This is a genomic window from Micromonospora sp. NPDC047644, assembly GCF_040704315.1.
Taxonomy (GTDB): domain Bacteria; phylum Actinomycetota; class Actinomycetes; order Mycobacteriales; family Micromonosporaceae; genus Micromonospora.
Map to the genome: position 1 here is coordinate 1 of NZ_JBEYSY010000025.1, position 54,519 is coordinate 54,519.

Sequence of the window (54,519 nt, forward strand, 5' to 3'; positions counted from 1 at the left end):
GCGGGCGGTGCGGGCTGCGGCGGCGGCGGGCGGTGCGGGCTGCGGCGGCGGCGGGCGGTGCGGGCTGCGGCGGCGGGCGGTGCGGGCTGCGGCGGCGGCTTCGATGGCGGGATGCAGCGGCGGTGACTGCGACGCGGCGACGCGTGATGTCGCAAACGATTCAGCTCCAAAGGACCATCGCACCATCACCTCTGCCCGGCGGACCGCGGACCGCGGACGGCGGAGACCCTCGGCACCCCACCGTCTTTCGAAGGCGATAGACCGCGCCGAGAACGGGGCGAGGACGGCCGGACGCTGGGGGCCGAACTGAGCGAGGCTTGCCCTGCGGTGGTTAGGCTTAGTGATGACCCTCTATTACCGGGACGACGCGGTGCAGGTGACCTCCGAGTCGATCCGGGCGGGTGGTCACGTGATCGCCCTGTCCGACGTGACGTTCGTCTGGCACGCACGGGGGCAGAAAACCCTCGCCGTACGCGGCCGTGTGCTGGGGCGCGGTGTCCTGGTCCTGCTGCTCTCGCTGCCGCCGCTGGTCGCCGTGGTCTGCGTGCTGTCATTGGCCTGGTCGGCTCAGGATCGAGGCAACTGGCAACTGGCGCTGATCATCCTGGCCGCCTGCGCGGCGGGGGCGCTCGCGCTGGCACCGTTCCTGGAGATCCCCCTCGGCTGGCTGGACCGCTCCTACGAGCGTGGCAGCCACGTGCACGAGTTGTGGGTGCAGCACCACGGTCGGGAGGACCTGCTGGTGCGAACCCCGGACGCGCTACGGTTCGGGCAGATCTACCGGGCCGTGCAACGCGCCGTCGAACAACAGGGGGACCACCGATGACCACCCGCCGCCGCGAGGCCGTCGCCTTGGCCGGCCTGCTCGCGACGGCCGGCGTCACACATCTGGTACGCCCCGGCGTCTACGACCCGATCGTGCCGCGTGCGCTGCCCGGCCCGCCCCGCTTCTGGACGTACGCCAGCGGGGTCGCCGAACTGGTGGTGGCCGCGGCTGTCGCGAACCCGGCCACCCGGCGGGCCGGCGGCCGGGCAGCCGCCGCCCTCTTCGTCGCCGTCCTACCGGCGAACGTCAAGATGGCCGTGGACTGGCGGCGCCGACGCCCGACACAGCGGGCCATCGCGTACGGCCGAGTGCCGTTGCAGGTGCCGCTGGTCTGGTGGGCGCTGCGGGTGGCCCGTGCCGACACCGCCGGTCGACAGGGACGCTGACCAGCTCCAACGCGCGGTTGTGGCAAGGCCGACGCACACTTGACCCCATGGCGATTCCCCTCCCCACCCCGACCGCCGTGGTCGGTCTGACCCGTTCCGCTCTCGACCAGGCGCTCGGCTCGGCCGCGTCGATGGCTGCCGTGCCCGCCCGCGCGTTCGCCGTACTCGACGGGGTGGAGCAGCTACTGGCCCGGATCAACGGCGTGGTCGACCGGATCGAGACGACCCTGGATCGGACCGACCAGGTGCTCACCGACGCCGAGGGCGCGGTTCGCGAGGTGGCCGTCATCAGCGCCGCCGCGACCACCGCCATCGACACGGCCACCGAGGTGGCCACCGCCGCCGCCGCGGTGGTCGCCGAGGCCGACCGGGTCTCCCGGGTGGCGGGCACCGTGGTTGCCGAGGCCGACCGGGTCGCGAACCGCGCCTCCGTCACCGTGGGCACCGCGACGGAGGCCGCCGCCACCGCTGCCGAATTGCTGGCGGCGTACGAGCCGGCGCTGCGTCGGGCCGCGCCGATGGCCGAGCGGTTCGTCGAGGAGCTGAGCCATGAGGAGATCACCGCGGCGATCCACCTGATCGACGAGCTGCCCAAGCTCCGCGAGCATCTGACGGCGGACATCCTGCCGATCCTGGCCACGCTGGACCGGGTCGGCCCCGACCTGCACGACCTGCTCGACGTCACCCGTGACCTCAAGCTCGCCGTGGCCGGCATCCCCGGGCTGGGAATGCTGCGCCGCCGCGGCGAGAAGCTCGCCGACGAGCCGGTGGGGTGAGCGCCAGCCGGCTCGCGCCGCCGATCAGCAGTCGCAGGTGATCGTCGTGGCGGGCGCGGTGAGGTCGTCGACCGGTCGTCGGGTAAGCCCGGTCTCCGTCACCACCGGCAGCCCCTCCCTGACCCAGTATTCGAACCCGCCGAGCATCTCCTTCACGGGATGGCCCAGCTGGGCGAACTCCAGCGCCGCCCGGGTCGCGCCGTTGCAGCCCGGACCCCAGCAGTAGGTCACGACCGCCGACCCCGGCGGGATCAGCTCCGCCGCCCGGGTCGCGATCTCGGCGGTGGGTAGGTGCACCGCGCCGGGTAGGTGCCCCTGCCCCCAGGCGGCCGCGCCGCGGGAGTCGACGACCACCAGACCCGGGGTACGTGCCGACAGGTCGGCGTGCACGTCACTGACGTCGGTCTCGACACTGAGTCGCCCGTGGAACCAGGCGGCGGCGGTGGCCGGGTCGGCTGACGGAACGGCGAAGGTGAAGGTCATGCACCGATCCTCGCCGGGGCCCCGACCACGGAGCGAGTGGCGGGAACGACATGCTGCGCTAACATCCCGCCATGCCGATCCCGACGGCCACCACGACCGGTCCGCGTCCGCTGCCCGCGCCTCGACGACCGGCGGCCGCGCACCGGGTCGCCGTGCTCGCGTACCCGGGGATGTCGGTGTTCGAGACCGGGATCGTGACCGAGGTGTTCGGACTGGCCCGGCCCGAATTCGACGTCGACTGGTACGACGTCGTGGTCTGCGCCGAGCGGCCGGGGCCGGTGCCGGTGGTCGGCGGAGCGAGCCTGCACACCCCGTACGGTCTGGCCGAACTGGCGGCGGCGCGGACGGTGATCGTGCCCGGCGTACCGGACGTGACCGCTGACCCGTCGCCCGAGCTGGTGACCGCGCTGGGTGAGGCGCGTCGGCGCGGGGCCCGGATCATGTCAATCTGCTCGGGCGCGTTCGCGCTGGCGGGGGCGGGCCTCCTGGACGGCCGCCGGGCCACGACCCACTGGCGGTACGCGGAGCTGCTGGCGCGGCGCTACCCACTGGTCGAGGTGGACCCGGACGTGCTCTACCTCGACGACGGCGACCTGCTCACCAGTGCCGGCAGCGCCGCCGGGCTGGACCTCTGCGTACACGTGATCCGGCGTGACCACGGCGCGGCGATCGCCAACGCGGTCGCCCGACGATTGGTGATCCCACCGCACCGCGACGGCGGGCAGGCCCAGTTCGTCGAGGCGCCGGTGCCCGCCGACCCGGCCGACGACCGGATCGCGGTCAGCCTCGACTGGGCACTCGCCCACCTCGCAGAGCCGCTGAGCGTCGCCCAGCTCGCCGAGCGGGCGCACATGTCGTCCCGCACGTACCTGCGGCATTTCGCCCGAGCCACCGGCACCAGCCCGATTCGTTGGCTGGTGGAGCAGCGGGTCCGCGCCAGCCTGACCCTGCTGGAGGAGACCGACGCCGCTGTCGAGCAGGTCGCCCGCGCGGTGGGCTTCGACACCCCGGTGACCTACCGCCACCACTTCGGCCGGGTCATGCTGACCGCACCGTCGGCGTACCGCCGGGCCTTTCGCACCGGTGCCGGCCAGCGGGCCTGACAGGCCGCGACGGTCGGGCGGTTCGGTGCGCGAGCGACGGGGTCAGGCCGGCGCGTACAGCTCGTCGATCTCGGCGCGTTGCGGTAGCGCCACCGAGGCGCCGAGCTTGCGGACGCAGGCAGCGCCGGCCGCCGACGCCCAACGCACCGCGTCGACCAGGTCGCGCCCTTCGCCCCAGCCGACGGCCAGCGCGGCGGTGAACGCGTCACCGGCGGCGGTGGAGTCGACCACGTCGACCCGTACCGCCGGCACGTGCACCTCGGCACCGTCCCGGTCGACGTACCAGGCGCCCTCCCCGCCGAGGGTGAGCACGGCCCGGGGAGTCAGGTCGAGCAGCGCGCGCGGCTCCTCCCGACCCCGGCCGGCGAGGGCATGCGCCTCGCCCTCGTTGACGACCAGCAGGTCCACGGCGGCCAGCAGCTCGGGTGGGAGGTCCCGCGCCGGGGCGGCGTTCAGGATGACCCTGGTGCCGGCCTCGTGGGCGGCCTCCGCGGCGGCGGTCACGGTCTGCACCGGGATCTCCAGTTGCGCGACCAGGACGTCCGCCGTCCGCACGGTGGTCAGCTCCTCCTCGCTGAGACCGACCAGGGCGTCGTTCGCGCCGGGGGTGACCACGATGGCGTTGTCCCCCTGCGCGTTGACCATGACCAGTGCCACTCCCGAGGTGCCGTAGACCACGCGGAGCTGACTGGTGTCCACGCCGGCCGCGGTGATGCGGGCCTTAAGGGTGACGCCGAAGGCGTCCGAGCCGATCGCGCCGAGGAAGGCACAGGACGCGCCGGCCCGGGCCGCGGCCACGGCCTGGTTGGCACCCTTGCCGCCGGGCACCATCACGAAGTCGGTGCCGAGCATGGTCTCGCCCTGCCGAGGCAGCGCGGGCGCCATCGCGACGAGGTCCATGTTGGCGCTGCCCACCACGGCGACCCGGGTCTGTGGCACGGCCGTCTCCGCCTGTCCGATGCTCAGGCGGCGCGGGCCGTGAAGCGGTCGCCCGACCGCTCGACGACGAGTGGCAGCCCGAAGGTCTTGGAGAGGTTGTCACCGGTCAGGGTCTCGGCCAGCAGGCCCTGGGCGACCACCCCGCCCTCGCGCAGGAGCATCGCGTGGGTGAACCCGGGCGGGATCTCCTCGACGTGGTGGGTGACCAGCACCATCGCCGGGGCGTCCGGGTCGTACGCCAGCTCGGCCAGTCGGGCGACCAGGTCTTCCCGACCGCCCAGGTCGAGACCGGCGGCGGGCTCGTCGAGCAGCAGCAGCTCCGGGTCGGTCATCAGGGCACGGGCGATCTGCACCCGCTTGCGCTCACCCTCGGAGAGGGTGCCGTATCGCCGTTCGGCGAGACCACCGACGCCGAGTTGACTCAGCAGTGCCCGCGCCCGCGCCTCGTCGCCACGGTCGTAGTTCTCCCGCCAACGGCCGACCACCGACCAGGCGGCGGTCACCACCACGTCGCTGACCCGCTCGTCGGCGGGCAGCCGCTCGGCGATCGCGGCGGTGGTGAGCCCGATCCGGGTACGCAGCTCGTTGACGTCGGTGCGGCCGATCCGCTCGCCGAGCACGTGCGCGACACCCGTGGTGGGGTGCAGCCGGCCGGCGGCGAGGTTGAGCAGTGTGGTCTTGCCGGCGCCGTTGGAGCCGAGCACGACCCACCGCTCGTCCAGTTCGACGCGCCAGGTCAGGTCCTGTAGGAGAGCGGTGCCGGAGCGGCGTACGCCGACGCCGTCGAGGCTGACCACCAGATCCGGGTTCACCGCACCATCCAACCACGCAGCGCCGGGGTGCCCCCCATGGGCGGCACCTCAGCCATAGGGTGAAGCGCCGTGTCATTGATCACCAAGTCCGGAGGACGGCCCATGCCCAGCCGACGTACGGAGCTGCGCAGATGAGCGCGGTCATCGAGATCGAGGGTCTCCGCAAGAGCTTCCGCAGCCTGCGCAGCGGCCAACGGGTGGCGGTCGATGGGTTCGACCTGCTGGTCGAGGCGGGCCAGGTCCACGGCTTCCTTGGCCCCAACGGCTCGGGCAAGACCACCACCCTGCGGGCCCTGCTCGGGCTGGTACGCGCCGACAGCGGCCGGATGATGGTGCTCGGCGAACCGTCGCCGGAGTTGCTGCCCCGGGTGGCGGGTCAGGTCGGCGCCATCGTGGAGAGCCCGCAGTTCTTCGGCAACTTCACCGGCTACCGGACGCTGCGACTGTTGGCCCGCGCCGGTGGTGTGCCGGCCTCGCGGGTGGACGAGGTGCTGGATCTGGTGGGCCTGCACGACCGGGGCGATGAGCGGGTGAAGGGCTACTCGCTGGGCATGAAGCAGCGGCTGGCGGTGGCGTCCGCGCTGTTGAAGGACCCGCGTCTGCTCATCCTGGACGAGCCGGCGAACGGGCTGGACCCGGCGGGCATCCGGGAGATGCGGGACCTGATGCGGTCGCTGGCGGCCAACGGGGTGACAGTGCTGGTGTCCAGTCACATCCTGGGCGAGATCCAGCTGATCTGCGACCACGTCACGATCATCTCCCGGGGCCGACGGGTCGCGACCGGTCGGGTGGACGAGGTGCTGGCGGGCCACGACCGGCACGAGTTCCTGGTGCGGGTGGCCGAGCCGGAGCGGGCCGTCGAACTGCTGCGCGCGGCTGAGCTGACGGCGGTGGTGGACGGCGGAGCGTTGGTGGTGAGCGGGGTGAGCGACCCGACGGCGATCAGCAGGGTGCTCGGTGAGCAGGGTCTGTGGGTGGGCGAGCTGACGCCGCTGCGGCCGGATCTGGAGAGCGTCTTCCTGGAGCTGACCGGCGCGTACGAGCATGCGTCGGTGCCCCGGCAGGTCGGCGACCCGTCGCTGCCGCAGGGCGATGCTGTGATCGACCTCGATCGGGGAGTGGACGCGTGAACCTGGTGCGTGCCGAGTTGGAGCGACTGTCCGCGCGTCGCTTCGTGCAGCTCATGGTGGTCCTGTTGGTGTTGGCGTTCGCCGTCACGGCGGCGACCACCCTTGCCGGTTCGCACAAGCCGAGCGTCAGTGAGCTGAACTCGGCGCAGACGCAGGCCGCCGAGGCGCGGCGTGACCTGGAGGCCACCCACCAGGAGTGCCTGGCCCGCCAGGAAGGCACGGTGACCTCCGACACGAACCGGTACTTCCCCAGCGACTGCTCCGAGATCGACCCGATCCGGCAGGACCGGCTGCCGATCACCGCCGACTTCCTGCCGGGTGTGTTCACCTTCGCCGAGCAGGCAAAACCGTTGCTGTACTTCCTCATCGCGTTCCTGGTGCTGTTCGGGTTCCTGGTCGGCGCGTCCTACATCGGCGCGGATTTGACCTCGGGCGGGGTGGTGAACCTGCTGCTCTGGCGACCGCGCCGGTTGACGGTGCTCGCGGCGAAGCTGGGCACCCTGCTCGGCGCGGTGCTGGTCCTGGCCCTGCTGGCGTCGGTGCTCTATCTCGCCACGTTCTGGGTGATCGGGCAGGCTTTCGGGTTGCCGGGCCGGCTGGACGGTGACTTCTGGCGCTCGCTCGGCGCGGTGCACGGCCGTGGCCTGGTGCTGGTGCTGCTGGCCTCCGCGCTGGGCTTCGCGATCGCCACGCTGGGTCGGCACACGTCCGCGGCGCTCGGCGCGCTCGCCGCGTACGCGGTGGTCTGGGAGTTGGGTGGCCGAGTGGTCCTGGAGATCATCGACGCGCGGAGGTCCGACCTGTTCATGCTGTCCAGCCACATCGGGGCGTGGCTCAACGGCGAGGCGCGGTTCTACGACGAACAGGTCTGCCGGGGCAGCAGCCAACTCCCGTACTGCGAGGGGTTCTACACGGTGACCTGGCTGCCGGCGCTGTTGGTGCTGCTGGCGATCACCGGCGGGCTGACCACGGCGGCGTTCGCCGTGTTCCGTCGCCGCGACCTGATCTGACTCGAGGCCGTCGGGTCGCTCCGGTCCGGGCGGCCCGACGGAACGGCCGAGCCGACGCCCGGCAGGAGCTTGCAAGCCGTGGGCGCGCGGTGAAATATTCCTTCACATGACCGCCGCAGCGGGCTCAGCCGACGGTGGAGCCGAACACCTCGTCGCGTACGGCGTCCAGAGCGGTGCGCAGCGCGCCGTGCAGGATCGGCTCCTCGGTCAGCCCGGTCGGCACCACTCGCGGCTGGACCAGCGTGATCGCGGCGACCTCCTGCTGCACCCGGTCGGCGAGCGCCGCGCCACCGGCCTGGCCCACCTCGCCGGCGAGCACGACCAGCGGTGGGTCCAGCACCACGCAGGTGCTGGCCACGCCGAGCGCGAGCCGACGGGCCAGTTCGTCGAGCATCGGGCCGCCGTCAGCGCCGGCCGCCACGGCCGCGCGGACCGCCTCGGCGGCGTCGGCGTCCGGGTAGCCGTGCTCGCGCGCCACCGCGCGCACCGAGTCCGCACCGATCAGCTGCTGGAAGGCCGGCTTGGCGCGGCGCGAGACGTCGCGCGGGATCGGCGCGCCGGGCACCGGAAGGTAGCCGATCTCGCCGGCGGCACCGCTGCTGCCGTGGTGCAACCGCCCGCCCAGCATGATCGCCAGGCCGACGCCGGCACCCACCCAGACCAGCACGAAGTCCGACAGCCCCCGCGCCGCGCCGGACTGCGCCTCGGCCACGGCGGCCAGGTTGACGTCGTTCTCGAAGACCACGGGCGTGTGCAGGTCGTCCCGCAGCGCGGCCAGCAGACCACTGTGCCAGCGCGGCAGGTTGAAGGCGAAGGTCATGTCGCCGGTGCCGGGGTCGACCAGGCCCGGCGTGCCGAGCACGATCCGTCGTACGCTGCTCAGCTGCGCCTGGGCGCTGCTGGCCGCCTGCACGACGGCGTTGTGCACCACGCCCACCGGGTCGTCGGTGTCCCGGGTCGACTGCTCCACCCGGCCGATGACCGCGCCGGTGATGTCGGCGCACGCGGCCACCACCCGGTCCGGCCCGACGTCCACGCCGACCACGTGCGCGCTGCTCGGGCGGACGGCGTAGAGCTGGGCGTTCGGCCCTCGCCCACCGGCCTGCTCGCCGACCCGCGCGACGAGGCCGCGCTCCTCCAGCCGCTCGACGAGTTGCGAGGCGGTCACCTTCGACAGACCGGTCAGCTCGCCGAGTCGAGCTCGGGTCAGCGGGCCGCGTTCGAGGAGCAGTTCCAGCGCGGCACGGTCGTTGAGCGCCCGCAACAGACGGGGGGTGCCGGGCAGCCGGGTCGCACTCATGACACGTCCTCTAGTTTTAGTAAACTTTGCTAACTGTAAACCGCCCTGCGAACGGGTAGCCGTAGCGTAACGGTCACCCGACGGTGGGACGCTCCGCCGAGTCGGCAGGGCCAAGACCACCACCGGTACGACGTTTCGTACCCGCGGGGGCACCGAAGGGGGAAACACGTGGGGTTGGATCCAGGACTGCGCCGGCTGGCGCTGGGCACACTGCTGGCCGCGTACCCGGGGCCGGTCCCGCCGGACTGGGCGGTCGACCTGCTGGCCGACGGGTTGGCCGGGCACACCCTCTTCGGCACCAACGTGCACGACCCCGCGCAGGTGGCGGCGAGCACCGCCACACTGCGCACCGGTCGACCCGACGCGCTGATCGCGATCGACGAGGAGGGTGGCGACGTGACCCGGCTGGCGCACGCCACCGGAAGTCCGTACCCCGGCAACGCCGCCCTGGGTGCGATCGGCGATGTGGCCCTCACCCGACGGGTCTACCAGTCGATCGGCGCCGAACTGGCCGCGCTCGGCATCACCGTCAACCTCGCCCCCACCGTCGACGTCAACACCGCCGACGACAACCCGGTGATCGGCACCCGGTCCTTCGGCGCTGATCCGGTGCGGGTGGCCGCCCACTCGGCCGCCGCCGTGGCCGGGTTGCAGGCCGCCGGCGTGGCCGCCTGCGCCAAGCACTTCCCCGGGCACGGTGCCACCGTCACCGACTCCCACTACGAACTTCCCACGGTGGACGCTCCGCTGGACCTGCTCCGCCAGCGGGACCTACCGCCCTTCGCGGCCATCGTCGCCGCCGGGGCGCGCGCCGTGATGACCGCGCACATCCGGGTGCCGGCGCTCACCGGCGCCGACCCGGCCACCTTCAGCCGAGCCGTCCTGGTCGACCTGTTGCGCACCGAGTACGGCTTCACCGGCACCGTCATCACCGACGCGCTGGAGATGAAGGGCGCCGCGGTGGCCGCCGGTGGGGTCGGGCCGGCCGCGGTCCGGGCCCTGAGCGCGGGTGCCGACCTGCTCTGCATCGGCGCGAAGGTCGACGCCGGACTGGTCGAGCGGGTGGCCGCCGAGATCGTCGACGCGCTCGCCGACGGCCGGCTGACGAGGGCGCGGGTCGAGGAGGCGGCCGGCCGCGCCGCCGATCTCGCCGCCTGGACCCGGGCCGCCAGCGGATCACCCGCCACCGGCGACACCGAGCTGGGGTACGCGGCAGCGCGGCGAGCGGTCCGGGTGGACGGCCTGCTCACCGGCCTGGACCAGCCACTGGTGGTGCAACTGCACACGGAGTCGACGATCGCCGAGGGTCGGGTGCCGTGGGGCCTCGGTCCGCACCTGGACGGGGTGTCGGAGATCCGGGTGATCGCCGCCGAGACCGACCCGGCCACGCTGCGCGGATTGGCGGGTGACCGTCCCATCGTCCTGGTCGGACGACACCTGCACCGGCTGCCCGGCGGCCCGGACCTGATCGCCGACCTGGCGGCCCAGCACCCGGTGACAGTGGTGGAGATGGGCTGGCCGGCACAGTGGCGGCCCGTTGGCGTCCGCGCCTTCGTCACCACCTACGGCGCGAGCCACGCCAACGGTCGCGCCGCGGCCGAGGTGCTCGGCCTGGCCGGCTGAGCCACGGCGGTGTCCGGCCGGGCTGAACCGCTCGGCCGGATGCCGCGCTCCGGCACACCGCACCGGAGTGTCCACTGTCACTGGTCGCCACTTCTTGAACATGTTCAACATCGGCCCTACTCTCATGATGTCGGTAGTTGAACACGTTCAAGAAGGGCGTCCACATGGACATCAAGGTCTGGATGTACGTGATCTACCTCGCGGTCAGCGTCGGCCTGACCTTCTGGGTGGCACGAGCACTGTCCCGCAACGGGCAGGTCTTCCTGGAGGAGGTGTTCGCCGAGGAACGCCTCGCCCGAGCGGTCAACAGCCTCCTGGTGGTCGGCTTCTACCTGCTCAACCTCGGCTACGTCACGGTGGCGATGAAGCACCCCGACCCGGTCGATTCGACCAGCCAGGCCATGGAGGAGCTGTCTCTCAAGATCGGTCTGGTGCTGCTGGTGCTCGGCGCGCTGCACTTCTTCAACGTCTTCGCGCTCGGCCGGTACCGCCGAAACCGACTCCGCCAGCTCGCCACCCACCCCCCGCTCGCCCCGATCGGCCGACTCCCCATGCCGCCCGCCGCGCCCGGATCGCAGTTGGTCGGCGCGTACCCGGGCGGACCCCAGCCGGCCGGCGCACAGCCGGCAGGACCCCCGCCGGCCGGCCCGCAGCCGGGCGTCGGCCCGACGAACATCCCGCCAACCCGATGACCGTGCCCCCGACCGGTGGCGGCGGTCGGCTCCCGGATCCCACCGCTCAATCCGGCGGTGGGATCCGGGGGTTCACCGTCCTGTTCGACGCCGCCTGCCCGATCTGCCGCGCCGCCCGCCGCTGGTTGTCGACCCGCGCCCAGCTCGTACCCCTGGAGTTCGTTCCGGCCGGGTCCGCCGAGGCCCGGCGGCGCTTCCCCGGCCTGAACCACGACGCGACGCTGCGCGACCTCACCGTGATCGCCGACACCGGCGAGGTGTACGCGGGTGACGGCGCCTGGTTCGCCTGCCTCTGGGCGCTGACCGACCATCGGTCCACGGCCGAGCGGCTGGCCCGACCGCACCTGCTGCCCCTCGCCCGGCAGACGGTGGCCGCCGCCTCGGCGATCCGCGAGCGGATCCGCGACCCGTGGGCCGAGCCGACCGACGAACCGCCGGGATACGGTGACCTCGATGACCGAACAGCCTGCGCAGACGACCACTGCGGGTGACCCAGCCACCGCCCGGGGCGAGCAGACCCGGCAACTGATCCGGGACACCGCGATGCGACTGTTCCGCGAACGCGGATACGCCCAGACCACCATGCGGGCGATCGCGCAGGAGGCCGGCGTCGCGGTCGGCAACGCCTACTACTACTTCGGCTCCAAGGACCACCTGATTCAGGAGTTCTACGCCCAGTCCCAGGTCGAGCACCGGGCCGCCGCGCAGCCCGTGCTCGATCGGGAGGAGGCGTTCGGTCCCCGGCTCGCCGGAGTGTTGCACGCCGGGATCGACGTGTTGACGCCCTCACACGGATTCGCGGCGACCTTCTTCAAGACGGCGGCTGAGCCCACCTCGCCGCTGAGTCCCTTCTCCGCGGAGTCCTCCGGCCCCCGACAGGCGGCCATCGACCTCTTCGGCGAGGTGTTGACCGGCTCGACGGCAAAGGTCGACGCCGAGCTGCGTCCCCAACTGCCCGAGCTGCTCTGGCTCGCGTACATGGGCGTGATCCTCTACTGGGTGCACGACCGATCGCCGGGCCAGACCAAGACCCGCCAACTGATCGACGGGGCCGTGCCACTCGTCGACCGGCTCGTGGCGCTGTCCCGGCTCCGGGTCCTTCGGCCGGTGACCCGACAGGTGCTCGACCTGATTCGCACGCTCCGTCACTGACCCGATCAACCCACTTGGTCGGCGAAGCAGCAGGTCAAGTCCGCTTTTCGACACTCCGAACCGACAGCTTCAACCTTGCCCCGAGCCTGTTCGATACGTAGCGTGATCGACACGTAGCGGCCCGCCGCTACACCCGGAACCGGGGCCTGGGGGGAGGTTGCGGACCGTGGATCCGGCCCGGGATCCACGGTCCGCGCCCATCACCCGCCCCTACCCCCACCCCCGCCCCCGCGCCCGCGCCCGCCCTCGCGATCTTGCAGTTTCGGTTGTCGAAATCTGCGGGATGTCCGGGTTCGTCGCGACAGAAAGTGCAAGATCGCGGCTGGCTTCGGTGGCTGCGGGCCGGTCAGCGCGGATAGACCCCGTACGCGCGCCAGCCCCGGTCCGGGAAACCAGCGGCTTCGGCGACCCGGGCCGAGGCGTGATTGTCCCGCTCGTGCAGGTAGGTGGGGATCGCCCCCTCGTCGAGCACCCGTCGCGCAGCCTGGGCCACCAGCCGACGGGCGAGGCCGCGCCCCTGGGCTGCGGGCACGGTGCCGACCGCCAACTCGTGCCCGTACGCGTCGTGCCGTTTGATCGCCGCACCGGCCAGGTAGACGCCGTCCGGGTCACGGACCACCAGCACCGGGCGGTCGAAGAGTCGCAGCCACGGCGGCAGCCCGGCGGCGGTCGGCTCGGTCCACTCCCCCACGTCGGGCAGCGGGGCGGGTGCCCGGCTCCACCGGAAGGGACCGTCGTGTACGCAGAACTCGGGCCGACCGACGGCCTCCGGCAGCGCGGCCAGCAACCGGGTCGGCGTACGCCGAACAAGCGCGCGGATCGCCGCCACCCGGTCGGGCGCCACGGAGAGCACGGCGCTCTGCCCGGTGTCCACGGCGAGCGCGGGGCGGAGCCGGCCATCCCAGGCCGGTTCGGCACGCCGCTGCGAGGCGACCACGTGCAACCCCGGCCCGGCCGGCCACTGGCCGAGCCAGGTGGCCAGGTGCAGGTGGAGTCGCCGGTCGAGCATCCGCACCTCCCCGCGTCACCCGACCCGTCGTCGATCACCGTACGCCGAACGGCAGGGCCGGGCGCAGGATACGACAGGGCCGGGCGGAAAGGGTGCGGGAACCGATCACTGAGATCGACCGTCATAGGTATTTCCATATCTGGACACCTTTGTTTGGGACGGTGAACGCATGCCGATTCAGCCGAGCGACCACTACCAGCAGAACCCCGAGCGACTCTGGCGGGCGGCGGAGGCCGTCGGAGGCAACCCGCCCCAGCCGCGCTACCGGAACCCTCGGACGGTCGGCGGCGACCTGTCGTGGGCGGGACTGAACAAGCTCTCCGTCGACAGCTCCGGTAGGCACCGCCTGAACAGCCAATGACGCACCACCGAGTGGGTGGCACCGAAGGGCATCACCTGAGGTTCGACCGGGGCCGACACACCCGAGGAGGTCCAGCGGCGTCTTTCGCACACCTGTCGGGTAATTTCTTGTGGTCCGCCATCCCGGCCTACGACAGGAGAAGCTCCGCGCATGGGCAAGAAGACGATCCACGTCTCCGACTTCACCGGCACGGTTCTGCAGCAGGACGACGAGGTGGTCCGCGTCGTCGTGCTGGAGCACCCGGACCTGGTCGCCGGGCCCGTGCAGTTGGACGCCACCCCGGGCGAGGTGGAGAACATCGACGACGCCGCGCTGGACGTGGCGGTGGTGGAGATCCACGACCGGCACGGCCACGGTGAGCCCCGCCGGGTGGTGCTGACCGCCAGCGAGTTCGACGCGATGGCCACCGACGTGCCGATGGCGCAGCTGTTGAAGACGGCCGAGCGGGTTCGCCCGCCCAAGGCCCGCAAGACCACCGAGAAGGTCGACTACGGCACGCTGGAGCACGCCGGCAAGCCACACCGGGGCCGGGTCACCGAGGAGGAGGCCCGACTGGTGCGCGAGCGGCTCGACGAGGTCAACAAGCGCCTCGCCGACGCGGGCGTACGCCAGATCGACCCGGCCGATCCGGAGCACGCCCTGCGTTACGGCTTCCCTGAGGCGTCCTGACCCCGGGTTCTCACTTCTGTGCGACGGCGGCGGCGAGGGCGCTGGCCAGGTCACCCTCGACCGTCGCCTTGTCCAGGCCCAGGTTGGTGAGCACGCCGGCACCGTCCTCCTGCTCCAGCAGGGCGAGCAGCATGTGCTCGGTGCCGATGTAGTTGTGCCCGAGGCGCAGCGCCTCCCGGAAGGTCAGCTCCAACGCCTTCTTGCCGCGCGCGTCGTACGGAATGAGGTCCGGCACCTGCTCGGCGCGCGGCGGCAGGACGGCACCGACCGCCTCCCGTACCGCCTCGGGGGTGGCGCCGCGACCAGCCATCACCCTGGCGGCCAGCCCTTCCGGCTCGGCCAGCAGGCCCAGCACCAGGTGCTCGGGGCCGATCTCGGCGTTGCCGCTGGCGCGGGCCTCCTCCTGCGAGGCCATCACCACGTTGCGGGCGCGCGGGGTGAACCGGCCGAAGCCGGCGTTCGGGTCGAGCGCTGCCGCGTCGGTCGCCTTCGGCACGAAGCGCTTCTGGGCGGCCTGCTTGGTGACGCCCATGCTGCGGCCGATGTCGGTCCAGGAGGCGCCCGAGCGCCGGGCCTGGTCGACGAAGTGCCCGATCAGGTGGTCGGCGACCTCGCCGAGATGGTCGGCGGCGATGACCGCGTCGGTGAGCTGGTCCAGCGCGTCGGTGTGCGCGGTCTTGATCGCCTGGATCAGGTCGTCGAGCTTGACGGTGTTGCCCATCTGAAGAGGATCTGTCATGCGTCAACCATAGGTTGACGCATCCGCCTCGTCAACCCTGAGTTGACGACGGTGGTCCGATCAGGCGACGTAGTCCGGCAGGAGCCGGGCGACGGCCGCCGGCGACGGCATAGCGGCGATCTCCTCGGAGATCAGTCGTGCGGCGTCGCGCTGGTCGACCCGACCACGCCCCGGCAGCAGGAGGTGCGTCTGCTCGGCGATGGCGCTCGCGTCCGTCTCTCCGGGCAGGAGCCGAAGACCGGCCCCGGCCGCGGTGAGGGCCTCCGCGTTGGCGAACTGGTCCGCGCCCTGCGGCAGCAACAACTGGGGTACGCCCGCCGCGAGCGCGCCGAGGGTGGTGCCGCTGCCTCCGTGGTGCACCACCACGTCGGCGAGCGGCAGCACCTCCGCCTGCGACACCCACGGATGCACGCTGACCTGGTCGGGGATCTCTCCGAGCTGCTCCGGGGGCACCCGTCCCGCCGCGACCACCACCTGCGCGCCGAGCGTCGCCAGACCGGCGATGGCCGTACGGAGCAGCTCCGGCGTGCCGAACGCCGTACCGAGGGTCAGGTAGATCAGCGGCCGGCCCCGGCGAGCGGGCAGTGGGGCCGGCGTGGAGAAGGCGACAGGTCGCAGCTCGATGCGGCGTTCGGTGGCGAGGAAGTCCCGGTCCTGCAGCGAGGGCGGCCAGATGTCCAGGTGCGGCCTGCCGACGACCTCGGCGTTCCTGGTGGGCAGTTCCAGGCCGATGCCCTCGGGGAACATCCGGCCGAACCCGTGCCACAGGCCCGGGATCCCGGCCCGATGAGCCGCCACCGCCGCCCCCGGCAGCCCCCACTCGTGCACCACCAGGTCGGGCCGCAGCCGCGTCAGCTCCGGTGCGAGATCCTCGGCGTACACCTCGTAGAAGGCGTCGCCGGGACGGAACGGCCGCAGGCCGTTCGCGGCGAGTGGCGCGTGCACCTCCGTACCGGCGGCGAAGTGGACCTCGTGCCCGGCGTCCCGGGCGGCGATCGCCAGCGGGATCAGCGGGTAGGTGTGACCGACGGACGCAAGACTGGCGAACAGCACACGCATGGCGACGGACCCTACCTGCCGCACCGTGGGCCCGGCCGGGTCCGACGGCCCGGATACGGTGGGTCCGGTCAAGTCGGGAGGGCGGGTCATGCGTCTGCACGTGGGGTGCGCGATGTGGAGCCACCGGTCGTGGCCGGGCCACCGGCTGCCGCCCACCGAGCGCCTGGCGCACTACGCCAGTTGGTGCGACGCCGTTGAGGGCAACACCACGTTCTACGCGACCCCGGCCCGGGAAACCGTGGCCTCGTGGGCCGCGCAGACGGACCGCGGGTTCCGGTTCGTCCTCAAGCTCCCCAAGGTCATCACGCACGAACGTCGGCTCGCCAACGTCGACGAACCACTGCGCGCCTTTCTGGACGCCATCGAACCGCTCGGCCCACGCGCACACGCCCTCTGGATTCAACTGCCCGGCTCGTTCGCGCCCGCCGACGTCCCGGCGCTGGGCCGTTTCCTGCAACAGCTCCCGCGGTCCCACAGCTACGCGGTGGAGGTGCGCCATCAGGCGTTCTTCACCGAGGAGCGAGCGGCGCGACTACTCGGGGCCACCCTCGCCGCCGCCCGCGCCGAGTGGATCCCCTTCGACACGACCGCCTTCTTCGCGAGCCCGCCGACCAGTGACGCGGAGCGGGACGCCTGGACCAGGAAGCCTCGCGTGCCGCTCCGGTCCCTCGCGCTGACCGACCGGCCGATCGTCCGCTACCTCGGCCGCGACGACCCGACGCGCACGGTCGAGGGGTGGCAGCGCTGGGTCGACGTGACAGTGAGCTGGCTACGCGAGGGGCGCTCGCCCACGATGTTCATCCACACCCCGGACAACGCCGAAGCGCCGACGCTCGCCCGCCGGTTCCACGACGAGGTACGGGCCCGCGTACCCGGGCTCGACGCGTTGCCCGAGCCGATTCCGGTCGAGCCGTTGACGCTGTTCTGACCGGCCCGGTCAGCCCTGCTCGAGCAGGTCGTCGAGGTGGGCCGCCGTGCTGATCAGCGAGAGGTGGCTGAACGCCTGCGGGAAGTTGCCGATCTGCTCGCCGGTCGGCGCGATCTCCTCGGAGTAGAGGCCGAGCGGGTTGCTGTAGGTCAACATCTTCTCGAAGGTCAACCGGGCGTCGTCGATCCGGCCGGCCAGGGCGAGCGCCTGCACGTACCAAAAGGTGCACATGTTGAAGGTGCCCTCGGTGCCGGCGAGACCGTCCGGCGAGGCCCTCGGGTCGTAGCGGTAGACCAGGCTGTCCGAGACGAGGTCGGTGTCCATGGCCCGCAGCGTCGACTCCCACATCGGGTCGGTGGGCGAGATGACGTTCAGCCCGGGCATCGCCAGCAGCGAGGCGTCCAGGATGTCGGACCCGTAGTGCTGCACGAACGCGCCGCGTTCCTGGTTGAACCCGCGTGTCATCACCTGCTGGTAGATGGCGTCGCGTTCGGCGGACCAGCGGGCGGTGTCGCCGGGGCGGCCCCGGCGTCGCGCGATCCGGATGGCCCGGTCCAACGCGACCCAGGAGAGCACCCGGCCGTAGGTGAAGTCCTGCCGGCCGGATCGGGTCTCCCAGATTCCGTCCTCGGGTTGGTCCCAGTGGTCGCAGAGCCAGTCCATCAAGCCTGCCGTCTTGCGCCACCCCTCGTACGGCGGGATCAGACCGTTGCGGTCCGCGAGTTCCAACGAGATGAGCGCCTCGCCGTAGATGTCGAGTTGCAGTTGGTCCGCCGCGCCGTTGCCGATCCGCACCGGTGCCGAGCCGCGGTAGCCCTCCAGGTGACCCAGCACCTCCTCCGGGATGTCGGGCGAGCCGTCGATGCGGTACATGATCTGCAAAGGCATTCGGTCGTCCCGTGCCTCACGGATGCGCGCGTCGAGCCAGAGCAGATACTTCTGGGCCTCGTCGGTGAAGCCCAGGCGCAGCAGCGCGTGGACGGAGAAGGACGCGTCCCGGATCCAGGTGTAGCGGTAGTCCCAGTTCCGCTGCCCGCCGATCTGCTCGGGAAGCCCCGCCGTGGGCGCGGCGACAAGGGCGCCGGTCGGTGCGTACGTCATCAGTTTGATGGTCATCGCCGACCGCTCGACCACCTCCCTCCAGCGGCCCTTGTAGCGGGAGCGGCCCGCCCACCGCCGCCAGTAGTCGCGGGTCTCGGCGAGCAGTTCGCACGCCTCGTCGGTGGTGAGTCCCCGGGGTGCGTCCGGGCGGGCCGTCTCCAGGACCACCCCGCCGATGTCGCCCGCGTGCAGGCTGAACGACGCGGACACACCCTCGGCGTCGCGGCGGATGTCTCTGGCCTCGAACAGCTGCAACGAGCCCTTGAAGGGGGCGAGGGTGAAGGTCAGCGTCGGGCTCCGGAAGACGTCGCCCTCGGGGTGCACCTCCAACTCGAACGGGTCACGCCCGTAGTTGAACCGCGGGCGGCAGTGGAAGCGGAACTGCATGCTTCCCCGGACCATGCGAACCAGTCGGATCAACCGGTGCCGGTCGGTGGCCTGCGCACCGGTGACGGGCATGAAGTCCAACAGCTCACCGACACCGTCAGCGCTGTGGAAGCGGGTGATCAGGATCGGCGTACCGGGCAGGTAGAGCTGCTTGCTGGAGTAGGCGACGCCGTCGGGCGAGAGCTGGAAGTGGCCGCCGTTGCGGCGGTCCAGCAACGCGCCGAAGACGCTCGGCGAGTCGAAGCGCGGCGCGCAGAACCAGTCGACGGTGCCGTCCGTGCTGATCAACGCAGCGGTCTGCAGGTCACCGATCAGACCGTGGTTCTCGACTGCCGGGTAGCTCTGCACGTCGTCCCCCGCCATCCGTGCTGGCAATGGCAGCGACTACCCGGGAACTGGCGGAAGATGCGGGCCCCGGGACGGGGCGGCGCCGACCCCGTCCCGGTACGCGATCAGTCGCTCAGCTGGCGCGGAAGCTCGTGTACTGCCCGGCCGGATAGGTCCGGAGCGTGCCCACGCCCGTCGCCTGCCCGGAGCAGTCCGTGCTCCGGTAGAAGGTGACGTCCTGGAAGCCGCTCCAACCGACGTGGCTGTCGGCGGTCGGGGGCAGCGGCGTACACGCGCCGGTCGGGGCCGGGAAGTGCGCGACCGCCGTGGTGAACGTCCCGCTGTAGAAGGTCAGACCGGATTCCTGGGCCGAGGCGGGCGAGGCCAGGACGCCGAGCCCGGCGGTCATGATCGCGGAGATGGTCAACACTGCGCCGGCCCGGGCTGCTCTTGCTCGCATGCTCGCACTCCAATGCGTCGATGGATCTTTCCACCATCGTCGCCGCACTTTGTTGACATCGCAAGAATTAGGTCGAGGTGTTCACCTGGGTCGGCGGTCCCCTGAAGAACGACGAGACCCACCGCTCATTGAGGAAGCTGACCTTCCGCAATCCCCGATAGCGTCACCACCAACGACATCGACGAGACGAGAGGACACCCGATGAGCCTGCGAGGATTCGCCACACTGAACATCTGGGCGGACGACGTGGCAGCGGCCACCGCCTGGTACGCGGACCTCCTCGGGATCGAGGCGTACTTCATGCGCCCCGGCCCCGACGGGCGCCCGGCCTACACCGAGTTCCGCATCGGGGACTACCAGGCCGAGTTGGGCATCATCGACAGCAGGTACGCGCCGGCCGGCGCGGCGACCGGGCCCGGCGGCGCGGTCATGCACTGGTGCGTCGACGACCTCGACGCGACAGTCGAGCGACTGTTGGCGATGGGTGCCACGGAGTACCAGCCGATCACCCCGCACGGGGACGAGGGGTTCGTCACGGCGGCGGTGGTCGACCCGTTCGGCAACGTGCTGGGCGTCATGAAGAACCCGCACTACCTGGACGTCCTCGCCTCGCTGAAGGCGACGTGACGGCCCGGCTCATGCCCATTCGTCCGGGTCCGCCGTCCGCCGCACCAGCTTCGCCGCCCGGTCGGCGTCCAGCCCGCTGGCGATGAGCAGATCCTGTGCCGCCGTACGGAACTCACCAGCGGCGATCATGCCGGAGTAGCCCAACCGGTGGGTGTGCGGGCGGGTCGGATCCGGTGCGGCTGCCCCCTGCGCCTTCCCGATCAGCTCGACGGCCGCGAGGATCTGCCGGCGCGCCTCCCGAGGTTCCTCCCGTGCGCGGATCGCGCATCTGAGGGTCTGCACGCTCGTTGCCAGCAGGTCGATCGCCGCGGGAAACTCCTCGGATATCGGCTCGTCGTCCCGAAGGGCCTTGGTGAGCCGCCTCGCGATGGACCGGCAGCTGTGCAGGCTGCGCTCCATGTGGCGGACGGCTTCGGTGTAGAAGGCCAGGGATGGTCGTTCACGCCAGCGCAGTGGCGCCAGTCGGACCACCTCCTGTGCCGCGTCGAGCCCTTCGTCCAGCGCGGTCAGTCGGGGGCTGAGCGTCCGCAGCGCGCCCAGACCCCGCTCGGCCGCGCCGAGATCGCGAAGGCGGAGCGCTGCGGCCAGATCGTGCAGGGCGGTGACGGCCGGGTCGAGGACAGGTTCGGCCAGCCGTTGCACGGTCCGCTGCGGGTGGATGGGCACCAGCAGCAGACCGACCGCCAGGCCGATCAACCCGCCGACGGCGGCGTCGACGAAACGGGGCACGGACAGGTCCCGTACCGGCGGTTCCAGGGTGGCGATGAGCACCGCGGTGCCGCCGGCCTGGGTGAGCAGCGAACCGCCCCCCTTGAGCAGCACCGCGACGATGATCGCCAGCACGACGACCACACCGGTCTGCCACGCCCCGATGCCGAAGAACGGCATGAGCGTGTCACCGACGGCGAGCCCGAGGACCACCCCGACCAGCAGTTCGATGGTGCGCCGCAGGCGTGAGCCCATCGAGGCGGCCACGATGCCGACCGCCGTGGTGGGCGCGAGGACCGGGGCGGGATTGTCCAGGAACTGGTACCCCACGAACCAGGCCAGCGCCGCCGCGACGCCGGCCTGCACGGAAAGCAACCCGTAGAGGCGGAATCGCCAGGCGCGGGTGCGCAGCCCGTGGCGCACCCGCTCGCGCAAGCCGTCCGACGCGACCCGGGGCCCCTCGCGCGGGGGCGGGTCGTCGCCGGTCGCTGGCTGCTGCTTCGCGGGCATCCGCGCCGCTTACCCAGGGCGGGCGCGCCTATCCGGCACGTACGCGGCGAGAACCGGTCAGTGGGCCGGATTCGGTGTGTGCGGAAGTTTGCCGAGTTGACGCCAGTTCGTCTCGGCCACCTCGACGTCGTAGTGAGCGGCGGCGGCGAGGATGTTCTGAAATGCCAGGTCACGCTCCTTGTCGGTAACGCCCTGCACCTGGTCGAACCGGGCGATGGCGTTACGGACGTGGCCGGCGTCGGTCATCGGCTCCTTGCGTTTGTCGGGAAACGCGAAGACGCTCTCCGGCAACTCGCGCTTGTCCTTGTCCGACAGGCCACCGTGTTTTTCGTGGGGTTTCCAGGTCGATGTCATCCCCCACCGATACCCGCCAGCCGCCCGGTCGCACCTCGCTGGCCGACATTTCCCCTGCTGACCGCTCCCCACCGCAAGATCCATACCATGCGGTCGGCGTGCGCGCAGCCGAAGCCCTCCCCCGGCGGTCCTTTGTGGAGTGCGAGCATGGCCGGCATGGATATCTACGAGGACGCCCGTACGGTGTCACGCTCGGACCTGGCCGCCTGGCTGCGTCAGTTGGCGAACCAGTTGGAATCCGACGGTCGGCTCTTCTACGGCGCCGCGGGTGCCGTGTCCGTGGCGGACACCGTGCGGTGCGAGTTGGAGATCGAACGGGAGAGCGAGACGGAGGTGTCCGTCGAGATCGAGTTCTCCTGGACCGAGCCGACGTCCACGCCGGCGGCGAACGAGGTCGAGGAGTCCTCGAGCGGTGAACAGCAGGCCGAGGTCACGCCGGAGGCGTGATCTCGGGCCGACGACGTACCGAACGGCGGCCATCGAGACCGGTGGCCGCCACCGTCGCCACTCCCGCGGAAGCAGCTTCTTTTAAGAAGGCTTTAGGAAGCTGTCGGTCGTGATCGGGGAGCGCCTACCATACGGCGGCCGTGGCCGTCCGGGTCAACGCCGTCGTCTGCTCGTTGGGAGTGACCCGTGTCGTACGCCCCGTTGCCCGAACCGGACGCGAGCCAACCGCCGCCCCGTCACCGCCCGCCGAGCTGGTTCACCCGTAACCGGCTGGGCGCGGCCGCGGGAGCCGCGGTCGCGCTCGTCATCGCCGCCGGCGGCGTGTACCTGGCCGGTGGCGACGTGACGCCCGAGCCGTCGAACGCGGCGAACGCGGCGAACGCCCTCGAATACCCGTCACCGCCGGCCGGGCAGTCGGCGTCGCCCGCCGTTTCGGCATCGACCGCCGCGACGCCGTCAGCCGCCACGACCCCGTCGACCGGCGCGACACCGTCGACCGCTGGCGCGCCGAAGGCCCCGGCGACCGGCTGGATTCCGGTCGACGGGGCGACCTGGAAGGCGCAGGCCGACGCGTACCGGGCGTTGAAGATCGACCCCGTCCCGTCCGGGGTGGGCAACCTCCCGGAGTTCCGGGCCGACTGCCAGTACAGCCACCGGCTGCCGGACGACCCGATCGTCGCCCCCGGCCTACCGGGCGCGTCACACATGCACTCGTTCGTCGGCAACAAGGCCGTCGACGCGGGCACCGTCGCCGGCGACCTGACGACGTTCACGGCCACCTCCTGCAAGCCGGTCCAGGACCACTCCGCCTACTGGGTGCCCACGCTCTACGACAACGCGACGGGAAAGCCGGTCGAGACGAGCGGGTTCCGGGTCTACTACCGCTCGCTGGCCAAGAACTCCACCGGCCAGATGCCGATGCCCAACGGCCTGCGCATGATCTCCGGTGACGCCAAGAAGAAGAAGCCGACCCCGCGGGGCGCGACCGGCCAGTTCTACTGCGCCTTCTACGGCCCCGGAGACCTCGACGGCATCGCCCGCAGCACCAACGGCAACTGGCCCATCTGCGGGGGCGACGCGACGCTGCACTTCATGATGCAGTTCCCCGACTGCTGGGACGGCAAGCACCTGGACAGCCCCAACCACAAGGACCACGTGGCGTACGGCAGCGGCAACTCCTGCCCGACCAGCCACCCGGTCCGGATCCCGGCGATCACCTTCGACATCCAGTACCCGGCGAAGGGCACCCCGGCGGGCTACTACCTCTCCTCCGACAAGGAGGGTAAGAGCGCCTCGTCGATGCACGGCGACGCGTTCGTGATGTGGGACGTCGACACCATGAACAAACGCACCAAGAACTGTGTCCAGCAACGCCGGACCTGCGACAACTACGGTTACCAGAAATAGCCGGGGCCAGGCCCGTGTCGGCCTGGCCCCGGGGTTCCGGGTGGGTCAGCTACGCAGCGTCCACTGCTGGTTCGTGCCGCCGTTACAGGACCAGAGGATGATCTTCGTGCCGTTGGCGCTGGCGGCGCCGTTGGCGTCGAGGCAGAGCCCGGACTGGGCGTTCGTCACGGTGCCGTTGCTGTTGACGTTCCACTGCTGGTTCGTGCCGCCGTGGCAGTCCCAGATGATGACCTGGGTGCCGTTGGCCGTGCCGTTCCCGGAGGCGTCCAGGCACTTGTTGCCGTAGACGGTCAACTGCCTGCTGCTGGTGTGGGTCCACCGCTGGTTGGTGCCACTGCCGCAGTCCCAGAGTTGCGTCTGGGTGCCGTTGGTGGTCGACGAGTTGGGCACCTCGACGCACCGGCCGGACTGGCCACCGACGAGCTGTCCCTGCCCCGTACCGCTGCCACCGCCCTGCTGCTGCCGGACGATGAATGTCGACTCCGCCGACCGGTTGCCCTGGGCGTCGACGACGTAGAGCCGGTACTCACCCTGGGTCGCCGGCACCGCGATGGAGGTGGCGTTGCCGGCCGCCCTGGTCATCGTCGCCCCGGCGGTGAAGCTGGTCGTGCCGGACGGGGCCAGCCACACCGACCTGGTGGCGTCGCCGGTGCTCCGGATCGGAATCGACGCCGTGGTGCTGGTGACGAAGGTGCTGGCCGGCAGCACGTAGTTCGGTGCCGAGTAGGTGCTCGCCGGGACGATGTCCCGGTACGCGTCTTCGAGGCCGGAGTTCGCCGCGATGCTGTAGGCGGTCGCCGGCCAGACATAGTCGGAGGAGACGAGGATGTCGGCGACGGTGCTGTTCGGCAGGTTCTTGTTCGAGACCTTGTTGATCGGGCCGTAGATCTGCGTGATGCTCAGGTCGTGCTTCCGGCCGAAGTCGTCGGAATTGATCATCCAGGTGACGTTCTTGTCGATGCTCAGCACGTTGTCGCGGAAGGTGATGAACGCCGAGCCCTCATCCGGGTGCAGGCCGTACTTGTGACCTGACGGAACGCCCTGGAGATAGTTGTTGGTGATCGTGGTGCCCGGCTGGCTGCCGAGCGTGTAGATGGGCGCCGTGTCACTCAGACGCTGCACCGTGTCGATGATGTGGTTGTAGCTGATGGTGTTGTTCCGCGCCGTCGTGGTGGGGCGGTTCGGCTGGATCGAGCCCGAGGACCCGTCGAAGTTCCACCAGCCCCACCCCATGGTGATGCCCGACCACGGAGCCTTCTCGATCCGGTTGCGCTGGATCGTCAGCGTGTCGACGAAGTACGCCGAGATGGGGCTGTGCCCGTTGAACAGGACGGCGCTGTCGTAGATGTAGTTGTTCTTGATGTCGATGTTCTTCGGCAACCCCTCGACCTGCGGAAGGTACTTCTCCCGGTTCGTCGACGTGCCGTCGCCGATGTAGACGTGCTGGGGATGACCGACGTTGATGGCCGACCCCGCGATGTCGTTGGTGGCGTTGCCGATCAACTGCGTGCCCTGCACGTCGTTGACCAGGCTGATGCCGTCCGCGCCGGTGTGCTCGATCCGGTTGCGCTGCAACAGGAGGCCGTCGGCGTTCTGGATCTGGATGATGCCGGGGGTGAGGTCCACGTTGCGGTAGTGGTAGACGTGGAAGTTGCCCTTCGCGTACGCCTGCGCGCCGAGGTTGCCCTGCTGCGCCTGCTTGAAGGACGAGCCGGCGACGTTGAACAGGTTCCAGTCCGAGTGCCGCACGGTCAGACCGGAGAACGTGATGTTGCGGGCGTGGTTGGTCGTCGAGGTGCCGGCGACCCGCAGCACGGTGGTCACGTTGTTCGGCGCATAGACCGTCGCGGTGGACATGTTCTCGGCGCTGGCCTTGTAGTAGTAGACCGTCTTGGCGCCCTTGTCGTAGTAGAACTCACCCGGCGCGTCCAGGAACTCGTACGCGTTCATGAGTTTGTGGACGCCGCCGACCTGGGCGTTGCCGTTGAACGCGCCCTGCGCGATGGCCGCGCCCGGCTGCTGGAACAGGGCGACCCGGCTCCCGCCGTCGGTGGTCACCTGCCGGACGCCGACGATGGCAGTGGTCCAGGTCGTGCCCGTCTCGATCTCGATGTCGTCCTGGTTGCGCGGGATGGCGGGGAAGTCGTTCTGGTTGTACCTGGCGCCGTCACACTGCGACCCCGACTCCCAGGCCCAGGCGGCCTGGTTGGCCGTGATGTTGTACGTCCCGAAGCACCCGCCCGAGCTGACCGTCTTCGTCGCCATGACAGCACGCTTGTCGTTGACGTAGAGCGCCCGCAGCTTGTTGGCGCGGTCCAGTGGCGCCTTCCAGATGTTGCCGCTGTGCTGGGTCCACCCGGTCACCTGGACGCCACCGTCGAGGATCGGCTTCTCGTTGGCGTAGGCCCCGTAGCTGATCCGGTACCCGTTGGTGCCGGAGTCACTCGACCCGAATTCGATGGTGCTGGTCACCGGATAGGTGCCGCCCCGGAGGAGGACGTTGACATCTCCGGTCAGGTTCCCGCTTATCGTTCGAACGACGTCCCGCGCCCGTTGGATCGTCTTGAACGGCGACTGCAACGTTCCCGCATTGGCGTCGTTACCGTCCGGGGCGACGTAGTAGGTCGCCTGGACCGCGGCCGAGGCCGGGAGTTGGTTTGTCAGCACTGCCGGCAGCGTGGCGGCGACAAGCGCCGCCGCCAACACTGACATTCGAGCGGTGGATAAGGCTGACTTCACGTCTGTTCCTCTCACTGGTCGTCGATGTGGTGCCCAAAGTGCGTATCGAGCGACGAGTACGGAACAGCGACGCCACGAAGGGCCGGCGGGGATTTCCGTCGCCCCGACCGCACTCTTTGTTAACCGCCCCGAAATTCTTACTGGGAGCGTAGGTCACACGTCTGACCAATGCAACAGTCAATCGGAGGGCGTCTATGCAGAAATGCCTACGGACCGGGCAGATCAACCAAGTCGCCCGGACACCCCTGATCGCGTCGTCCGACGAATCCACAGTGCTGCGACGACGTCGCCGGCGAGCACCGAGCCCGGCACGCGGCCCGGGGCCGGGTCGCGACGGACCCGGCCCCGGTCTTGCGCTACCTGATGGAGAATTCCGCCAGCCGTAGCGGGGAGTCGAACACCAGGTACACGTCGTGGGTGCCGACAGCCCGGGCCAACCCGGTGCTGGCGCTGACGTACCGGTAGTCGTCACCGGTGCTGGGCACTGCGGCAGTGCCGAGCAGGCGGCCCGTGGGCGAGCCCATCCGGATCTGGATCGTGCCGGTACCCGCACCGGCCTTGGCGACCTTCGCGGTGAAGGTGCGCTCGCCGTCGCGCAGGGCGGAACCGTCGAAGGCGATCCACTGGCCGGCGGCGGTGGCACCGACCGCCGTACCGCGCGGTTTCGTCTCGTCGACGAGCCGGACCCCCGCGTACCTGTCGAAGTTCTCCGCCCGGGTGGGCCGGGACAGGTCGCGGGCCGGAATGGTCTCGCCGCGGACCCGGACCGCGGCGCGGGCGCGGATGTCCTCGACGGACGCCCCGACCATCAGGTCGTGGACGGACGACTCGACCACCCACCTGCTGCGGGTGACGTCCCAGTGCGCCAGGTCTGCGGCGGGCAGGCGCAGGGTCACCGTACGGGTCTGCCCAGGCGCGAGTTTCACCTGCTGGAACGCCTTGAGCTGGCGGATCGGGGTGGTGTCCCGCGAGGTGCGCTGGTGGGTGTAGAGCTGAACGACCTCGGTCCCGGTCCGGCTGCCGACGTTCGTCACGTCGACGCTGGCCGTGATGGTGCCGTCGGCCGCCACCGACTGGGCGCCGGCACGCAGCTGGCCGTACCGGAAACGGGTGTACGACAGCCCGTGGCCGAACGGGTAGAGCGGCTTCGCGCGGTTGTAGAGGTAGGTCTGCCCGGACGAGATGATGTCGTATTCCAGCAGGTCCGGCGGTAGTTGCGCGTCCGAGCGGTACCAGGTCTGGGTGAGCCGACCGGACGGGTTGCGGTCGCCGAAGAGGACGTCGGCGATGGCGTGACCGGTTTCCGCGCCCGCGTGGGTGGTCCAGACGATGGCCGGTACGTGTTCCTGTTCCCATCGGATGGTGACCGGGTAGCTGGTCTGGAGCACGAGCACGGTCCGCGGGTTGGCCCTGACCACCGCCTTGACCAGCGCCTCCTGGCCAGCGCTCAGCGCCGTCGAGGTCCGGTCGTGCGCCTCGCGACCGTTGATGAACGGGTTGCTGCCGACCACCAGCACCGCGGTGTCGGCCGCCTTGGCCGCCGCCACGGCCCGGTCGATGCCGCTGCTGATCACCTCGCGACTGAAGTGGGTCGCGGCGTCCGGGGTCGATGCGCCGAGCTTGAGGGCGCCGTCGTCGCCGATCGTCACGTACGTGTCGGCGCCGAACCAGCTCTCCTTGGTCTCGTAGCCGACGTAGCGCAGCACCACGGTTCCGTCGGCCTGCGGCTCGAGTTTGAACTGCTGCTGGACGTACCAACCGTTCGGCTGTTCGTCACGGGTGATGAACGGCCCCCAGTTGTAGCCGAGGTAACGGCCGCTGGCGGCGTTGCGCAGCGTCACCACGTCCTGCCCCCAGTCGACCACGTCGAACTGGGCGACGAGCGCCGGGACGGCACCGGTCCCGAGGACCGGGTCGGCGTCGGTGGTGCCGGTGGCCGAGACGTACCGGCCGGTCGACACGTCCTTCAGTGCGATCCGGTCCGCCCCGTCGAGCCCGCGCACACTGGCCGAGCCGCCCAGCCGTTCGCGGATGCCGTCGAGCGCCGTCACCTGGTAGGGCAGGTCACCGCCGTACCAGTCCGAGTAGAGGGTGTCGGCCAGCGGGCCGAGCACCGCCACCTTGCGGGTCCGGGCCGGGTCCAGCGGTAGCGCCTGCCGCTCGTTCTTCAGCAGCACCATCGCCTCGCCGGCGGCCTGCCGGGCCAACCGCTGGTGGTCGGGGCTGTTGATGACGTCCGGGGTGATGCCGCCGTACCGGCCGCCGCCCGGGTCGAACTCACCCAGCCGGAACCGGACGTTGAGGATCTCGCGGATCCGGGCGTCGATGTCGGCCTCGGTCAGCAGACCGGTGGCGAGGGCCTGCTTGATCGCGGTGACGGTGGGCTGCGCGTTCGTGTCGTCGGTGATGAAGCTGCTCAGGCCGGCCTTGATGATCGCCGCGTTGCCCTCGGCCTGGGTGGCGTAGTACTTCTGGGTGTTGACGAGGTTGTTCGGCGCCCAGGCGTCGGTGACGTTCATCAGCGGCCTGTCGGTCCAGTCCCGGAACACCGTCATCGGGTCCGGGTCGACTGTCGCCGGACGACCGTTGACCAGGTTGTACGACGCCATCACCCCGGTCGCCGCACCGGCCGCGATGGCCGGTCTGAAGGCGGCGCGGTCGTACTCGTTGAGCACCCGAGGCGGCACGTTCGAGGAGGTCACGTCGCGTCGGACCTCGTTGTTGTAGGCCAGGTAGTGCTTGAGGGTGGGTGCGCTCTTCAGGTGGTTCGGGTCACCGCCGGTCATTCCCGACCCGTACGCGGTGGAGATCTTCGCGGTGAGCAGCGGGTCCTCAGAGTACCCCTCCTCGTTGCGGCCCCACCGGGGGTCGCGCAGCAGATTGACCACCGGCGCCCAGAGGTTGAGCCCCCAGACCCGGGGGTTCTGGGCGTGGTAACCGCGCGCCTCGTCGCCGACGGCCGAACCGACCTGCTCGATCAGGTCGGGGTTCCAGGTGCTCGCCATGCCCACCGGCTGCGGGAAGACGGTGCCGCGAGCCTTGACCACCGCGCCGTTGTTGTCGATGTCGGTGGACCAGGCCACCCCGTGCAGCGCCTCGGTGCCGGTCTTGAACAGGCCGATGCCCAGCCGGGGAATGGCTGGCTGGTACTGGTGCAGCCAGGAGATCTTCTCGTCCTGCGTGAGCCGGCCGAGCAGGTCGTCGACCCGGACGTTCACGGGCAGGCGGGGATCTCGGAACGGGTAGGTGGGTTCGGCGAGCGCGGTGCCGGGAACGGCCGGTAGGGCCAGTAGGGCGAGCGCGAGCGCGGTGATTCCGCGCCGAAGGCGCCATTTCCGCATGCGGTTCTCCTCATGTCGTACGACAGACGCCCAGCGGGCGCCGAGGCCGGCGTGACCAGGCTCGACACCCGGTTGACGGGCCTGAACGACGAATCGTCGAAGCGCTTCGACGACCCGGCCGCGTCACCACGGCCATGATTGTTGTGATCCGCGCAACTATAGATGCCCCTCGATGACCGGGCAATAGCCGCTCCGGCAGGATGACGTCGTCGGGCCAGCCCAGGACGTCGCGGAAGGCATACCGACCAAATCACCAGTGGTAGAGCACGTTCACTGTCAGCGCGGCCGATTCGGTGACGAAGAAGACGGCCCAGCCCACCAGCTGACGGGAGCCGACGCGCAGATGAGCGATGAGCGCGCCGATGAAGTACAGCACCAGCCCGGCGGCGGCGAGGGTGCCCAGCAGCGGTACGGCGAAGCCGGCCAGCAACCCCGCCGAGCCTGCCGCCAGCGCCATGCCCAACCGTGGCACCCATGACCGTGGCACGCGCTTCATGTCCGCCTGGGCCTTCGGATAGTCGTGACCGATCAGGTAGGTGATGGCGGCGAAGCCGGTGAAGATCGACGCGACAATGGTGACCGTGAGGTAGGCAGCGAACATTCTTTCCTCCGTTGTGTGTGCTCGCCCCCTGGACGGTCTGGCACGGCGGAACGTGACGGCTGCTGAGGCGCAGCGATCAGTTCGTCGGTCGCAGCGCGCCGAACCGTACGCCGGTGGCCTGTTCGGACAGTTCCCACAGACGGCGGCCGTGCTCGGGGTCGGTCGCGGCGGCGGAGAGCCTCGCCGGCGCGGGGTGGCCGCGCAGTTCGCCCGGCCCGCCCGGGGCGACGAGCTGGCCCGGCTGCGCACCGGGGTCGGTGGCGGCGAACAGTTGCGGCCAGACGCCGCGATCGACCGGCTGGGCGAGGAGTGGGTTGCCGATCCGGCCCAGCAGCAGTCGCCAGATCAGCGTGGTGGCACCGCTCTGCAGATTCGTCGCGGTGTAGCCGGGGTGGGCGAGGAAGCTGCCCAGCGGACTCGCCGCGGCGCTGAGCCGCCGGTGCAACTCGTAGCCGAAGATGGCGTTGGCCAGCTTGGATGTGTTGTAGAACCCCATCGGGGAGTAGCCCCGCTCGCCGGTCGGGTCGGCGAAGCGCATCTTCGCCTGCCGGTGGTTGACCGAGGTGACGGTGACCACCCGTGGATCCCGGCCGGCCAGCAGGAGGTCGAGCAGGAGCCCGGTGAGAGCGAAGTGCCCGAGGTGGTTCGTGGCGAACTGCATCTCGTGGCCCTGCGGGCTGAGAGTGCGCGGCTGGGCCATCACCCCCGCGTTGTTGATCAGCACATCCACCCGGCGATGGTCTGCGTGCATCCCGTCGGTGAACTCCCGCACCGAGTCGAGGTCGGCGAGGTCGATCCGCCGGACTTCCAGCTCGACGCCGGGCCGGGCCGCGGCGATGTCGGCCGCCACCCGGCGACCTCTCTCCTCGTCGCGGACGGCCAGCACGACGCGCGCACCGCGAACGGCGAGTGCCCGGGCCGTGACCAGGCCGAGGCCCGCCGTGGCACCAGTGACGACGAAGGTACGGCCGCTCAGGTCGGGAATCTGTTCGGTGGACCAACCATCGACAGTCATGCGGCCCACTGTGCTACCCGTGGCACTCAGTGTCAAGCAGTGCGCACAATGCCAACAACGGCACCATGCGGCAGCGAATGACGTAGCATCGGCTGATGACATCCCGTACGGACAACAGCCTGGCCGAGCGCAAACGCCAGCTCGTTGCCGACGAGTTGCGTGACGCCGCCCTGATGCTGCTCGCGACCAAGGGTTTCGACGCGGTGACAGTCGACGACATCGTGGCGGCGGCCGGCATGTCGCGGCGTACCTTCTTCCGCTACTTCGCGTCCAAGGAGGACGTGGTCGTTCGGTTCCTGGCCGACACCAGCGCGGACATCATCACCGAACTCGCCGCCCGACCTCCCGCCGAGCCACCGTCGGTCGCGCTGCGCCACGCTCTCTGGGTGCCGCTCGCCGCCTGCAACGACCACCCGGAGCACTCCGAGCGGGCCCGGGTCGTCGTCCGTCTGATTCTGGACACCCCCGCCCTGCACGCCCGCTGGCTGGAACGCCAGATCGAGTGGCGCACCGAACTGTCCGCCGAGCTGGCCAACCGCCGTCGCCTCGACCCGCACACCGACCCCTACCCACGGATGGCCGCCGGGATGGCACTGCTGGCACTCGACACGGTGCTCCAGCGGTGGCAGCCGGGCGACGACGAGCAGCACCTGGCCGAGCTGATGGACCAGGCATTCGCCGTCGTGGCACCGGCCCTCGACGGGCCGGCCGCGTCACCCGCCGCCGGCTGAGTCCGAGTCAGCGCGGTTTCAGCGCCCTCGCACCGGCGACCTTCAGCTGTGGTAACCGATCGGCGAGCCTGCTGAGCGTCCGGCTTGCATCCGGTACCCGGGTACACGCTTACCGTCGTTGGTATGACCACTGACTCCCCGGCGTGGGTGCCCGAGTCGTGCACCTTGCCGATCACGCAACGGCCGCTGCGGCTGGCCGAGTTCGACGACCTGTTCGCCACCTCCCTGCTGGCGCAGCAGCGGCTGTCCCCCACCGAACTGCTGTGGCGTCTCGACCCGGCCGCCGAGGCGACCGCCCGCGGCCTCATCGGCCGGGAAAGCTCCTGCTGCTCGATCTTCTCGTTCACCCTCGCCGCCGACAGTCACACGCTGCGCCTCGACGTACGGGTGCCGGCCGCGCACGTCGACGTCCTCGACGCGCTCGCGCAACGGGCCGCCGCCGGGATAACGGCATGAGCGGGTTGCGCAGCGGCCAGGTCGCCGCCGCGGCCGGGGTGAACCCGCAGACACTGCGCTATTACGAACGCCGCGGACTGCTCGCCGAACCAGACCGCAGCCTCGGTGGGCACCGCCTCTACCCGACCGAAACGGTCACCGTGCTGAGGTTGATCAAAGCGGCGCAGCGGCTCGGGTTCACCCTCGACGAGGTCGCCGAGCTTCTCGACGCGGGCCAGCACCGTCACGGTCGCCACCCCGACGCCGGCCTACGGGGCCGTGCCCAGACGAAGCTCACCGAGGTCGAGGCGAAGATCGCCGATCTGCAGGTCATCGCCGGCACGTTGCGCGCCGCGATCACGGCCGGCTGCGACGACCTCGTCGAGTGCGTCGCGCAGCCGTGCTGCCCCATTCCCCTCACCACCATCGGTACGGTCCACGGATGACGGTCGTCCGCTCGATCCTGTTGTTCGTCGTCGCCGCCCTGTTCGAGATCGGCGGGGCGTGGCTGGTCTGGCAGGGCTGGCGCGAACACCGCGGCCTGTGGTGGATCGCCGCCGGCGTCATCGCCCTCGGCGCGTACGGATTCGTCGCCACCTTCCAACCCGACCCGAACTTCGGACGGATCCTCGCCGCCTACGGCGGCGTGTTCGTCGCCGGATCACTCGCCTGGGGCGTGATCGTCGACAGGTTTCGGCCCGACCGGTGGGACATCATCGGCGCCGGCATCTGCCTGATCGGCGTCGCCCTCATCATGTACGCGCCGAGATCTGCAGGCGGCTCCTGATCGCGCCGAAGGTGTTCGGAGTGTTCGGACCTGTTCGGACCTGTCCGCGCGTCTGTCATTCACAAACGGATCGCGCCCACCATCGATCGTGATGACCGCACCGGTCGTTTCTCGACGGTAGGAGGTTGCCGATGATCCGCAAGAGTTCACGCTGGTTCGGTGCCACGCTGATGGCGTTGGTGCTCACGGCCACCGGGCTCGTGGCCACCACGAGCACCGCCTCGGCGGGGTACCCCATCCTCGTGTATTCGGCCGACCCGTACTCCGCCGGCAACGGCTTCGCCATCTACACCAACTCCGGATTCGATTCGGCGTTCCGAGCCTGCGACGAGGGCGCAGCGGACGGTCGCCGTACCATCGGCCGGATCTGGTGGGAGCCCGTGTACGCCGAGGTCACGCTCCACGCGGCGGGCGGCAGCGGCACCTGCTCCGAGCCCTACTACGTCAGACTGCAGGCGGGCACGAGAGTCTATGTCGAAGCATGCGAGCGCAAAGGCGCGAACGGCGCCGACGAGAAGTGTCGAACGACCTGGGACATCGTGTCCTGACTGAGGTCGGCCGGCCGGCGTTCGTCAGCCGGCCGGCCGTCAGTCGCCATCCTCGCCGCACCCGGCCACCCCACAGGTGGGGCATCTTCGGTCGCCGGGTGCGGCGCTCACGAGCAGCGCTCGAACCTCGGATTCCAGGAAGCGGCGATGCCCACCGGGTGTCCGGATGCTTCCTATCCTGCCGACCACCGCCCACCTCGTCACAGTCTTGGGATCCACCCGTAACAGCGCGGCGACCTCAAACGGTTTGAGCAGACGATCTTCATCGCCCACAATGCTCTCCTCGTGTTGACGAAACCCACGGTCGGGTCGCCTGTCCGGGCGAACCGACCGTGGGCAGGATTGGCGCCCGGCGGGGTGCCGCGGCAACCAGACCAACCCTTGTCGCGTTGGATCGGATGCACTTGGCGTTGATGCTAAATCGCCACGATTGCATCATCAGCCATTGCACTAGGACAGAAAACGAATTTCTTAGGGACGTTTGTCGGTAAAGCGCATCGCGGGGTGGAGTTGCGGCGTGTCGACACGCCCCAATTCCCGTCAGTCAACCGATACGCGACGACACTTCACGTTTGACGCGTGGGTGAAAGCGCTCTCACCTGCTGTATGGTGAGCGCCTGATGCCTGCTAGGAAGAGTGCGGATCCGGCCCAAAGTGATTATCCAGGAAGACAGGAAATTTGATGCCGGAATCGCGCGTCTGATGTTCCGCCGGTGACGAATTCTTTCGAGCTGACGGATCCAGAAGAGATCGTCGAGCTGCTGAAGACAGTCTACGGTTCGATGCAATTGACCCCGTCAGGGGAGCAGGACCGCCTGCACCTCAGACAGGACACCCTCGGACCAGTGGAAATCCACCGTTCCATCTTCACGATGCGGGCGCAAATGGACGTGGATCCCATGACCGCTCTACCATTCGGCACCGTACGCAACGGGACCGCCGCCATGCGCGGCCGCCGAGACGAGACGCAGTTCCGGGCAGGCGACGCGGTCCTGGCAACCCTCCCCGAGCCGTACACCGCCACCGTCGACGACGTCGACATCGACCTCGTACTCATCCCGGTCGGGCTGTTCGCCCTGGAAGTCGACCTCGCTCCAAATCGCCGCCCCACTCCGATCCACTTCACCTCGACCACGCCGTCCACGCGGCAGGCGGCGGACAACTGGCGTGCCGCCTTCCGCTACGTCCGCGCCAGCGTCGTCGGCACGCCCGGGGCACTGCAACCACTGGTCGCGGGAGCCGCCGCCCGCCTCCTCATAGCCACAAGCCTGGCGTCGTTTCCCAACAACGCGCTCCGCGACCCGACCCCGGAGAACCGCCGGGACGCGCACTCCGGCTCGTTTCACCGCGCCGTCTCCTTCATCGACGACAACGCCCATCGGAACATCAGCGCGAGCGAGATAGCAGCGGCCTCCTACGTCAACATCAGAGCCCTCCAGGTCGCCTTCCGCCGTCACCTCGACACCACCCCCATGGCATACCTGCGACAGGTGCGGCTCGAGTACGCCCACCGCGAGCTGATCGACGCCGACCCGGAGGTGACGAGTGTGGCCCACGTGGCCGCTCGGTGGGGGTTCGCCAACCACAGTCGATTCACCGCCAGCTACCGCGCGACCTTCGGCATCGCGCCCTCGTACACCCTCCGCGAACGGAACTCTTCCGCGAACCGATGGATGTGATGTGACTCAGCGCCGACACATCCGCCCGCCGGCGCGCCCATCACCGTTGAGCCACGCATCGTGCGCTGCTCGCCGATCCGCCTGCAACGCAACGTGGCGGCTGACCAGTGCTGGCAGCGGCGCACGCTTTAGATGCCACCGGCCGTCTCCTGACAACGCGACGGTCCGTTGAGGTACTTCGGCGGCCGCTGTTCGGGAGGGCAGGATATGCGACATGACTTTCCAAGGGTCGAGGAGCAGGGGTTGGTCGGCGACCTGCAGACGGCGGCGCTCATTGCGCATGACGGTGACGTCACCTGGTTCTGCGCGCCGCGCTTCGACTCGCCCAGCATCTTCGCCTCATTGCTAGACCCGGAGCGGGGCGGCACCTTCAGTGTTCGACCTGAGGGCGTCGATGTGGTCTGCAAGCAGCTGTACCTGCCGGGAACGCCGATATTGATCACCCGCTTCCTGAACGATCGCGGCGTCGGCGAAGTTACCGACTTCATGCCGGTCACGGGCGGGAAAGCCACAGGTCGGCATCGTCTTGTCCGGCTGCTGCGAGTGGTCCGCGGTGCGATGACGTTCCGCGTCCGGTGCCAGCCCCGTTTCAACTACGGACGTGACGACCATCAGGTGCAGGCCCACCAGGACGGCACCGTGTACCGCAGCCGTACGGCAACGCTGACCACGCATTACATCCATGCCGGCTCGGGACTCCTTGCCGATCGAAGGATCGAACGCGACGGCCAGGATTCGCAGGTCTTCCTGGAGATGACCGAGGGTGACTCCGGCGGGGTGGTGCTGGAAACCGGCGCCGCGGGCACCCCGCGGGCGTACAGCCTCCCCGAGGCACTCGAACTGCTGCAGCAGACCCAGGACTTCTGGCGGTCGTGGCTGGACCACTCCCCCTATCGCGGCAGGTGGCGGGAGACGGTGCAGCGCTCGGCGATGACGTTGAAGCTCCTCACCTATGCCCCGACCGGCGCGATCATCGCGGCTCCCACCGCCGGGCTGCCCGAAAGAATCGCCGGGTCGCGGAACTGGGACTACCGCTACACCTGGATCCGCGACGCCTCCCTGTCCGCGCTCGCACTGATGCGGCTCGGATTCACACAGGAGGCGACAGGCGCCGCCCATTGGCTCAACGACCGCATCCGAGAGGCCGCAGACAACACCAGCCCGCTGCAGATCATGTATCGGATCGACGGATCCAGCGACCTCCAGGAGGAGACCCTGGAGCACTGGGCCGGCTACCAGAATTCCTTTCCAGCACGGATCGGGAACGGCGCCGCCGGGCAACTGCAGCTCGACATGTACGGTGCCATTCTGGAGGCGTTCCATTACGCGGGCAGCCGCGGCCTCGGCATCAGTCACCACGGGTGGCAGAACATCGCCTCCCTCGTCGACTGGCTCAGCGACCACTGGGACCAACCCGACGACGGGATCTGGGAAGTGCGGGCACGCCGTCGCGACCACACCTACAGCCGGATGATGTGCTGGGTCGCCTTCGACCGCGCAATCCGCCTTGCCGCACGCCTCGGCCGTCCCGCCGACACCCACAGGTGGATCCGCAACCGCGACGCGGTCTACGACCAGATCATTCGCCATGGCTACCACCACGGCAGGCAGTCCTTCGTCCAGCACTACGGTGCCGACGTTCTCGACGCGTCCCTGCTCGCCATGCCGGCCCTGGGCTTCATCACTCCCACCGACCCGCTGTGGCAGGGCACACTGAGGGCAATTGACGAAAGCCTCGTCTCCGACAGCCTCGTCTACCGCTACGACCCCCAGGCCGCGCCTGACGGTTTGCCTGGCGCCGAGGGCACCTTCAGCATGTGCACCTTCTGGTACATCGACGCTTTGGCACGCTCCGGACGCCTCGATGACGCACGCCTGACCTTCGACAAGATGCTCACCTACAGCAGCCCTCTCGGGCTCTACAGCGAGGAGATCGCCCCGAACGGGGAACAGATCGGCAACTACCCGCAGGCGTTCAGCCACCTCTCCCTGATCAACACCGCCCTGACCCTCGACAGACTCCTCGACGCGTCCGACCGAAACCCGCCACCGATGGCGGCACCGAACGAGGGTCTGCCACGGACGAAGAGGTGACAGCCATTCTGGGGCGACAGAGGCAGTGCCGAGCACAGGGCCATCAACCGGTTCTGGGGTAGGGTCGGAGTCAGGTTCACCGATCGGCTCTGGCGATGATCGGAGAGAACATGGACGATGGCCTACGATCGATCGCCCTCACGGGCACGTGCGCGGCGTTCGTCGCCACACCCGTCCTCGGGGCGTTGCTCGGCGACGGAGAGCAGACCGACCGCTACGACACGGTGATCACCCCTCCGGACTACGCCTTCGCGGTCTGGGCGCCGATCTTCGCCGGATGCATCGCCTCGACCATCGGTCAGTGCCTGCCGCAGGGCCGAGGTGAGCCCATCAGTCGTGCGGTCGGGTGGCCGCTGGTTGGTGCCTATGCGATGAACACCGCTTGGTCGGTTGCCGCGCAGAGCGACCGTTTCGCGCTCACGCCGTTTCTCCTGCCGGCCGCCGCCGGCTTCGCCGCCACCGCTCACCTGCGCCTGCAACGCGCCCCCGACACGACCACGTGGGCCGCGCTCACACCGCTGAGCACGGGCCTCCTCCTGGGGTGGACGACGGTGGCCAGCGCCGTCAACATCGCCGCGGCCAAGGTCGCCTCCGGCACCTCTCCGGACGCGCCGCGCACAGTCACCGCGTCCGCCGTCGGACTCCTCGCCACCTCCGCCGTGGCAGCCGGCGCGGTCGCGCGAAGCCGGCGAGGGCGGCTGCCGCTCGCACTGGCCGCCGGGTGGGGGCTGCTGACCACGGCCCTGTCCCCCAACCGACCTCGCCGTGTCCGCGTCGTCGCCGCAGCCGGTGCTGCCATGATCGCCGCAGCCGCCGTGCGTACCGGACGCAATCAGCGCACGAGTCGCGGGTAGACAACGCCTCGCAGGGCTGGCACAGCGACGTCCCTTCGGCTGGGGCGACGACGCTGCTCTACGGGGATGGAACGTTCGGTAGCAGGTCGTCGTCGCGTCCGGTCTGGGGTAGCCCGGCGGCAGCGGCGATGGCCTTGACGGCCTCGTCCAGTCCGGTGGTCTCGGGTAGGACGAGTTCGTCGGGCCAGCCCACGACGTCATGGGCGGAGTACCAGCCGCTCATGTGCTCGGCCGTGAACTCACTGACCTGCGGGCGGGTGAGGTGTCGGCGCAAAGTCTCGGCCAGGGACACGTCGAGGTAGCAGAACAGCGACCGGCCGCGGTGGCCCTCCCGCAGGGAGGCCAACATGCTCCGATAGCGGCTGGTGTGCAGGATGCCTTCCACGATCACGTGATAGCCGTGGTCGAGGGCGATCCGAACGGTCTGCCCGATCAACGCCGGTGCCGCGCCGCCGGGCTTGTCCCGTTCGCGCAGCAGGATGCGGCGCAGGTAGTCCTGCTCGACCAGCGCGCAGCCCCGGCCGTGCCGGCGTCGTAGCTCGCGGGCGATGCTGCTCTTGCCGGAGCCGGAGTTGCCCCGGACGCAGACAAGGATCGTGTCCGGGCTGCCAGTGGGTTCAGCGGGCACGACGCCTCCTCGGCTTCAGTTGTTGCGAACGGTGAGGCCGAAGGCAGCGACGACCAACTGAGTGAGGTCAGGAAGTTGGTCCTCGCCGAGAGTGACGCCGCGCAGATTGTCCAGCCGCGTCTTGAGGCCTTGGAGTCGGTTGCCCCGCAGGTCGGTGCCGTCCAGGCGGCAGGAGTCCAGCTCCAGTCCGGCGAGGTCACATGACCTCAGCGCGACGCGAGGTAGTCGGCAGGAAGACCATGCGCCGTTGGTGAGAGTGCAGTCGGTGAACGCGACCGAGCCCGCGGCGGCGACGCGGTGAAGGGTCGCGTAGTCGAAGCGGCAGCCGTCGAACAGGATGTCCTTGAGGCGTACGTCGGTGAGTCTGCTGCCGGTAAAGCGGGAGCCGGTGATCGCGCAGCGTTCGATGGTTATGCCGGTAAGGGTCGCGCCGGAGAAGTCGGTGCGGGTGATCTCGCAGCCGTAGAGGCTGCCGGCTTCCCAGATGCTCTCGCTCAGGTCCACGCCAATGATCAGGCTGCTGCGGATGCGGGCGTCCTCAAGGTGCGAGCCGCGCCACGCTGCGCCCTCGACGAGGGCCTCAGTGAGACCGCCGTCAAGGTCCGTGGTGATGTCGAGGTCGTCCGGTTGGAGGTCCGGCAGCAGGACCTTCACCTCGCCGATCGTGGTGGTGCGCATGTGTCCTCAACCTGTGTGGGCGCTGGGTGGGCACGCCGCTGACTCCTGCACCGACCCTCACCCCCGCCGACTGGCGCCAGATCCAATTAAACGTGCAGATTGATCTCGGCCGGATCATCCTGGCTCCGCGAGGCGGATGAGGCAGCCCACGACCTCCCGTCCAGGATGGCTAGCGCACGGCCCATGCCGCCCGCGGCCGGCCGACGAAGTCCTCGCCTCTGCGGGCGCGTCAGGGCCGAGGCCCTTGCCAGTCGCGGAATAGGCAGGCCGCCGAGCCTTTTACCGGCTGAGTAGATCGTCCTCGCCGTGAACGCCCCACCAGCTCCGTGCGTGCTGGTGCAGCGTTCCCGAGAAGCGGGTCAGTAGCAGCCAGTCGGCGTCGAGGATCAGCGCGGCGTCCTCCGGTCGCTCGTCCAGCACCCGGGCCACAGTCGCCAGCATCTCCCGCGTCGCCCGGTCGGAGGATTCGTCCTTCCCCAGCCGGAAGCCGATGGTGACGTACCGCTCCGGTTCCCACTCCCACATCGAGCCGTCACCATCCTCGGCCTCGAAGTAGCCGTGGGAGCCGCCGTGGATGCTCACCGTGTAACCACACCGATCGCTGAGGTCCGCACTCAACGCCCGGGGCCTGCCATCTACCGCCGACTCCTCAACACCTTCCGGAGCGACGACACCGGCCAGCACATCGAGAGGAATGTCGCCGGCCAGCGTCAAGCGGTACTCAGTCGCCATGGATAGCCCCTCAGTCTCGTCGCAGGATCTGGATTGTCGGTCTCGTCAAACTGCCCTATACCGAGAGCAGAGCCTCCTCGTTGGAGGTGATGAAGTCCTTCAACGCGTCCGGCTTGAGACCCACCGCAGGAAGCTCGTCGATCCTCAACCGGTCAAGCCGGTAGCCACCACGCGACGGGTCAGCGAACTCCTGCCCCGTACGGGCGTCCTCGTTGAGCTGAAGGAGCCGACAGGCAAAGAAGTGCTGGACCTCAACGCCCTCACCAGTGGGGGCGGTGAACAGGAGCACCTGGGCGAACCGGTCGGCCTCGGCACCGAGTTCTTCGTACAACTCCCGGCGAAGCGCGGCCTCCAGTGAGGCATCCGTCGACTCCACGCCACCGCCCGGCGTCGTCCAGTACGGCGCCCGGCCGGGCTTGATCCGCCTGATCAGCACGAGACGGTCTTCCTCGTCCAGAAGAATGGCCCGCACCGACCTACGCATGATCCGACGCACAACGAACTCCCATCCGCAGCCGGGGGATGCACCGGCGGCAGCGCACTCCGACGTTCTGTCCGCCGGCATCGCACCGCGTCCCACCGACCCCGGCCACATCCAACGGCTCCCGAGCACCCACCGAGCGACGCCCATTATCGGCGTACACGAAAAGGCCCCGGCCCAGTGTGAACCACCAGGTCAGGGCCTTGCTCGTTGTGCGCCGCCAGGGACTCGAACCCCGAACCCGCGGATTAAGAGTCCACTGCTCTGCCAGTTGAGCTAGCGGCGCTCGTCGGCAACGGGAGCACCGTACCGGGTCGCCCCCCGACGACCGGGCTGCCGTTCGCTCAGCTCCGCAGGTCGAGCAGGGCCTTCCGTTCGACCTCGGTCAGCGGACCACGGGCCTCGGCGGCGAGGCACTCGGCCAACTCGGTGCGGTTCTTTACCCCGAGCACCACGGTCGCCACGCCGGGGACGCTCAGGGCGTACCGGTGGGCCAACGAGGCGGGCGACTCGCCGAACTCGGCGGCGAGCGCACGGAACCGCTCCGCCCGGGCGAAGTCGACCGCGACCGGGGCGTCGTCCGCCACGGACCGGTCGATCTCTCCGGTGAGCGCTCCCGCCGCCACGGCACGGATCGCAATCACCGAGACGCCGTCATCGACCGCGGCTCGGCGGATCTCGTCGTTCCGAGGCTCGGCTGACGTGCCGAGCAGCCACATGTCGCCACTGAGATCAAGGGCGTTCACCACCGCCTGGACCGCATCCGGGCGCGGTTGCTGGTGCATGGCGTCGATCACGGTCTGCGGGTGGCCGACACCGGTCAACCCCCAGGCCCGGATCTTGCCCTCGTCCCGCAGCCGTTCGAAGGTCGGCACCACCTGGTCGCGGTACAGGTCCCAGCCGAGGGTCCGGGGAGTGGGACCGGTCCAGCCGTGCGGGTGCAGTTGGGAGTGGAGCAGGAAGAGATCCAGCTGCTCGCGGCCGAGCCGCTTCAGGGTGGCGTGCAGGCTGCGGATCATCTTCTCCGGGAGATCACCACCGTCCTGCTCGGGCAGCTCGATCTTGCTGGTGACGAGGACGTCCGAGGCCGGAATGGCGCGCAGGGCGGCACCGGCGACGTTCTCGGCCGCGTAGCCGTCGCCGTAGGTCGGGGCTAGGTCGAGCATCGTGACACCACCGTCGACGGCCGCCCGCACGGTCGCCACCGCCTCGGCCTGGTCGGTCGCCCCCCAGACACCGCCGATCCCGCCACCGCCCAGGGTGAGCGCGCTGACCGTGCCGAGACGACCGAATTCCCTGCTGTGCATCTGCACCTCCGTAACGAAACGTGGCCGCCATTCTACTGACCGGAACACCACTCACATCAATGCCTTCGCCCGCGCCCCGTGGAGCCGGAACAGCGCCGCGTACCGGTCCAGACACCCGTCCACACCGAACTCCTCCAGGGCCCGCTTGGCGCCCTCGCGCCGGGTGTCGGCGTCCCAGCCGAGCACGTCCAGCAGCGCCACGCGCAGTCCAGCCGGATCCCGCGGCTGGACGACCCTTCCCATCCCGGTCGCCAGGACCGGATAGCGTCCACCGGGCAGGTCGGTGGTGACCGACGGGATACCGCACATCATCGCCTCGGCCTGCGCGATACCGAAGGATTCGGCGATGGAGGGCAGGGCGAACGCGTCGATCGACGCGTAGAAGTCGTTGATCAGCCGGCCGCGGAGCAGCCCGAGGATCCGGATCCGGGGATCCCGTTCGGCGGCCGTCCGGATCCGGTCGATCACACTGCCGCCCGCGACGGTCAGATAGTCGCCGCCAACCAGCAGCCGCGCCTCGGGATCCGGGATCTCGGCGAACGCGGCGACCAGGTAGTCCAGGCCCTTGTCCGGCACGATCCGCCCGAGGAAGCCGATGTGCGGGCCGGCGGTCTCCCGGTATGTCGCCTCCCCGCCGCGCCGGTCCAGGCAGGGCGCCGGGATCGCGGACCGCTGGCTGGACCGCAGGATCGACCAGAGCTCCGAGTACTGCGCCTGGTCGTCGCTGTTGACGACGACGGCGTCCGAGCGGCGCAGCGTGACCCGCGACGACACCCGTACCGCGGCCATCGCCGCCCGGGTCACCAGGGTGGGCGGCAGCCAGAGGTCGATGTGGTAGGTGGTCACCACCGGCACCCGCAGCGGCAGGGCGGTGATCAGCGCTCCCTCCAGCATCGGCAGGTGCAGGTTCACCACCCGCGAACGCCGGGCGATCCGGCGCACCAGGGACGGGAAGCCGGGACTGACCGGGCCACGGCCGACCGAGGCGACCACCGGGCTGCGGTAGACGTCGACGCCGTTGCGGCTCTCCCGCAGCGGAAGCGCCGCGTCGTGCCGGACGGCGACCACCGCCACCCGCCAGCCCCGCCCGGCGAGGCCCTCGGCGAGCACCCGGGCCACCTCGGTCAGCCCGCTGACGTAGGGCGAGTAGTAGTTGACCGCGACGCAGAGGTCGTATTCGTGGGAGTTTTTGCTGCTCACGGGCTTCTCCAAGGGGTGTCGAACGGTTACCGGACGGGCCAGGCGTTGGCCAGCATCGCCTGCGCCAGCACCGCGGCCCACAGGCCGAGATTGACCAGCAGCGCGCGGTCCCGGACGAGGTCCTCGACCGGATCGCCACCGGAGCCGCCGATGGCGATCATCTGCAGGTAGCGGTGAACCGCGAACGCGGCGAACGGGAAGGTCAGCCCCGCGGTGATCGGTCCGTACGGCGGTGTCTGGGTCCAGACGAAGGCGACGTAGCCGATCAGCGCCGCCACCAGGTTCACCACCACGACCTGGTCAAGGAAGTGCACCGAGTAGGCGCGCAGCGATGGCCGGTGCTCGCCGGCCTCACCGCCCGTGGCCGAGAGGGCGGCGAGTTCGTGGCGTCGCTTGCCGAGGGAGAGCGCGAGGCACGCGCAGTAGACCCCGATCAGCAGCGCCGGATGAACGGCCGCGCCGACGGCAACGGTGCCGGCCAGCACCCGCAGGACGAATCCGATGGAGACGACCGACACGTCGACCAGGGGCTGATGCTTGAGCGCCAGGCAGTACCAGAGGTTGAGGGCGAGATAGCCGGCGACGACGACGCCGGTCAGGGCGGGTAACAGGGTGGTCAGGGCGGCGGTGCCGGTGAGCAGGGAGACGAGGAGGATGACCGCGGCGGTCGTGCTCACCCGCCCACTCGCCAGTGGACGGTTTCGTTTGACCGGGTGTACCCGGTCGCGCTCCCGATCCCTCAGGTCGTTGAAGACGTACACGGCCGAGGCTGCGGCCAGAAAGCTCAGCAGGGTGCCGAGCAGCGGCACGATATGGGTCACCGCGGCGCCGGGTGCGGCCACGAGCGGCGCCGCCAGCACCAGGCCGCCCTTGACCCACTGGCGGGGCCGCAGCAGGACGAACAGTCCGGTGACGCGGGCCAGCGGTTTCAGCGCCTGTACGGCGACCGCCGGGTCGACGGAGACCACGGGCAGGTCCGAGGATGTGGGGTTCGGGACTTCCAGGGCGTGATTCATGGCGGACCTCTCCTTGCTCCGTGGAGTGTCAGAACAGCGCCTTCGCCAGGCTCAGAGCGCCCTGCTTCCAGGGGTCGCGGTGGGTACGTCCGGCGCTGCGCCGCGCCCCGGCGGCGTTCGCCCGCCACCACTCGTACGTCTTCAGCAACGCCTGTTCGTTGCTGAACCGCGGACTGAACCCGAGCCGCTGGGTGGCCCGGTCGATCGAGACGTACGAGTCCCGGGTGAGCTTGTGCACGAGTCGCTTGTAGACCGGGGAGAGCCGCGTCGCGGCGAGTACGCGCAGCGCGGCGACGGCGGGCCCGACCGGCATGGCCAGGACCCGCCTGCCGTGGCCGGCGGCGTCCAGGACCGCCTGGAAGTCCTCCCGTAGGGTGCGGAACTCGCGCGCGCCGATGTTGAACGTGTCGTTGGCCTTGTCGTCGGGCGCCTCGCAGATCAGCTGGATCGCCGCGCAAAGGTCCTCGACGTCGAGCATCTGGGTGGCGACGTCGCCGCCGCCGATCAGCGGGAAGTGCCGGCCCTCGTCGGCCCACTCGAAGAGCATGGCGAAGAGACCGAGACGCTCTTCGCCGAGGAAGGTCTTGGGCCGCAGGATCGGGGCGCAGAGGCCCCGTTCGCGTTGCCGGAGCACGGCGGTCTCGGCGCCGAGCTTCGCAGCCGAGTAGGGGTCCACCGGTTCGCACGGGTAGTCCTCCGGCGTGGGGCAGTCCTGGGGCAGTCCGTAGACGGCGGTGGACGAGATGTGCACGAACCGGTCCACACCGGCCCGCCGCGCCGCGGCCAGCGCCGAGCCGGTGCCCTCCACGTCGACCGATCGGATCTCCGCCGCCGGGTGGCTGGGCAACGCGGCGGCGGAGTGGATGACCATGTCGGCGGAGCGGAAGGCGCGGGTCATCGCCTCGACGTCCCGGACGTCGGCCCGGACGAAGGTCGCCCGCCCTCGCACCCGGGGCGCGAGTGGACGGATGTCCACTCCGGTCCATGTCACTCCCGGCCAGGGGCGCGCCAGCAGCGCGGTGCCCAACATGCCGGCGGCTCCGGTCACCACAACGTGCACTTCCACCTCCCGTTTCGAAGAAATGCCGCGCTCTCGACGGCAATGTCACGACTGCGCTGCGGCCACATTTCCGGCATTCGCCGTTATCGGATATTCACCGACCGACCATCCGCCGGTCACCGCTACCGACCAATCGGGCCGGCCCGCCAAATGCCGGGCAAGTCGCATATCGGACCGACCAGCCCCGGCCGCAGACGCCAGCTCCGGTGTGAGCGTCGATAGGCTTCGCCTGCTCCATCCGGCGGCTCCTTCCTCGGTGGTGAATCCGGTATTGGCACTCGTGACGCTAGTGAGTGACGATTGCCCCCTCCTTGGTGTCCGGAACAAGCTTCGAGCAAGGTGCCGATCGATACCTTTCTCCCGGCCAGTACCGACCTCGGCGGGAACCGGAGCCACGTAAAGGAGTTGCCATGACGGAAGCGGCGGCAAGAACGACCGCAATAATGGACGAAAAGGATCCGGAGTTGTCGCCGGAGCCTTCCGCCCGGTCCCGGCGAGCCCGCTGGGGGGCGCGCCTCGCGGCCGTGGCCTGCGTGAGCTGGCTGGTCGTCGTCGTGCTGCACCACCTGCTCAGCGCCCGGACGTACGTGTGGGGGCCAGTGGACCTGCTGCCGCCGATCGCCTGGGCGGCGGTCCCGGTGGTGCTGCTGCCCGTCGCCTGGCTGGCGCGGCCGATGCGCGGACGGCTGGTCGGGGCGGCACTGCTCGCCCTCATACTCGGCCTCGGCTACAGCGGGATCAACTTCGCGACGGTGTTCCACACCCCGCCACCGGCGCCCGCCGACGCCGTCAAGGTGGTGACCTGGAACACCGAGTACTGGGACCAGGACCGGCGCAACGGCGGGGAGCAGCGCACCACCACGGCGCAGTTCTACGACTTCCTGCGGGAGATGGACGCCGACGTCTACATGCTGCACGAGTACGCCAACGTCGACGACTCGCTGGCCGACATCTTCGCGCAGGCGTACGAGATCGACCAGACGGCGCAGTTGAAGGCCGCGTTCCCCAGCTACACGATCGTCCGCGAGGGGCGCAACGTCACGCTCACCCGGCTGCCGGTGGTCGGGCACGCGTGGCTCGACTCGCAGCCGTACCTGCCGGACGATCTGAAGCCGGTGCCGCCGGCCCTTGTCGACCGACCACTGTTCTACACGTCGCAGGCGCTGCGTACCGACATCCGAGTCAACGGCCAGGTCGTGTCGTTCTACAACTCGCACATCTTCCAGCCGCCGGTCCGGATCCTGCTGCTACGCGGCGACGACGACCGGAACATGTTCGAGATCGACCGGTTCAACTTCGAGATCCGGCAGGCCAGCTACCAGGCCATCGCCGCCGACCTGGAGAAGAACCCGAACCGGGCGGTGATGGCCGGCGACCTGAACACCTCACCGTCGATGAATCTTCTCGACATGGTCTCCGACCGGCTGGTCGACCAGAGCAGTGCGCTCTCCTCGCTCTACCCGGTCACCTGGCCGGTGGGCGACAAGCCGCGAATGTGGCGTATCGATTGGCTCTTCACCACTCCGGACATCAAGGTGCACAGTTACGACCTGACCCTCCCCAAGGGCCTGTCCGACCACAAGGCCCAGCAGTTCGTCATCTCGGCACCCTGAGCGAGATGAGCGTCACATTGGCGCGAAACATACGGTGGCAGGCCATCCCGAGCATTTAACGAGCATGAAACCGATCGATGGATGTCTACCGATGTCAATCAGGCACTAAGGTGGTCAACGGGTCTTCTCGACGACGAGGAAACCGACGAGTAGGTGCGTCGTCCACCTCCCAGCGCAGCCGAATTCCTGCCCGAGGAGCATCAATGAAGCCCGCCAAGACGCCACTGGTGTCAGTGGTAATCCCCTGTCACAACAGCCGGAAGACCATCGCCCTGAGCGTACTCTCGGCATTGCACCAGACGCACCCGTCGGTCGAGGTCATCGTCGTCGACGACGCCAGCACGGACGAGACGCCGGAGATCGTCAGAAAACTCGGTTGCACACTCATCGAACTGACCGACAATGTCGGTGCCGGCCCCGCCCGCAACCGCGGCATAGCCGCAAGTAGCGGCGAGATCCTCTTCTTCCTCGACTCCGACGTCGCCCTCGCCCCCGACGCGGTCGCCAACGCCGTGAAGATCTTCGAGGAGAACCCGTCCTACGGAGCCGTCTGGGGCGTCTACGGCGACCGCCCCCTGGTCGACGACGGCGTGGTGGAGTGGGTGCAGGTGCTCTACGGCCACTACCGCGCCACCCGCAAGCTCGGGCCGGCACGGACCGGCCACTTCGCCAGCGGCGCCGTGCCCCGCTGGGTCATCGACGACATCGGGGCGTTCGACGAGCGGCTGCGCGGCCAGTACGCCAACGAGGACCACGAGTTCAGCCTCCGGATCGCGGAGCACCACCCGGTCACCCGCACCCTGTCCGTGGTCGGGTACCACGACGACGACGACCAACTGTCCCTGATCCTGCGGAAGCTCTACCGGCGGGCCGGCTCACTGGTTCCCCTCGTCCTCAAGCAACGCGAGCTGAAACCCGAGCGGGAGGCCACCCACCGGCCCGCCGAGGTCGCGGCCGCCTTCCTGGCCACCACCAGCCTCCCCCTGGTACTGGTCTCCCCCTACCTGGCGGCCGTTCCGGTCGCCTTCCTGACGTGGTTCATCGGCGTCGACCTCCCCCTGTTGAACTACGTCCGACGCACCGCGGGCTGGCGGCTGGTCCCGCCGAGCGCGCTCCTCAGTTTTCTGTACAGTCTCGCGATTTCCGCGGGCGCGTTGAGTGGTGGCATGCGCTACGTGCTCGACGCGCGCTTCCGACAGAGGTACCGGACACCGGCCGGCGTCCACTAGTACGCCGGCCGTCGTCAGACGTGATGACGGGGAGAGCATGTGAGGATCCGACTACTGGGACCCATCGAGGTGGAGTCAGCAGGTGGCCCGCTGGATGTGGGGCCACGGCAGCGTCGCGCGGTCCTGGCGGCCCTGGCCGTGGACGCCGGTACGCCGGTGTCGATCGACACCCTGACCGAACGGGTGTGGGGGCCGGCGGCTCCGGAGGCGCCCCGCAGCGCCCTCTACGCCCACGTCGCCCGGCTGCGCCGGGCCCTGGCACAGGTCGACGACGGCTCCGGCAAGCCCATCGGACTGAGTCGCCACGGGGACGGCTACGTGCTGGACGTCGAGCGCCAACAGGTGGACCTGCACCGGTTGAACCGTCTCATCGACACCGGCCGCGCGGCGACGCGGATCAGCGACGAGAGGCGGATCGCCGCGCTGCGAGAGGCGATGGACCTGTGGCGGGGGGATCCACTCGCCACCCTGGCCAGTGACTGGGCCAACCGGGTCAGGCGCAGCGTGGCATCGCAGTTGATCAGCTTGGCCGGCGCCTGGGGCGCCGAGGAGCTGCGACTCGGTAGCCCGGAAGCGGTCGCCGAGCGGTTGGCCCGGGTCCTCGGCTCGTACCCGCTCGCCGAGCCGCTCGTGTCGCTGCAGATGCGGGCGCTCTGCGCGATGGGGCGTACCCCCGAGGCGTTGCAGTACTACGTCGACACCCGCGCGCAGGTCGTCGAGCAGTTCGGCGCCGAGCCCGGCCCCGAGTTGCGCAACCTGCACGTCGCCATACTCCGCGGCGAACTCGACGAGCCGTACCCGGGCAACGTCGGCCCGGTCTCCACCCCGATCCGGCACGTGCCGCGGCAGCTGCCCGCCGACATCGCCCGATTCTCCGGCCGGTACGACGACCTCGCACCGATTTTGAGCTGGCTGAACCCCCCCAGCACGGAGGACTCGGCCCCGGTCGTGTCGATCTACGGGACCGCCGGGGTGGGGAAGTCCACCCTGGCCATACACGCCGCGCACAAGCTCACCAGCCGGTACCCGGACGGCCAGTTGTACATCGCCCTGCGTGGCACCAGCGCGGACGCCGAGCCACTGACGCCGGTCGACGCACTCGCCCGGCTGCTGCGCGCCCTCGGGGTCAGCATGAACTGCGACCAGGAGCAGGTCGACGAGGCCGCGGCCCTGTTCCGCTCGGTCGTCGCCGGCCGGCGGCTGCTGCTGGTCCTCGACAACGCCGTCGACGCCGCCCAGGTGCGCCCACTGCTGCCCAGCGGCGCTGGCTGCGCGACGCTGGTGACCAGCCGTCAGCCGCTGGCGGGGCTCAGCGACGTGCGCCAGCTGCGCGTCGGACCGCTCACCGTCCCGGACGCCATCGCGCTGCTGAGCCACTGGGTTGGGGCGGAACGGGTGGCGGCGGAGCCGGAGGCCGCGACCGCGATCGCCGAGTGGTGCGAGTGCCTGCCGCTGGCGCTGCGCATCGTCGGTGCCCGCCTCGTGGCCCGCCCCGGATGGCCGCTCGCCGAGCTGCGCGACCGACTCGCCGACGAGCGCCGCCGGCTGGACAATCTCGAGTTCGACGGGGTCGGCCTGCGGGCCAGCATGGCCGGCTCCTACGACCGTCTCTCCGGCAGCCCGGACCGCTCCGAGCGCGCCATCGCCGAGGCGTTCAAGTTGTTGGGCACGTCGCCGATGACGGAACTCAGCCGGTCGACCGCCGCCCGGGTGCTCGCCCGCTCGGAGGCACACACCGAACGCATCCTGGAGCGTCTGGTCGACGCGCAGCTGTTGGAGACCTCGACGCCGGGCAGTTACCGAATGGGTGAACTGCTGCGGCTGTACGCCCGGGAACGCTTTGCCGGGCCTGAGGGAGAAATGACCGGCGAACCGTCGGACAAGGAAGAAGCAAGCGGTTCGCGGTTAGCGTGAGCCACCAGCTCGATTCCTTTCACGATCGGAGAAGGTGCCGCGTGTCAACAAAGGAACTGGACGCACCGCAGGCCTTCCCGGGAATCGCCGCAGCAGTGACCGCCGTGCCCCGGAAGCGTTGGCGCTCGGTGGCCCGCCGGGTACTCGTGGGCCTGCTGCTGGTGGTGACCGTGGTCTTCATCGTGCTCGCGCTACGTGGTCAGGACTGGTCCACGGTCGCCGGCACGCTACGCGGGCAACGGCCCGGCTTCGTCGTGACGATGGCGGCGTTGGCCGTCCTGGCCAATGCCGCCGGTCTGGTCGCCACGATGGTCTCCTGGCGGGCCATGCTCGCCGGCGTCGGGGAGCGGGTCGCCGCCGTGGACGCGGCCCGGATCTTCTACTTCGGACAGTTGGTCAAGTACGTGCCCGGCAAGGTGATGGGTTTTCTGGTCAGCGTCGAGATGGGCAGGGCCGTCGGCGTACCGGCGGGCCGGATGAGCGCGGCCTGGCTGCTGGCCCTGGTGGTGAGCCTGCTGACCGGCGCCACCGTGGGGCTGGCCGCCGGACCGGAGGTATTCGGCGCGTCGTCCGGCTGGCTCCTGCTGGCCGTTCTGCCGGTGGCCGCGGTCCTGGTCCGCCCCGGTCTGGTGGGCGGGGCCGCGACCCTGCTCGGCCGGCTGCGCCGCCGTCCGGAGCCGTCGACGGCGATCTGCGGCACCGGCATCCGGCAGGCGGTCGTCGCCCAGCTGCTGGCGTGGGTGATCGGGGGCGCCCACCTGTGGGTCCTCGCCGTGGCGATGGGGGCGCCGCCGCTGCGTGCGCTGCCGCTCTGCCTCGGCGCGTTCGGCCTCGGCGCGGTCGCCGGGGTGATCGCCGTCTTCGCTCCCGACGGCATCGGCGTCCGGGAGGTGGTGGTGACGGCCGCGCTCAGTGTCATCCTGCCGGTTCCGGTGGCCGGGGTGGTGGCGCTGGTCAGCCGGGTCGTGGTGACGCTGAGCGAACTCGCCACCGCGGGGGTCGGCCTGCTGGTGACCGCGGCGATCATCCGGCGGCGCCAGACGGCGGCATCCCCTGCCCTGCCCACGGTGGCGGTGGCGATGGGTCCGGAGCACACGAATGCCGGTTCACCGGCCCCCAAGAAATCGCCAAGGAAATGGTCACAGGCGAACTACTAATGTCCTCAGGGATTAGGCAGTCGGCCGTAGCGATACCTCAGAGAATGCGGTACCCATGCCGGACAGGAAATACGATCTGACGCTAGCGGCCACCCACTACGAGCCGTACGTCAGCGGATTCACGCAGACCGCACGCAGCATCGCCGAGGGAATGGCCAATCGGGGTTGGCGGGTCGCCGTCGTCACCGCCCAGCACGATCCCGAGCTGCCGCTGCGGGACACCGTCGGCGGGGTGGACATCTACCGCTCCCCGGTGCTGATGCGGGCGAGCCGGGCGATCGTCGCCCCTCGCTACCCGATCCTGGCCGGCCAGCTGGCGCGCAAGTCGTCGCTGCTGCACCTCAACCTGCCGATGCCGGCGGCGGCCCTGCTGATACCGCTGGCCCGCCGCGTACCGGTGGTGAGCATGCTGCACAGCGACCCGCACCTGCCGGCGGGCTGGTCGGGCCGTGCCTTCGCGCGCGCCTCGGACGTCTCCTCCCGAGCGGCCATCCGCCGCTCCGCCGCCGTGGTGGCGAGCAGCCACGACCAGGCACACGCCTCGCGGTTCTGGCCGGTCATCCGCAACCGCAACTTCACCCCGATCGCGCCGCCGTGCCTGGACCGGCGGGGCGGTGAGCCCCGATACCGGGAGACCGGCGGCCTGCACGTCGGTTTCCTGGGCCGGATCGTGGCGGACATGGGCATCGGCTACCTGGTCCGGGCCTTCCAGCGGATCGCCGACCCCGACGCCCGGCTGTTGATCGCGGGCAACTACCACGAGGTGACCGGTGGCGATCTGACGGCGGTGCAGTCCGAGATCGACCGGGACAGTCGGGTTCGGATCCTCGGCGAGCTGCGCGGCCGAGAGGTCAACGATTTCTATGCCTCGGTCGACGTGTTCGCGCTGCCGGCGGTCGCCAGTTCGTTCGGCACCGTACTGGCCGAGGCGATGATGAGCGGCATCCCGTCGGTGACGACCGATCTTCCCGGCAACCGTTACCCCGTGGCCGCGACCGGATTCGGCCGAATGGTTCCGCCCCGGGATCCACAAGCGCTGGAACGGGCCATCTCCGAACTGGCGGCGGTACCGCGGCACTGGAAGGAGCAGAAGGCCCGGGCGGCACGGGCGCGTTTCTCCGTGGCGGCGTCGCTGGACGCGTACGAGGTTCTCTTCACCACCCTTCGCGGACGCGCCACGGCACGGCAACACCGATGAAACAAAGAAAGGTTGGAGCCCGATGAATGAGCAGCCACTCGTCTCCGTGATCATTCCGAACTACAACTACGCCAGCACCATCGGCGAGTGCATCAGAGCGGCGAAGAACCAGACGTACCCGGCCGTCGAGGTGATCGTGGCCGACGACGCGAGCACGGACGACTCGGTGGCGATCGCCAGGGCGCTCGACGTCACGGTGCTGCAGGTGCCGGTCAACAGCGGCGTCTCCACTGCGCGGAACCTCGGCGCCCGGCACGCCAAGGGTGACGTCCTGTTCTTTGTGGACTCCGACGTCGCGCTCGATCCCGACGCGGTCGAGCGGGCGGTCGACCACCTGCGGGAAGAGCCGCGACTCGGCGCGATCTGCGGCATGTACCGGGCCGAGCCGATGTTTCCCGACAGCCTGGTCAAGCGCTACCGCGCCATCCAGCAGTACGTCTGGTTCTGCGAGGTCGAGGGTGCCATCCCGGGTCTGCACTCGGCTCTCTTCGCGATAAAGAAGGAGACGTTCCTGGAGATCGGCGAGTTCAACGACCGACTCCGCTGGACCGAGGAGCAGGACTACGGCTTCCGGCTCAACGCCCGGTACGAGGTCAAGGCCGTACCCACCATCCGGGGACGACACGACCACGACGGCACGCTGCGGGTGATGCTGACCAAGGTGTTCAACCGCACCCGGCTCGGCGCGCCGAACTGGCTGCGACTGAACAAGCTTCCGGGCGGTGCCGGAACCGGATACCGGGCACTGGGAAGCGCCTTCCTTCTCGCGGCGGTGATCGCGCTGGTCTCGTCGGTGCTCCTCGGTCCCTGGGCCCTCCTCGCCGCCGCGGTGCTGACCGGGATCAGCATCGGGCTCGACAAGCGCACCTACGGCTACGCCTATCGTCACCACGGAATCCTTTTTGGACTACAATTCACGGTGCTTCACCTATTGGTGACGCTCACCTCGGCGGTGGCAGCCGGCATCGGCATTCTGCAGGGTCTGCTGTTCCCCCGCATGACGCAGCGGCTCTACCGCGTCGAGAACCCCGCCTGACCCCACGCGCCAGCAGTAACGGTGCCCGACCGGAAAGTTGAACATGACTCTTTCTGATCAGCCTGACGACCTGGGTTTCGGGATCGACAGCACAGCGACCGAGGTGCTCGCCGGCATCGATCTCTCCGGCAGGTTCGCCATCGTCACCGGCGGATACTCCGGCCTGGGCCTGGCGACCACCCGCGCCCTCGCCGCCGCCGGTGCCCGGGTCCTCGTTCCGGCCCGCCGTACGGACGTCGCGCGGGAGGCGGTCGCGGGGATCGCCGGCGTGGAGGTCGACGAACTCGACCTCGCCGACCTCGGCAGCGTCCGGAACTTCGCCGACCGCGTCCTCGACGCGGGTCGCCCCATCGACATCCTGATCAACAATGCGGGCATCATGGCCACCCCGCTGACCCGAGTGGGCGAGGGCTGGGAGGCTCAGTTCGCGACCAACCACCTGGGGCACTACGCCCTGGCCAACCGGCTCTGGCCGGCGCTGACCGCAAACGGCGGCGCGCGCGTCGTCGTCGTCGCCTCGGGCGCCGGGGAGACCCCACGCATCAACTGGGACGACGTGCACTTCGAGAACGGCTACGACAAGTGGGCGGCGTACAGCCAGTCGAAGTCGGCCAACATCCTCTTCGCCACCGAGCTCGACAGGCTGGGCCGGGCAGCCGGGGTGCAGGCCTTCTCGGTGAACCCCGGCTACATCCTCACCCCGTTGCAGCGGCACCTCTCCAAGGAGGAGATGGTCGGCGCCGGCTGGATCGACGAGAACGGCACCGCACTGCTGCCCGAGTTCCGGGCACCCGAGCAGGGCGCCGCGACCCAGGTCTGGGCCGCGACGTCACCGCGACTGGCGGACGCGGGCGGCGGTTACTGCCAGGCGTGCACGGTGGTCAAGACCTTCGACGGCCCCGCCGACCGCGAGGCGGCCGAGCGACTCTGGGCGTTGTCGGCCGAGTTGACCGGCGTGGACGCGTTCGGCAAGTCCGAGTAGTCGGAACGGCGGGCCGGTTGCCAGCCCGCCGGGACGTGACACGCGGGGTGGACCCGGCCGGCCGGGGCCACCCCCCCACGACCCGACCGCCCCCCCCCCCCCACCCCCCCCCCCCCCCCCCCCGACCCCACAGGCGTCC

Annotated in this window: 55 protein-coding genes and 1 tRNA gene; 31 read left to right on the top strand and 25 right to left on the bottom strand. The window is 70.0% G+C overall.

From position 1 onward, the window contains the following. Positions 1-343 precede the first annotated feature (343 nt). Genes AB0877_RS29815 through AB0877_RS29825 form a run of 3 tightly spaced genes read left to right on the top strand, consistent with a single transcriptional unit; the run spans position 344 to position 1,988 of the window. Positions 344-826: a DUF6232 family protein gene (locus tag AB0877_RS29815; RefSeq protein WP_355005366.1), complete on the top strand. Its 483-nt coding sequence runs from the start codon at positions 344-346 to the stop codon at positions 824-826. Next, positions 823-1,212, top strand: coding sequence for a hypothetical protein (locus AB0877_RS29820; protein WP_366612884.1), 390 nt, complete (start codon positions 823-825; stop codon positions 1,210-1,212). The genes AB0877_RS29815 and AB0877_RS29820 overlap by 4 nt, the downstream gene beginning before the upstream one ends. Before the next feature lie 47 nt (positions 1,213-1,259). Further along, on the top strand, positions 1,260-1,988 hold the full coding sequence (locus AB0877_RS29825) for a hypothetical protein (RefSeq protein WP_366612886.1): 729 nt from the start codon (positions 1,260-1,262) through the stop codon (positions 1,986-1,988). A gap of 24 nt (positions 1,989-2,012) precedes the next feature. On the opposite strand, the gene AB0877_RS29830 is transcribed toward AB0877_RS29825, so the two are convergent. Then, positions 2,013-2,471: a rhodanese-like domain-containing protein gene (locus tag AB0877_RS29830; protein ID WP_366612888.1), complete on the bottom strand. Its 459-nt coding sequence runs from the start codon at positions 2,469-2,471 to the stop codon at positions 2,013-2,015. 71 nt (positions 2,472-2,542) lie between these two features. Here AB0877_RS29830 and ftrA point away from each other — a divergent pair, with 71 nt between their 5' ends. Further along, complete coding sequence (gene ftrA, locus AB0877_RS29835) at positions 2,543-3,574, top strand: transcriptional regulator FtrA (protein ID WP_366612890.1); 1,032 nt, start codon at positions 2,543-2,545, stop codon at positions 3,572-3,574. A 42-nt stretch (positions 3,575-3,616) separates the two neighbouring features. Here ftrA and AB0877_RS29840 read toward each other — a convergent pair whose 3' ends face one another. Continuing rightward, a complete protein-coding gene (locus AB0877_RS29840) occupies positions 3,617-4,513 on the bottom strand; it encodes a ribokinase (RefSeq protein ID WP_366612892.1) in 897 nt (298 codons plus the stop codon). Positions 4,514-4,536: 23 nt separating this feature from the next. Then, complete coding sequence (locus AB0877_RS29845; protein ID WP_366612894.1) at positions 4,537-5,337, bottom strand: ABC transporter ATP-binding protein; 801 nt, start codon at positions 5,335-5,337, stop codon at positions 4,537-4,539. A gap of 119 nt (positions 5,338-5,456) precedes the next feature. On the opposite strand from AB0877_RS29845, the gene AB0877_RS29850 reads away from it, so the two are divergent. Next, positions 5,457-6,455 carry an ATP-binding cassette domain-containing protein gene (locus AB0877_RS29850; protein ID WP_366612896.1) on the top strand — a complete coding sequence of 333 codons (999 nt, stop codon included), beginning with the start codon at positions 5,457-5,459 and terminating at the stop codon, positions 6,453-6,455. Beyond that, positions 6,452-7,465, top strand: a complete 1,014-nt coding sequence (locus AB0877_RS29855) for an ABC transporter permease subunit (protein WP_366612898.1) — start codon at positions 6,452-6,454, stop codon at positions 7,463-7,465. Before AB0877_RS29850 ends, AB0877_RS29855 begins: the two co-directional genes overlap by 4 nt. Before the next feature lie 124 nt (positions 7,466-7,589). Here the strand turns inward: AB0877_RS29855 and AB0877_RS29860 are convergent, their stop codons facing one another. Continuing rightward, positions 7,590-8,765, bottom strand: coding sequence for an ROK family transcriptional regulator (locus tag AB0877_RS29860; RefSeq protein ID WP_366612900.1), 1,176 nt, complete (start codon positions 8,763-8,765; stop codon positions 7,590-7,592). 168 nt (positions 8,766-8,933) lie between these two features. On the opposite strand from AB0877_RS29860, the gene AB0877_RS29865 reads away from it, so the two are divergent. The 4 genes from AB0877_RS29865 (at position 8,934) to AB0877_RS29880 (ending at position 12,232) form a co-directional block, all read left to right on the top strand. Continuing rightward, positions 8,934-10,388, top strand: coding sequence for a glycoside hydrolase family 3 N-terminal domain-containing protein (locus AB0877_RS29865; RefSeq protein ID WP_366612902.1), 1,455 nt, complete (start codon positions 8,934-8,936; stop codon positions 10,386-10,388). 137 nt (positions 10,389-10,525) lie between these two features. Continuing rightward, positions 10,526-11,080, top strand: coding sequence for a hypothetical protein (locus tag AB0877_RS29870; protein ID WP_366612904.1), 555 nt, complete (start codon positions 10,526-10,528; stop codon positions 11,078-11,080). Continuing rightward, positions 11,077-11,571 (top strand): DCC1-like thiol-disulfide oxidoreductase family protein, encoded by a 495-nt coding sequence (locus tag AB0877_RS29875; RefSeq protein ID WP_366612906.1) that lies wholly within the window; start codon positions 11,077-11,079, stop codon positions 11,569-11,571. Before AB0877_RS29870 ends, AB0877_RS29875 begins: the two co-directional genes overlap by 4 nt. Continuing rightward, positions 11,534-12,232, top strand: a complete 699-nt coding sequence (locus tag AB0877_RS29880) for a TetR family transcriptional regulator (protein ID WP_357208605.1) — start codon at positions 11,534-11,536, stop codon at positions 12,230-12,232. Before AB0877_RS29875 ends, AB0877_RS29880 begins: the two co-directional genes overlap by 38 nt. A 346-nt stretch (positions 12,233-12,578) precedes the next feature. On the opposite strand, the gene AB0877_RS29885 is transcribed toward AB0877_RS29880, so the two are convergent. Further along, on the bottom strand, positions 12,579-13,241 hold the full coding sequence (locus AB0877_RS29885; RefSeq protein ID WP_366612908.1) for a GNAT family N-acetyltransferase: 663 nt from the start codon (positions 13,239-13,241) through the stop codon (positions 12,579-12,581). Between the two features lie 169 nt (positions 13,242-13,410). On the opposite strand from AB0877_RS29885, the gene AB0877_RS29890 reads away from it, so the two are divergent. Both AB0877_RS29890 and AB0877_RS29895 read left to right on the top strand, forming a co-directional pair. Next, complete coding sequence (locus tag AB0877_RS29890) at positions 13,411-13,602, top strand: DNA repair protein (protein ID WP_366612910.1); 192 nt, start codon at positions 13,411-13,413, stop codon at positions 13,600-13,602. A gap of 150 nt (positions 13,603-13,752) precedes the next feature. Next, positions 13,753-14,271, top strand: coding sequence for a hypothetical protein (locus AB0877_RS29895; protein WP_366612912.1), 519 nt, complete (start codon positions 13,753-13,755; stop codon positions 14,269-14,271). A gap of 10 nt (positions 14,272-14,281) precedes the next feature. On the opposite strand, the gene AB0877_RS29900 is transcribed toward AB0877_RS29895, so the two are convergent. Together AB0877_RS29900 and AB0877_RS29905 are read right to left on the bottom strand one after the other, a co-directional pair. Continuing rightward, entirely contained in the window at positions 14,282-15,010 is a 729-nt protein-coding gene (locus AB0877_RS29900) for a Clp protease N-terminal domain-containing protein (protein WP_366612914.1), read from the bottom strand. A gap of 60 nt (positions 15,011-15,070) precedes the next feature. Continuing rightward, a complete protein-coding gene (locus AB0877_RS29905; RefSeq protein ID WP_366612916.1) occupies positions 15,071-16,069 on the bottom strand; it encodes a glycosyltransferase in 999 nt (332 codons plus the stop codon). A 112-nt stretch (positions 16,070-16,181) separates the two neighbouring features. Here AB0877_RS29905 and AB0877_RS29910 point away from each other — a divergent pair, with 112 nt between their 5' ends. Further along, a complete protein-coding gene (locus AB0877_RS29910; RefSeq protein ID WP_366612983.1) occupies positions 16,182-16,997 on the top strand; it encodes a DUF72 domain-containing protein in 816 nt (271 codons plus the stop codon). Positions 16,998-17,006: 9 nt separating this feature from the next. Here the strand turns inward: AB0877_RS29910 and AB0877_RS29915 are convergent, their stop codons facing one another. Both AB0877_RS29915 and AB0877_RS29920 read right to left on the bottom strand, forming a co-directional pair. Then, on the bottom strand, positions 17,007-18,833 hold the full coding sequence (locus AB0877_RS29915) for a glycoside hydrolase family 15 protein (protein ID WP_366612985.1): 1,827 nt from the start codon (positions 18,831-18,833) through the stop codon (positions 17,007-17,009). 112 nt (positions 18,834-18,945) lie between these two features. Beyond that, positions 18,946-19,272 (bottom strand): hypothetical protein, encoded by a 327-nt coding sequence (locus tag AB0877_RS29920; RefSeq protein WP_366612918.1) that lies wholly within the window; start codon positions 19,270-19,272, stop codon positions 18,946-18,948. Between the two features lie 201 nt (positions 19,273-19,473). On the opposite strand from AB0877_RS29920, the gene AB0877_RS29925 reads away from it, so the two are divergent. Beyond that, positions 19,474-19,899, top strand: coding sequence for a VOC family protein (locus AB0877_RS29925; protein WP_366612920.1), 426 nt, complete (start codon positions 19,474-19,476; stop codon positions 19,897-19,899). Positions 19,900-19,908: 9 nt separating this feature from the next. Here the strand turns inward: AB0877_RS29925 and AB0877_RS29930 are convergent, their stop codons facing one another. Both AB0877_RS29930 and AB0877_RS29935 read right to left on the bottom strand, forming a co-directional pair. Further along, positions 19,909-21,117: an FUSC family protein gene (locus AB0877_RS29930; protein ID WP_366612923.1), complete on the bottom strand. Its 1,209-nt coding sequence runs from the start codon at positions 21,115-21,117 to the stop codon at positions 19,909-19,911. 57 nt (positions 21,118-21,174) lie between these two features. After that, a complete protein-coding gene (locus AB0877_RS29935; RefSeq protein WP_355005386.1) occupies positions 21,175-21,471 on the bottom strand; it encodes a DUF6582 domain-containing protein in 297 nt (98 codons plus the stop codon). Positions 21,472-21,618: 147 nt separating this feature from the next. Here AB0877_RS29935 and AB0877_RS29940 point away from each other — a divergent pair, with 147 nt between their 5' ends. After that, positions 21,619-21,918: an amphi-Trp domain-containing protein gene (locus AB0877_RS29940; RefSeq protein ID WP_366612925.1), complete on the top strand. Its 300-nt coding sequence runs from the start codon at positions 21,619-21,621 to the stop codon at positions 21,916-21,918. 186 nt (positions 21,919-22,104) lie between these two features. Beyond that, entirely contained in the window at positions 22,105-23,325 is a 1,221-nt protein-coding gene (locus AB0877_RS29945) for a DUF1996 domain-containing protein (protein ID WP_366612927.1), read from the top strand. A gap of 45 nt (positions 23,326-23,370) precedes the next feature. On the opposite strand, the gene AB0877_RS29950 is transcribed toward AB0877_RS29945, so the two are convergent. The 4 genes from AB0877_RS29950 to AB0877_RS29965 all read right to left on the bottom strand — a co-directional run bounded on the left by AB0877_RS29950 (position 23,371) and on the right by AB0877_RS29965 (position 31,021). After that, on the bottom strand, positions 23,371-26,037 hold the full coding sequence (locus tag AB0877_RS29950) for an RICIN domain-containing protein (protein ID WP_366612929.1): 2,667 nt from the start codon (positions 26,035-26,037) through the stop codon (positions 23,371-23,373). Positions 26,038-26,420: 383 nt separating this feature from the next. Then, a complete protein-coding gene (locus tag AB0877_RS29955; protein ID WP_366612931.1) occupies positions 26,421-29,405 on the bottom strand; it encodes a glycoside hydrolase family 3 C-terminal domain-containing protein in 2,985 nt (994 codons plus the stop codon). A 250-nt stretch (positions 29,406-29,655) separates the two neighbouring features. Next, positions 29,656-30,006: a DoxX family protein gene (locus tag AB0877_RS29960; RefSeq protein ID WP_366612933.1), complete on the bottom strand. Its 351-nt coding sequence runs from the start codon at positions 30,004-30,006 to the stop codon at positions 29,656-29,658. A 76-nt stretch (positions 30,007-30,082) separates the two neighbouring features. Continuing rightward, the gene (locus tag AB0877_RS29965; protein WP_366612935.1) at positions 30,083-31,021 is read right to left on the bottom strand and encodes an oxidoreductase; all 939 of its coding nucleotides are present in this window, start codon (positions 31,019-31,021) and stop codon (positions 30,083-30,085) included. 95 nt (positions 31,022-31,116) lie between these two features. Between AB0877_RS29965 and AB0877_RS29970 the strand changes: the two genes are divergently transcribed. The 5 genes from AB0877_RS29970 (at position 31,117) to AB0877_RS29990 (ending at position 33,522) form a co-directional block, all read left to right on the top strand. Next, positions 31,117-31,752, top strand: a complete 636-nt coding sequence (locus AB0877_RS29970) for a TetR family transcriptional regulator (RefSeq protein ID WP_366612937.1) — start codon at positions 31,117-31,119, stop codon at positions 31,750-31,752. Between the two features lie 123 nt (positions 31,753-31,875). Then, complete coding sequence (locus AB0877_RS29975) at positions 31,876-32,208, top strand: hypothetical protein (RefSeq protein WP_366612939.1); 333 nt, start codon at positions 31,876-31,878, stop codon at positions 32,206-32,208. Beyond that, positions 32,205-32,633 (top strand): MerR family transcriptional regulator, encoded by a 429-nt coding sequence (locus AB0877_RS29980; RefSeq protein WP_366612941.1) that lies wholly within the window; start codon positions 32,205-32,207, stop codon positions 32,631-32,633. Before AB0877_RS29975 ends, AB0877_RS29980 begins: the two co-directional genes overlap by 4 nt. Beyond that, positions 32,630-32,974: a YnfA family protein gene (locus AB0877_RS29985; protein ID WP_366612943.1), complete on the top strand. Its 345-nt coding sequence runs from the start codon at positions 32,630-32,632 to the stop codon at positions 32,972-32,974. Before AB0877_RS29980 ends, AB0877_RS29985 begins: the two co-directional genes overlap by 4 nt. 131 nt (positions 32,975-33,105) lie before the next feature. Beyond that, positions 33,106-33,522, top strand: a complete 417-nt coding sequence (locus AB0877_RS29990; RefSeq protein WP_366612945.1) for a hypothetical protein — start codon at positions 33,106-33,108, stop codon at positions 33,520-33,522. Positions 33,523-33,561: 39 nt separating this feature from the next. On the opposite strand, the gene AB0877_RS29995 is transcribed toward AB0877_RS29990, so the two are convergent. Then, positions 33,562-33,795: a BldC family transcriptional regulator gene (locus AB0877_RS29995; protein ID WP_366612947.1), complete on the bottom strand. Its 234-nt coding sequence runs from the start codon at positions 33,793-33,795 to the stop codon at positions 33,562-33,564. A 440-nt stretch (positions 33,796-34,235) separates the two neighbouring features. Between AB0877_RS29995 and AB0877_RS30000 the strand changes: the two genes are divergently transcribed. From AB0877_RS30000 to AB0877_RS30010, 3 genes are all read left to right on the top strand, one after another. Continuing rightward, positions 34,236-35,201, top strand: a complete 966-nt coding sequence (locus AB0877_RS30000) for a helix-turn-helix transcriptional regulator (RefSeq protein ID WP_366612949.1) — start codon at positions 34,236-34,238, stop codon at positions 35,199-35,201. 207 nt (positions 35,202-35,408) lie between these two features. Continuing rightward, positions 35,409-37,295 carry a glycoside hydrolase family 15 protein gene (locus tag AB0877_RS30005; protein WP_366612951.1) on the top strand — a complete coding sequence of 629 codons (1,887 nt, stop codon included), beginning with the start codon at positions 35,409-35,411 and terminating at the stop codon, positions 37,293-37,295. Positions 37,296-37,405: 110 nt separating this feature from the next. Then, the gene (locus AB0877_RS30010; protein WP_366612953.1) at positions 37,406-38,149 is read left to right on the top strand and encodes a hypothetical protein; all 744 of its coding nucleotides are present in this window, start codon (positions 37,406-37,408) and stop codon (positions 38,147-38,149) included. 58 nt (positions 38,150-38,207) lie between these two features. On the opposite strand, the gene AB0877_RS30015 is transcribed toward AB0877_RS30010, so the two are convergent. The 9 genes from AB0877_RS30015 to AB0877_RS30055 all read right to left on the bottom strand — a co-directional run bounded on the left by AB0877_RS30015 (position 38,208) and on the right by AB0877_RS30055 (position 45,251). Continuing rightward, positions 38,208-38,777: a kinase gene (locus tag AB0877_RS30015; protein ID WP_366612955.1), complete on the bottom strand. Its 570-nt coding sequence runs from the start codon at positions 38,775-38,777 to the stop codon at positions 38,208-38,210. A gap of 15 nt (positions 38,778-38,792) precedes the next feature. Continuing rightward, positions 38,793-39,455, bottom strand: a complete 663-nt coding sequence (locus tag AB0877_RS30020; protein ID WP_366612957.1) for a pentapeptide repeat-containing protein — start codon at positions 39,453-39,455, stop codon at positions 38,793-38,795. A gap of 279 nt (positions 39,456-39,734) precedes the next feature. After that, on the bottom strand, positions 39,735-40,187 hold the full coding sequence (locus AB0877_RS30025) for a SitI3 family protein (protein ID WP_366612959.1): 453 nt from the start codon (positions 40,185-40,187) through the stop codon (positions 39,735-39,737). A 55-nt stretch (positions 40,188-40,242) separates the two neighbouring features. After that, complete coding sequence (locus AB0877_RS30030) at positions 40,243-40,683, bottom strand: NUDIX hydrolase (protein ID WP_366612961.1); 441 nt, start codon at positions 40,681-40,683, stop codon at positions 40,243-40,245. Positions 40,684-40,881: 198 nt separating this feature from the next. After that, a tRNA-Lys gene (locus tag AB0877_RS30035) sits at positions 40,882-40,954 on the bottom strand. Between the two features lie 58 nt (positions 40,955-41,012). Continuing rightward, positions 41,013-41,975, bottom strand: a complete 963-nt coding sequence (locus AB0877_RS30040) for an aldo/keto reductase (protein ID WP_366612963.1) — start codon at positions 41,973-41,975, stop codon at positions 41,013-41,015. 51 nt (positions 41,976-42,026) lie between these two features. Further along, a complete protein-coding gene (locus AB0877_RS30045) occupies positions 42,027-43,175 on the bottom strand; it encodes a glycosyltransferase family 4 protein (RefSeq protein ID WP_366612965.1) in 1,149 nt (382 codons plus the stop codon). Positions 43,176-43,201: 26 nt separating this feature from the next. Next, complete coding sequence (locus AB0877_RS30050; protein ID WP_366612967.1) at positions 43,202-44,191, bottom strand: UbiA prenyltransferase family protein; 990 nt, start codon at positions 44,189-44,191, stop codon at positions 43,202-43,204. Between the two features lie 28 nt (positions 44,192-44,219). Beyond that, positions 44,220-45,251, bottom strand: coding sequence for an NAD-dependent epimerase/dehydratase family protein (locus tag AB0877_RS30055; RefSeq protein ID WP_366612987.1), 1,032 nt, complete (start codon positions 45,249-45,251; stop codon positions 44,220-44,222). 443 nt (positions 45,252-45,694) lie between these two features. On the opposite strand from AB0877_RS30055, the gene AB0877_RS30060 reads away from it, so the two are divergent. The 7 genes from AB0877_RS30060 (at position 45,695) to AB0877_RS30090 (ending at position 54,380) form a co-directional block, all read left to right on the top strand. Further along, positions 45,695-46,864, top strand: coding sequence for an endonuclease/exonuclease/phosphatase family protein (locus tag AB0877_RS30060; protein WP_366612969.1), 1,170 nt, complete (start codon positions 45,695-45,697; stop codon positions 46,862-46,864). 203 nt (positions 46,865-47,067) lie between these two features. Next, entirely contained in the window at positions 47,068-48,093 is a 1,026-nt protein-coding gene (locus AB0877_RS30065) for a glycosyltransferase (protein ID WP_366612971.1), read from the top strand. A 39-nt stretch (positions 48,094-48,132) separates the two neighbouring features. Next, positions 48,133-50,007 (top strand): BTAD domain-containing putative transcriptional regulator, encoded by a 1,875-nt coding sequence (locus tag AB0877_RS30070; protein WP_366612973.1) that lies wholly within the window; start codon positions 48,133-48,135, stop codon positions 50,005-50,007. Between the two features lie 41 nt (positions 50,008-50,048). After that, positions 50,049-51,164 carry a lysylphosphatidylglycerol synthase domain-containing protein gene (locus AB0877_RS30075; protein WP_366612975.1) on the top strand — a complete coding sequence of 372 codons (1,116 nt, stop codon included), beginning with the start codon at positions 50,049-50,051 and terminating at the stop codon, positions 51,162-51,164. Between the two features lie 55 nt (positions 51,165-51,219). Beyond that, positions 51,220-52,362, top strand: coding sequence for a glycosyltransferase family 4 protein (locus tag AB0877_RS30080; RefSeq protein ID WP_366612977.1), 1,143 nt, complete (start codon positions 51,220-51,222; stop codon positions 52,360-52,362). Between the two features lie 22 nt (positions 52,363-52,384). After that, positions 52,385-53,398: a glycosyltransferase family 2 protein gene (locus AB0877_RS30085; RefSeq protein WP_366612979.1), complete on the top strand. Its 1,014-nt coding sequence runs from the start codon at positions 52,385-52,387 to the stop codon at positions 53,396-53,398. A gap of 43 nt (positions 53,399-53,441) precedes the next feature. Then, positions 53,442-54,380 (top strand): oxidoreductase, encoded by a 939-nt coding sequence (locus AB0877_RS30090; RefSeq protein WP_366612981.1) that lies wholly within the window; start codon positions 53,442-53,444, stop codon positions 54,378-54,380. Positions 54,381-54,519 lie beyond the last annotated feature (139 nt).

Coding starts and splice junctions, on each gene's coding strand:
- AB0877_RS29815 (WP_355005366.1), top strand. CDS start 344: ATGACCCTCTATTACCGGGACGACGCGGTGCAGGTGACCTCCGAGTCG.
- AB0877_RS29935 (WP_355005386.1), bottom strand. CDS start 21,471: ATGACATCGACCTGGAAACCCCACGAAAAACACGGTGGCCTGTCGGAC.
- AB0877_RS29985 (WP_366612943.1), top strand. CDS start 32,630: ATGACGGTCGTCCGCTCGATCCTGTTGTTCGTCGTCGCCGCCCTGTTC.
- AB0877_RS30040 (WP_366612963.1), bottom strand. CDS start 41,975: ATGCACAGCAGGGAATTCGGTCGTCTCGGCACGGTCAGCGCGCTCACC.
- AB0877_RS29975 (WP_366612939.1), top strand. CDS start 31,876: ATGACCACTGACTCCCCGGCGTGGGTGCCCGAGTCGTGCACCTTGCCG.
- AB0877_RS29830 (WP_366612888.1), bottom strand. CDS start 2,471: ATGACCTTCACCTTCGCCGTTCCGTCAGCCGACCCGGCCACCGCCGCC.
- AB0877_RS30060 (WP_366612969.1), top strand. CDS start 45,695: ATGGACGAAAAGGATCCGGAGTTGTCGCCGGAGCCTTCCGCCCGGTCC.
- AB0877_RS29940 (WP_366612925.1), top strand. CDS start 21,619: ATGGCCGGCATGGATATCTACGAGGACGCCCGTACGGTGTCACGCTCG.
- AB0877_RS30090 (WP_366612981.1), top strand. CDS start 53,442: ATGACTCTTTCTGATCAGCCTGACGACCTGGGTTTCGGGATCGACAGC.
- AB0877_RS30010 (WP_366612953.1), top strand. CDS start 37,406: ATGGACGATGGCCTACGATCGATCGCCCTCACGGGCACGTGCGCGGCG.
- AB0877_RS29880 (WP_357208605.1), top strand. CDS start 11,534: ATGACCGAACAGCCTGCGCAGACGACCACTGCGGGTGACCCAGCCACC.
- AB0877_RS29885 (WP_366612908.1), bottom strand. CDS start 13,241: ATGCTCGACCGGCGACTCCACCTGCACCTGGCCACCTGGCTCGGCCAG.
- ftrA (WP_366612890.1), top strand. CDS start 2,543: ATGCCGATCCCGACGGCCACCACGACCGGTCCGCGTCCGCTGCCCGCG.
- AB0877_RS29960 (WP_366612933.1), bottom strand. CDS start 30,006: ATGTTCGCTGCCTACCTCACGGTCACCATTGTCGCGTCGATCTTCACC.
- AB0877_RS29925 (WP_366612920.1), top strand. CDS start 19,474: ATGAGCCTGCGAGGATTCGCCACACTGAACATCTGGGCGGACGACGTG.
- AB0877_RS29905 (WP_366612916.1), bottom strand. CDS start 16,069: ATGCGTGTGCTGTTCGCCAGTCTTGCGTCCGTCGGTCACACCTACCCG.
- AB0877_RS29890 (WP_366612910.1), top strand. CDS start 13,411: ATGCCGATTCAGCCGAGCGACCACTACCAGCAGAACCCCGAGCGACTC.
- AB0877_RS29895 (WP_366612912.1), top strand. CDS start 13,753: ATGGGCAAGAAGACGATCCACGTCTCCGACTTCACCGGCACGGTTCTG.
- AB0877_RS29875 (WP_366612906.1), top strand. CDS start 11,077: ATGACCGTGCCCCCGACCGGTGGCGGCGGTCGGCTCCCGGATCCCACC.
- AB0877_RS29910 (WP_366612983.1), top strand. CDS start 16,182: ATGTGGAGCCACCGGTCGTGGCCGGGCCACCGGCTGCCGCCCACCGAG.
- AB0877_RS29950 (WP_366612929.1), bottom strand. CDS start 26,037: ATGTCAGTGTTGGCGGCGGCGCTTGTCGCCGCCACGCTGCCGGCAGTG.
- AB0877_RS29965 (WP_366612935.1), bottom strand. CDS start 31,021: ATGACTGTCGATGGTTGGTCCACCGAACAGATTCCCGACCTGAGCGGC.
- AB0877_RS29955 (WP_366612931.1), bottom strand. CDS start 29,405: ATGCGGAAATGGCGCCTTCGGCGCGGAATCACCGCGCTCGCGCTCGCC.
- AB0877_RS29990 (WP_366612945.1), top strand. CDS start 33,106: ATGATCCGCAAGAGTTCACGCTGGTTCGGTGCCACGCTGATGGCGTTG.
- AB0877_RS30020 (WP_366612957.1), bottom strand. CDS start 39,455: ATGCGCACCACCACGATCGGCGAGGTGAAGGTCCTGCTGCCGGACCTC.
- AB0877_RS29860 (WP_366612900.1), bottom strand. CDS start 8,765: ATGAGTGCGACCCGGCTGCCCGGCACCCCCCGTCTGTTGCGGGCGCTC.
- AB0877_RS29850 (WP_366612896.1), top strand. CDS start 5,457: ATGAGCGCGGTCATCGAGATCGAGGGTCTCCGCAAGAGCTTCCGCAGC.
- AB0877_RS29970 (WP_366612937.1), top strand. CDS start 31,117: ATGACATCCCGTACGGACAACAGCCTGGCCGAGCGCAAACGCCAGCTC.
- AB0877_RS29900 (WP_366612914.1), bottom strand. CDS start 15,010: ATGACAGATCCTCTTCAGATGGGCAACACCGTCAAGCTCGACGACCTG.
- AB0877_RS30050 (WP_366612967.1), bottom strand. CDS start 44,191: ATGAATCACGCCCTGGAAGTCCCGAACCCCACATCCTCGGACCTGCCC.
- AB0877_RS29825 (WP_366612886.1), top strand. CDS start 1,260: ATGGCGATTCCCCTCCCCACCCCGACCGCCGTGGTCGGTCTGACCCGT.
- AB0877_RS29920 (WP_366612918.1), bottom strand. CDS start 19,272: ATGCGAGCAAGAGCAGCCCGGGCCGGCGCAGTGTTGACCATCTCCGCG.
- AB0877_RS29930 (WP_366612923.1), bottom strand. CDS start 21,117: ATGCCCGCGAAGCAGCAGCCAGCGACCGGCGACGACCCGCCCCCGCGC.
- AB0877_RS30005 (WP_366612951.1), top strand. CDS start 35,409: ATGCGACATGACTTTCCAAGGGTCGAGGAGCAGGGGTTGGTCGGCGAC.
- AB0877_RS30085 (WP_366612979.1), top strand. CDS start 52,385: ATGAATGAGCAGCCACTCGTCTCCGTGATCATTCCGAACTACAACTAC.
- AB0877_RS30065 (WP_366612971.1), top strand. CDS start 47,068: ATGAAGCCCGCCAAGACGCCACTGGTGTCAGTGGTAATCCCCTGTCAC.
- AB0877_RS30025 (WP_366612959.1), bottom strand. CDS start 40,187: ATGGCGACTGAGTACCGCTTGACGCTGGCCGGCGACATTCCTCTCGAT.
- AB0877_RS29820 (WP_366612884.1), top strand. CDS start 823: ATGACCACCCGCCGCCGCGAGGCCGTCGCCTTGGCCGGCCTGCTCGCG.
- AB0877_RS29980 (WP_366612941.1), top strand. CDS start 32,205: ATGAGCGGGTTGCGCAGCGGCCAGGTCGCCGCCGCGGCCGGGGTGAAC.
- AB0877_RS30080 (WP_366612977.1), top strand. CDS start 51,220: ATGCCGGACAGGAAATACGATCTGACGCTAGCGGCCACCCACTACGAG.